Consider the following 57,671-nt stretch of genomic DNA (forward strand, 5'->3'; position numbering starts at 1 on the left):
GATGTCACCCTTGAGCATATCGTTTGCCTGATACTCCTCTGCCTTGTCGTAGTGGCCGGCACGAGAAGCGAACATATCGATCTGACGGTTCACGAGGTCGTCGTCAACCTTGATTGTGTAGTAGTCGAGAGTATCCTTGTCGGTGAGTTCCACCTTGAACTCTGGAGCCACGGCGATATCAAACTTGAACACGTATGGAGCGTCCTTCTCCAGGTCTACAGGCTCCTGACCCTCGTTTGCCATTGGCTCGCCGAGCATCTTGATCTTGTTCTCGTTTACATACTTATAGAGCTCCTCGCCGATGATCTTGTTGATCTCCTCAGCCTTAACGCCCTCGCCGTACTGTCTCTTTATCATGCCCATTGGCACCTGTCCCGGACGGAAACCTGGCAGCTGAGCCTTCTTGCGAAGGTCTTTCAGTGTCTTCTCAACTCTGTCCTGGAAATCTGCAGTCTCCACTGTCAAGGTCAACAGTCCGTTCACCTTATCTGGATTCTCAAAAGAAATCTTCATTTTTCGTTATTCGTATTTTATATGATTATTATTTTTCTCTGTCTCTATCGCTTTATATACCGAAGGTCACCAGCGACCTGCCGCCTGTCAGCAGCCTCTCATTGCCCTCGCCCCATTCGCCTCGTCCCTTCGTCCGGCACCAGTCCCTTATGAAGGTTAGGATGGGTTTCTCGTCCATTCGCCCGGTATCCAGTTCCTTCCCTTTGGGAAGGTTAGGATGGGTCTCTTCCATTCACCCGGCACCAGTTCCTTCCCTTTGGGAAGGTTAGGATGGGTCTCGTCCATTCGCCCGGTATCCAGTTCCTTCCCTTTGGGAAGGTTAGGATGGGTTCCAGGTTAGGATGGGTTTATGGATTCCATATATATAATAATGTATGGCCCACAACCTGTCGATACAAGAGGGGCACGCACACTAATGGCTTGCAAAATTAATTATAAAAGGTGTAAAGACCTAAAGTTTTGGAATTTTTAACAAACACAGGACTTACTCCCTTCTCGCTCTCTTTCTCTCGTCCACCTCCTGGAAGTTCTTCTGACGAAGTTCGAAATCCACACCGAGATATTTCTCCCTAACGATGTCGTTGGCGGCAAGTTCCTCCGGACTGCCCTTGAAGAGGATCCTGCCCTCGAAGAGCAGATAGGCACGGTCGGTGATGGTGAGCGTCTCCTGCACATTGTGGTCGGTGATGAGAATACCGATGTTACGGTATTTCAACTGCCACACCACATGCTGGATGTCTTCCACAGCGATCGGGTCAACGCCGGCAAACGGTTCGTCGAGCATGATGAACTTTGGGTCGATCGCGAGACAGCGGGCTATCTCCGTGCGGCGACGCTCTCCTCCCGAGAGACGGTCGCCGAGGTTCTTGCGCACCTTATGCAGGTCGAACTCGTCTATCAGCGTCTCCAGTTTGGCGAGCTGCTCCTTGCGGGTAAGGTCGGTCATCTCGAGCACCGCCATGATATTGTCTTCCACGCTGAGTTTCCTGAACACGCTCGCCTCCTGGGGCAGATAGCCCACACCGGCACGTGCTCTTTTATACACGGGATAGGTGGTGATGTCCTTGTCGTCGAGATAGATATGACCGGCATTGGGCACAATGAGTCCGGTGGTCATATAGAATGAGGTGGTCTTGCCGGCACCGTTCGGACCGAGCAGTCCCACGATCTCGCCCTGCCTCACGCTTATCGACACGTCGTTGACCACCGTGCGCTTGCCATACTGCTTCACGAGGCCTTCGGTGCGCAGCACCATTCCCCCGCTCTTGTTCTCCTTCTTTATATTCTCGCTGTCGCTCATTATATAGTTTGAATATCGTTATGTCTTTCCGTCAGCAGCGCCCGGACTCGTGTCTTCACTCGCCGTCCGCCACAATACGAACTGCAAATATACCCAATAATTTACAAAGAGAGCCTCTCCCACCCACATTTCCTCTCCATCTTAATTCTTTTTAACCCCTATCAATCATTAGGGCTTAAATGGAATTTGACTTTTAAGGAGTGCTGACTAATCCGTGACTCTCGGATATCGGTTTTGTTACTTTACTCTGCATATCGACATCAGCCCCCATCTAGCCTCCCCCGAAGGACAACCCATCCTGACCTTCCCCAAGGGAAGGAACAAGTTACTCTGCCAATTGTCATCAGCCCCCACCTAACCTCCCCCGAAGGGGAGGGACAGATACCATTGGCTATATTGTTGTTGGCTTGTAGCCGCATGATTGTCAGTGATTTATCAACAACAAGAGCAACCAGCATCAACCTGTCTTTGACAGAACCAGAGTAACCTGCATCAACCAGTCTTTGACAGAACCAGAGTAACCTGCATCTCCCCTTCGGGGGAGAACGAGAGGGGGCTGAAGTGATTGACTGAACTAATTGGCTGAAGAAGTCTTTGACAAAGTAGAGTAACTTATTCCTTCCCTTTGAGAAGGTCAGGATAGGTTTGAGAACGAGAGGGACTGAAGTCAGCAAAGAAAAGGGAGTGCCCAAGCACTCGCAAATCCACAAAAATCCTGATAGAAATCCAAAAAACATTTACCAACTAAAAAAATCAGTGAAAAAGTCAAATCCGTGTTCTCCGTGAAATCCGTGTTTAAATTTTTGTCCACGCCGAAGGCATATGGACACTATATTATCACAAATATAATTTTCCGTGTTGCCGTTGTGTCCCTGGCTTTCGGCAGGGCCACAAATCAAAAAATGAAACACGGATAGCACAGAGGTACACGGATTAGTCTTTTCACGGATTCATTTTTTGATGATATTTCGTTTGTGATGTTTGGATTTTGTTATGGATTTAGCAGGATTTGCAAGTGCTTGGGCACTTCCTTTTTTGGCGGTATCGGTGTTGTTGTTACTCTGCATATCGACATCAGCCCCCACCTAACCTCCCCCGAAGGATAACCCATCCTGACCTTCCCCAAGGGAAGGGACAAGTTACTCTGCCAATTGTCATCAGCCCCCACCTAACCTCCCCCGAAGGGGAGGGACAGATACCATTGGCTATATTGTTGTTGGCTTGTAGCCGCATGATTGTCAGTGATTTATCAACAACAAGAGCAACCAGCATCAACCTGTCTTTGACAGAACCAGAGTAACCTGCATCTCCCCTTCGGGGGAGAACGAGAGGGGGCTGAAGTGATTGACTGAACTAATTGGCTGAAGAAGTCTTTGACAAAGTAGAGTAACTTATTCCTTCCCTTTGAGAAGGTCAGGATAGGTTTGAGAACGAGAGGGACTGAAGTCAGCAAAGAAAAGGGAGTGCCCAAGCACTCGCAAATCCACAAAAATCCTGATAGAAATCCAAAAAACATTTACCAACTAAAAAAATCAGTGAAAAAGTCAAATCCGTGTTCTCCGTGAAATCCGTGTTTAAATTTTTGTCCACGCCGAAGGCATATGGACACTATATTATCACAAATATAATTTTCCGTGTTGCCGTTGTGTCCCTGGCTTTCGGCAGGGCCACAAATCAAAAAATGAAACACGGATAGCACAGAGGTACACGGATTAGTCTTTTCACGGATTCATTTTTTGATGATATTTCGTTTGTGATGTTTGGATTTTGTTATGGATTTAGCAGGATTTGCAAGTGCTTGGGCACTTCCTTTTTTGGCGGTATCGGTGTTGTTGTTACTCTGCATATCGACATCAGCCCCCACCTAACCTCCCCCGAAGGATAACCCATCCTGACCTTCCCCAAGGGAAGGAACAAGTTACTCTGACAATTGTCATCAGCCCCCACCTAACCTCCCCCGAAGGGGAGGGACAGATACCATTGGCTATATTGTTGTTGGCTTGTAGCCGCCTGATTGTCAGTGATTTATCAACAACAAGAGCAACCAGCATCAACCTGTCTTTGACAGAACCAGAGTAACCTGCATCTCCCCTTCGGGGGAGAACGAGAGGGGGCTAAAGTGATTGGCTGAAGAAGTCTTTGACAAAGTAGAGTAACTTATTCCTTCCCTTTGAGAAGGTCAGGATAGGTTTGAGAACGAGAGGGACTGAAGTCAGCAAAGAAAAGGGAGTGCCCAAGCACTCGCAAATCCACAAAAATCCTGATAGAAATCCAAAAAACATTTACCAACTAAAAAAATCAGTGAAAAAGCAAAATCCGTGTTCTCCGTGAAATCCGTGTTTAAATTTTTGTCCATCGCCGAAGGCGTATGGACACTATATTGTCACAGATATAATTTTCCGTGTTGCCGTTGTGTCCCTGGCCTTCGGCAGGGCCACAAATCAAAAAATGAAACACGGATAGCACAGAGGTACACGGATTAGTCTTTTCACGGATTCATTTTTTGATGATATTTCGTTTGTGATGTTTGGATTTTGTTATGGATTTAGCAGGATTTGCAAGTGCTTGGGCACTTCCTTTTTTGGCGGTATCGGTGTTGTTGTTACTCTGCATATCGACATCAGCCCCCATCTAGCCTCCCCCGAAGGACAACCCATCCTGACCTTCCCCAAGGGAAGGAACAAGTTACTCTGCCAATTGTCATCAGCCCCTACCTAACCTCCCCCGAAGGGGAGGGACAGATGGTCTTGGTTCGTCTCAAACAAGTGGACAAGCTGGATTCTGCTTAAGCCCAAACGGAGTTTGCCATATCGGGGACAAATGGGCAACATCCGTGCAGCTACCATGCCCAAGTGGGGCAACGTGCTTGCCCATGTTGGGCAACGTGCTTACCCAAAGTGGGCACGCTGCTTACCCCGGATGGGCAGATTTGCTGTCGGACGTCTGCCCAATAAGCTAACACCAAACGGTCATTCGGCAGTTCAATGTAATATTCTATAACTACTTGCTGCCTTACGCTTTTCCTTTCATCAGCCAACCATCCAGACAATAGCCTGACAATTGCCAGACAGTCAACTACCTGCTTATCAGGATATTACGGCGAAAAACCAGACAATCTGACAGTTTTTGAAAAATTCCTGTTTTTACTGAAAATCAGCGTATATGTGCATCTTTTACTCATATCTGTCACAGCAAATCAATATTATTTCTATCCGCCCATCATTTTTCCTCCAGCTATGTCATCTTTTGGCACCCATAACCTATACCTTTGCCGTCGCGACATCAAACAGCACCACCATGACAATAAAACCCATGTTACGCAAGATACTCACCAAAGTGATAAAACTCTTCTGTCTCTTTATCATGACAGCAATCACAAGCGTATGCTACTTCGAAATCGGACATGACAAAGGATGGCCACGAGCCGACATCATGTACTCCCACTACCACAAGACCGTTGCCGGCATCATAGCCCACATCCCCTCCCCTACCAATACGATAGTCAATGGCTTCGACTACATCAGTGACAAAATGAGACCCATCACGCAGCGACAAGAGTACCGGAAACCAGAAAAAGAGGAGCCGACCAAGATTTTTCAATGGAAAGATGAGGATTATCCGAAACTTTTACTACATTTGCAAATGGAAGGGCAGCAACAGCGTTAGGCACAAAATCCTGAAGCTGGCAGCCCCGGAAATGACGCAAGAAATCTTGTGGACGCGAGCAAGCAAATAAGGGTGTACCAATATAACTTGTGTGCACCGTGACGGTTCTGTAAGTTTAAATCTGGTAAATTTGAACTGAAGTAGAAAAGAACTGGAATTTGTTTGAGCGAGTCTGCACCATGATATGGTGTAGGCTCCTCTTTCATATCCTCTTTTCTACGGGTTTTACCAGAGCCTAACTTACAAGGGAATATCGAGAGAAGGAGTCTACGCCTTTCTTCCCCCCACCTCTATGAACCATTATGAACTTGTACGGGTCAAGGCATCTGATTATCTTTGCATAAGATACATACATATCGTACCTTGTCCCACAACATCGATACGTCAAACAACTTAAAACTTACAGCCTATGAGTAAAGTTTTTCAAGTAAGGCCGAAGCGCATCAAACGTTCCAACGGCACCGTACTAACCCCCGATATGGTAGTGACGGTAACCACTCAGCAGCACACCACCACCCCATTCTACAATGGCGCCAAAGAGCTCCAAGAAGTCTACATGCGCATCTACGCCTTTGACTACAAAAAAGCATGCTGCAACCAGAATGATTTTGAATTTAAGAAGTTGGACTAAATAAGGAATATTATGAACATTAAAGGAAATGAAAAGCAATACTATGATAAAATAGTAGTCCTCTATAATAAATATGGAGAGAACATACCAGATGCAGACTTAATGCATTTGAGTGTCATTGAAAAAGAGTTGGGAATAAGTTTTAAACGTTCTCAAGAAATATTTGAATTGGTGAAGAATCAGGCCAATTCTGACAAAGCAGGAGCATGCATTTCGGCTACAGTTGAAAAAACAGAAGAAAAAGCAAACACCGTAGCTGTTGCTGAAAACAAAGAGAATCTTTCTGAGTCAAGAAACGTAATGGAGGCTTCAGAAATTCACAGTACGTCCATCAAGAATGAATCTAAGATTCAGAAAAAGGAAACAATTGTCACAACCGTAGTTGACAATAAACCAGCTGAAGAAACAACAACCGCAAATGTTGAGACATCGGCAAAGAATTCCGAGCTTCAAATTAAGGAAAAGTCATTGCAGCCAGTGAATGCAAAACAAGGTATGGTAGATGCAGAGAACAAAGACTTGATCCCTGTTGATGACCCTGGTGATATAAACAAATGGAAAGTCATATTTTGGTATACTATAGGTTTCCTTACCATAATTCTTTGGGGAATAGGCTTAATCATCATGATATGGGAAACTATTGCCATAATCAGACATAAGAACAAGCAGTTGAGATATGCAAAATATCTAATCCAGCAAGACAAGACAAATCAACAATTGTGAAAACAATATAATTAGGCATTATGAAATTATCACTTTCGGAAGAAGCTTATTCAAAGGCGTTTTACAAAGCTTATAATAAATACGGGAACGACATCCCCGATGCAGAATGGCAAAGGCTTGGTGAACTGCGTGCGAGATACGGCATAGAAATGAGTCGTGTCAGAAAAATCATCAATGCCGTGCAAGAAGGTACGATTGTGCCTGATATAGAACAGAAAAAAACTACCACAGATAAGTCCAAACCAGCATCAGTGGTTTCCATCTTAACAGACACAGCCAGAGGCATGAAATATCGTGCCAACGGAACCGATTGTTTGCTGCTTGACATTTCTGACACGATAAAAAGTTCTATAAGAAGAAATTTTGACCTAGGGCTAGATGAACAAATCCTATGGGTACGAGATACCTCTTTCTGGGGCAGTAAAAACCAAGGTCTGGTCATAACAGACAAACAAATCGTTTGTATTCCAGATAATGATTCGCCAGATAGCAAATATTATATCGAGTTCAACGACATCAACAAAGTGGAATATCGCGAGATGTCTATCTTTATATGGAATTACGAAAACGAGTATTTCAGACTTCCTGTCGGAGCTTTCTTTAAAGATGCAGAAGAATCACAAAGTTTAATTTGCGATGCGCAACGGTTGGCTTCTGCTCTAACTCAAATGGCGATAGCGGCAGGTCATACTGAAACAAAAACGGTATTTGATTCGCTAAACGACTATATTGAAGAAGGACAGTATGACGAAGCTGAAGAGTTGGCTAAACAAGCAATATCAAATTTCGCTTCAGATGCAGATCAGCAATGTCTGTCTTACACCTATCTTGCACGTATTCTTCACGAAAAAGGAGAAAATGACACAATTAATAAAAGCTCTTATATGCGAGATGCCATTGAAGCATATGACGAAGCTTTAGCCTTGTGTGATGATAAAGATTCTGACAGATTCTCACTCTACAAAGAAAAAGGATTAATAGAACAAGAAATCGATAATACACGTGTCGCATGCAACTGTTTTATTGCAGCAATGGAATCTACCGATTTCGATTTAAAGAAAGAGGCTAAGGAACAGTATGGGCAACTGATGGAAAACTTGATGCAAGACGAAAGGCTTTTCTTGGACATTGATTACAATGAACGAAAGTTTATTTTCACAGTGAACAATGACAAGCATATTTCTGGCTGCCAGGATTCCGCAGACCATGTTAAATGGGTATTTCCTGTGAACAGAATACCAAGCTACATCAACTTTCCTGTAGGGCATCCTCAACCAAACACACTATATATTGGTCATCCCCTAAAGCCGGGTACATACATTCCGTTTGAAAACGCGACAGAGCAATTATTCATGGAGAAGGTCCGTGAGTTGTGTTATCTAGCACAATGTCTTGGCGCAGTGGAGATAAAATTCAAAAGAATTAAAGGAAGGGATATATCGAACACATATGATTCGGCAAAAGACATATCCGTGAACCTTGGCATAAAAAATCTAAATATAGGATTAAGCGGCAATAAAGTTCTGAATAAAGCTGAAACGTCTTCAACTAAAGATGGTGTAGAACTTGTGCAACGCTATTCTCCTATGGAGAAACCATTTTGTCCAAAGAACTTAGTTTGGTTGGACTCAGACCCTACGTGGCAAACTTTGGTAAAGCAACGCTTAACAGGTAATATACTGTCATACATTGAACGAGTATCTTCTACAGAAACTACAAATGTTACAAATAGTGAGTTGTTGTCTTTAAAGGGATCTGTTGAGTTTTTGTTTAAAAAGGCAAGTGGCTCATATGACAAAAAAGAAGATAAGACATTCAGTAAAACAGAAGAGATGGAGTGGGAAATAGATATGCAATTCAAACCTTTGCAGGATTTTGAAGACAATGCACATCCCAACATTTCTTTACAGAATGAATATTTGCCAGAAGAAGAGGAATATATGGAAGAAGTCAGATTCTGTTTAGAAGATGACAATGAAATAAATGAACATTCTCGTAAGTTTCTGGAACGTAAGCGACAAAAAAGCGGATTGTCGGAAGCCCGTGCCGTAGAATTAGAAACGATTGTAAAGGACTCTTTGTCTGCTTCTATGATACAGAATACAGACGATCTTTCTGAAGAACCTTAATTCCGCAACACTATAATTTAACTTTATTTATAAGTTCCTGAGCAACAAAAAGTTGCCCAGGATTTTGCCATGTCAGAATTTTCACTTATCTTAGTGTTGCAAAAAGAAAACAAGCAAAACTCTAATATGACATGGCAAAAATACAAATTAAATCTGAGAAACTCACACCTTTTGGAGGAATTTTTTCAATCATGGAGAAATTTGACTCCATGCTTTCACCCGTTATCGACTCAACACTGGGTCAGAGATGCAGCAGTATCTTCGGATATCAGTTCAGCGAGATAGTCCGTTCGCTGATGAGCGTTTATTTCTGTGGCGGCTCATGCGTGGAAGATGTAACGTCACAACTGATGCGCCATCTCTCGTATCATCCTACCCTTCGTACATGCAGCTCTGATACCATCCTCAGAGCCATCAAGGAACTGACACAGGAAAACATCTCCTATACTTCCGACCAAGGCAAGACCTATGATTTCAATACTGCAGACAAACTCAACACATTGCTTATAAACGCTTTGGTTTCTACAGGCGAGTTGAAGGAAATTGAGGAATACGATGTTGACTTTGACCATCAGTTCCTTGAAACGGAGAAGTATGATGCAAAACCGACCTACAAAAAGTTCCTCGGCTACAGGCCTGGCGTATATGTTATCGGTGACAAGATAGTCTATATCGAGAACAGCGATGGTAACACGAATGTGCGTTTTCATCAGGCAGACACCCATAAGAGATTCTTCGCTCTTCTGGAATCCCAGAACATCCGTGTAAATCGCTTCAGGGCAGACTGCGGTTCCTGCTCGAAGGAAATCGTCAGTGAGATAGAGAAGCATTGCAAACATTTCTACATCCGTGCCAACCGATGCAGTTCGCTCTACAATGACATCTTTGCTCTGAGAGGATGGAAGACGGAGGAGATTAACGGCATCCAGTTCGAACTCAATTCCATTCTCGTTGAGAAATGGGAAGGCAAGTGCTATCGTCTTGTCATCCAGAGACAAAGACGCAACAGTGGCGACCTTGACCTGTGGGAAGGCGAATACACTTACCGTTGTATTCTGACCAACGATTACAAGTCATCGACAAGGGACATTGTTGAATTCTACAATCTGCGTGGCGGCAAGGAACGTATCTTTGACGACATGAACAACGGATTCGGTTGGAGCAGGCTCCCCAAGTCATTCATGGCGGAGAATACTGTCTTTCTTCTGCTTACTGCATTGATACACAATTTCTACAAGACCATCATGAGCAGGCTTGACACCAAGGCTTTTGGGCTCAAGAAAACGAGTCGCATAAAGGCTTTTGTCTTCAGATTCATCTCCGTACCTGCCAAGTGGATCATGACTGCAAGGCAATACGTGCTGAATATCTACACAGAGAACCGAGCTTATGCAAAACCCTTCAAAACAGAATTCGGATAAGAATCCTTTCTTTCCGGTTTGAATCTGCGTATTACCTCAAGTCGCATCGTGGGGTAAGGGGATGGTGGCTACATATTGATGTTGTGCTGTTGCTTTTTACTGAAAGCTGCTACTAACGACTCATAAATCTACCCTTAATCGTGTATTGGATGATAGTTGCGGATTTTAGGAAGAAGAGTTGGCATACAAGAGTGAAGTTGAGCTCTGCATAGAAGATGGTAATGAGATAGATGAACATATGCGCAGATTTTTGGACCGCAAGCGCCAAAGATTAGGATTGACAGAAGCTCGTGCCCAAGAAATTGAATCTATGGTCAAAGCTTCGCAAACTTCTTTTACAAAAGAAGAACAAGAATATATGGAAATCCTGGATGAGGTGATAGAGAACGGTATTATTCCAAATAGCGTACGTCGTTTACTGGATAGAGAAATCAAGTCATTGGGTCTTTCTGAAGAACGAGCAAAAGAGTTAGAAGAAATAAAATGTAAATCGTAATAATTATACTCCAACCTGTTGGCGGAATTAATTTAGTGCATACTTAATTCTGCCAATGGGCTTGTCGTTAATGAAGTTTACGTATTGCAGAATGGTAAGTGCACTAATTTTGCCAATGATTCTGGCAAACAAACCATTCGTTATTTTTGCGTAGTTCCTGATGACCAGGAACTGGTCTGTAAGTTGAGAGAATATTGTCTCAATCCTCTTTCTTGCCTTTGCAAACGGGATGAATGTCGGTTTCCAGTCCTTTTGGTTGAGCCGATACGGACACTCCAGTCTTATGTGTGCGGTTTCGAACAAGTCAAGCTGTACGTCAGCTCCAATATACCCTTTGTCACCATAGATGCTACAGTCGTGATAAGTATGTTTTACATCCTTCATATAATGGAGGTCAGCTACACTTGCCTTTGACAGATCATAGGAATGGATAACTCCACTTAACCCACAGAGAGCGTGTAACTTATAACCAAAATAATACGTATTCTGCGAAGCACAGAAGCCGAAGTCGGGAGCTTGCGAGAAATTTCCGGTACGCCCCATCTTGCAACGTTTTCCTCTTGCAACCCAACAAACCTCTATCGGCTTGGAGTCAACAAAGAACTGTTCCTCTCCGCCATCCATTTCCATGGCAATCCTCTTGCGCAGTTCCTCACACAGGCCTGACGTTTTCTTCCTGCGGTCATTGAACTGTCTCCTTGATATGAGATTGGGAATGCTGTCCTTGTACTCTTGCAATTTATAGTCGAACAACCACTTCTCACTATCAATGCTCTCGGTCTCTGCTGTCAGGGATAGCGCCACCACTTCCAAATCCGAAAACTTGGGAACAGGACCACGGCGTGGAACATTACCAGATTCATTGACGAGATTTTCAGAGAATTGCTTGCATATCTCAAATATTTTGACGAATTTTGTATAAAGGTTGTACATACGATAGTTTGAACTTAATGTTTTGGACACCACTAAGTTACTAAAAATCAGCGATATGTACATTTTTACTCATATTTATCAACTTAAATTAATTCCGCCAACGGGTTTAATGAACAATAAAGCAGATTATACCAACATGACAAAAATAATAAAATTAAGAAGTGAACTTAAAGAAATATATCAGAATTTAGAATTGTGCGAAGATCGTTGGAGTTCTTCTCATGAAGGAGAATCTATATCTACTTATGAAATGCAAGTAGGCAACAAGTTTCCTCAAGAACCAAATTCTGGTATTATCTTTTATGGCAGATCATGTAATGGTTGGGATCGCTCTTGCCCAAATGGGATAGAAGACAATCGTAAAATTTATGACATGTCAATTATGGAAAAGGATTCGAGCAAGAGAGCATTTTTTCAATTATGTAAACTTATATCTAATAATTTTTATGAAGACAATTGGTATGAGTATATAGCATGGAGCAATATAACAAAATTGGTGTTTTGTTCTGGCGGAAATCCGACAGAAGAACTTTGGCAAGAGCAGGTAGACTTTCTTCCTTTAATCCTTAAAAAGGAAATAGAGATTTTGTCTCCCCAAATAGTTATTTTTGTAGTTGGAGACTCTGTAAAGAAGGGATATGAAACTCCAATCTATCAGGCTTTTCCTCAACTTAAAAAGAAAAAATCATATTCTATAAAATGGGGAGAATATAAAAGATACGGTAAAAGTTATCCCCTAACATGTTCTTCTTATGAGTTAGATGAAAAAGTTTTTATTTTCACAGATAGACCAGAACACAAAAAATACATGAAAGAACACATTAATGCGATAATAGATTTGATAGGGAGAGATTCCTGTTGCTTAGATGCTGAAATCAGAGGATAACCACCCAGAGTTTTCTTTATGAAATAAAAACAGGTCACTTATATTTCATCGACCTCACGTCGTATAAGTCAAATAAACCACAGGTGGGTGAACAGGCAAAGAAATATATAGACAGTCAGTCATCGAGCTTCTATAATACATTGCTAAAGAGATGTATGGGGAGAGGGCATAAAAAGACGAAGTATCTTTTCAATCCGCGGATAACCGAGGAATGGAGAGAAGGAGGGACTTTGGTTGTTGGCATCAATCACTGGTGCACACAAGAGATGTGTGAGCATTATGCAGACTGTGTTCTGAACAGCAATAGCAGGAAGACGGCAAAATGGGCATCGACCTGCTTGTGTCGCCAGCCATCTCTTATGCTAAGAAGCTTGTGCCGGAGAAAGCAGGCTTTGTAGAACAGATGCCTGGCAACATAGTTAAACTTCGTCTTGGCGATATCGACAAGCTGCAGAAGGTGTTTGAAAAGGTGGCGCTGAAGGACATCCGCTTTACTCCAGAGAGCATCGAAGCGGACATCGCTCTGCTGTAATACCGTTTTAGTCTATTTTAATTAATCAATTTGTGGCAGATAGCTGATATAGCCTTTATTATATAAAAAAGTCCACGTAACCCATCTTATAATGAAGTAAATTGCCCATATTTGCATATTATAATTAATATTAAAGCAATGACAAAAAAAGGAACGGCTACTGGTTTTTGCAGATTTCAACTGGCTCGAAAAGCCTGAACTGGTAAGAGAATTGTGTTATGAGAAACTGCGCGGTTCTGACAGCTATGCCTTTATCCGAACGCAACAAAGCGAAAAGGGTGGAGAATCACACGACATCCACTTGCCCTGATATCAATTCAGATTTTACTAACAATCAAAATAACGACTAATATGGTGACCGTAAATATGACTGGTGGATGTGCCCTACCTCAACGTTCAAGCCTATGGCATTGAGTCACTTGAAAAGCTGTTCCATTGTAACTTCGCTATGCACCAGGCTATGATGCAGACCATCTGCAACACCATAGGTAGTAACGAAGGTGATAACCAATGAAAACTTAGTTTTGGTGGTGCTTTGGAATAACTCCAATCGTTGTCTTAGTAACTGTTCGTATGCTTCGGTAATACGGAACTCCGATTTGCTAAATTTCATTTCACAAAGATGAATGATGCGGTCAGCACGTTTGATAACCAAATCTATCTGGCCACCCTTTTGTCCTTCGCATGCAGTCTGGTGCCATGATGACACTTCTGTAGCCATTCCAGAAATTCCTAATGCACTTTTAATACAGTCTGTGTGCATAAGACATATTATTTCAAACGTAAGCCCTTGCCATGTTGATACTTGGCGCGACTCAAAGTTATGGCTCCACCAATGTTCATCACCTGAAATATCCTGCATGATGAACTTGTAATAGAAAAGGGTGTAGAAATCAACTAAACGATAGATTGTATCTTTGGTCTTATGTCCAAAATTCTGACTCCGTGAGATGAAATCACAACGTTCAAGATTTGTCAGCATACGGGTAAGAGTTCCTCCTGTCATCCCTGTAGCTTTGGATATCTCATTACGAGACATACCGTCATGATGGGCGGCCAATGTCTTAACAACGCTTATGTACAAATCGGCATTCGAAAACAGAGCATTGTATAATTCGTCAAATTCGTTTCGCATGATGCCGCCTTGGGCAAAAAACAGTCGGTCTACATTCTGCACAAGACTCTCTTTTGCATTGATGAGGCTTAAATAGAATGGAATACCCCCAAATATCATATAGCACTGCAATGTCTGGTATCTGTCCCACTTGCAGTGTTTTCTTTGAAGATACTCTTCTGTCTCATGCAAGGTGAAAGGTCTGACATAAATGCTGCTTGTAATACGTGCATGTAATCCTCCTTGGTTTTCAATCAGATTGTCAACCATCCATGACGTGGCCGAACCGCTGGCAATGAACACAATATCACTGCGACGAGCAGCCCAACCATTCCAGAAATTTTCCAATGCTGCAACAAAGTCTGATTTCTGTGTGTCTATCCAAGGCATTTCGTCTATAAACACCACTTTCTTCCTGCTTGCATCGAGCGAATCAAGATATTCCTCAAGAGCATCAAAGGCATCGAACCAATCGGCAAACTTATCAGGCTTAACACCAGACAACTTCTTCAATGCACGCGCAAAACTTGTAAGCTGTCTTTGGCGTGAAAGATTATGCCCTCCTACAAAAGTAAAGTCATAATGCCCCTGATAATACTGGTCCACAAGAAAAGTCTTGCCAACTCTTCGCCGTCCATATACTATCACAAATTCGGAACGGTCGGATTCCATTGCTCTTTTGAGTTCTTGACACTCTCGCTCTCTACCAACAAGTTTATTCATCATGCTAATATCTTTATAAATTAACAGTCACAAAGATAATGCAAACAGAATGCAGAACAACAAGTTTGCTTGACTGTTATGCTGAGGTGCTGCTTATCTTATGCAAAGATAATTATTTTATTGCAGTAGAAGTAAAAAAACGGCGATTATTTACCCAAATCTAATCCTACAACAACGATTTGGGTAAAAAATCCATGTTTTTTTGCATTCATTCCGCTCTCTTCCAGCCTAAGAGTCCCTTTCCTTCTCCATCAAGTTCAATGCCCAATCCTATGACTTGGCGCTTGTCGGCCTTGAAATGTTCCATATATTGACGGTTGAGGATTTGTTCGGTAGCAGCTTCCTTACCACCGTTATTATGCAATTTCAGTTCAATGACATAGATGTAGCGTGAGGTCTTCACCGTCATGTCGATTCTGCCGGTAGACATCATGTGCTCTACCTCTACGTTCAAGCCGATGGCATTGAGTATGGTGCTGATGATGAGGCGGTAACGTTCCTCCATATCCATAGATGCAAGCTTCTTGTTGCTGTATGGAACGTCGGCGATGAGGGCCTTCAAAGATTTCATGGCTTCGTCTATCTGACCAGTGCCCAATTCTCTGTATAGGCAGGCTTGCAGCGACAGTATTTCGTTTTCTGAGCGCATGGCAAGAGTAGGCAGCACCGTTTCGTATAACGCTTGTTTTACTTCCTCATTAGGGAACCCCAATATATAACCAAACTCGTCACTTTCCTTTATAGTGAGATATCCCGATTGATATAAGAACAATTCGGCACCGCCTCCAGTTACGTCTGACAGTTCCAAGGTGTTGCGCATTACAGAGCATTTCTCATAGTTACCGAGGCGAAGTTCTATGTTGTCAACAAACTTTGGAAGTAGGGATGTTGCTCCAGAAGAAGCCCAGAAGTTAATTATTTCTTTTGATTTCAGCGCATTGACGAGGCTGTATGGATTGTAAACATCCACCATATTGCGACGACTGAAGTGATACCCGTCGTAATATGCTTTCAATCTGTCGTGGGTTTCCTGTACAGACCAACCGTTTGCTTCGCTCATCTTTTTGAGTTCTGGCTTAAAGTTCTCTTCAATCTCCTCCTCGGTAATGCCGCAGATTGCTGCGTATTCTGGCATGAAGCTGATGTTGGTCAGATTGTTGAGGACAGAGAAGAGAGATATCTGTGTGAACTTGGTGATGCCGGTGATGAATACGAATTGTTCGTACTCGTCGTCCGCCTTTAGTATGGCAAAAACTTCACGATATACTCCAGTACATTTTTCATGCTCGGGTGTTCTCCATGAATGTTGCAATGGAGAGTCGTATTCGTCTATGAGGACCGCTACTCTCAGCCCGGTTTGCTTATATGCCGTGGCTATAATGGCGTGGAAACGATCGGCAAGCATGGCAGTAGGATCTGGAGTAATGTTGTATTTCTCCTCATAATCCTTGAAGCGCAGGTTCAGGTAAGAGCGCAGAGTGTCTTCGTTAGCACCTCCACGGCTCATGTCGAGACGTATGACAGGATACTGCTTCCAGTCTTTCTCCAGCTGCATAATCTTAAGTCCTTCAAACAGGTCTTTTCTTCCTTCAAGGTACGACTCCAGCGTATCGACAAGCACGGACTTGCCGAACCGACGAGGGCGGCTCAAGTAATTATACTTTTCTCCCAAGTTTACCATGTTCCATACGATGTCGCTCTTGTCCACGTAGAGGTAGTTTTCCTCCCTGATAACCTTGAACGACTGAATGCCTACCGGCAATCTCCTGAATCTGTTGTCTGTCATATCTACGCCTCCTATTTGCCTTGTTTATGCCTTATTTCTGCGAAGATACATTATTTGTACGAATAATCCTTGTCAACTTACATATTTTTGTTTGAAAATGTTTCTTGCAACCACACCTTCCCATATTTCATCTTCTGCAGATTCTCCAATGCATATAGCGGAACGATGGTTATATGGCGCACGGCATTGTCAGCTTGAGAGTCGGTGTAGCTGAATTCTCCGAAATTCTCGAATGAGCAGCGGATTGCCTCTGTAAGATGTTTCTCTCTCATGAATAGCCATAGACTCTTCATGCCACCCTGCGTGCCAGACTTTATCTCTATCGGGGTGACTTTGAGATTAAAGATATCGAGATAGTCTATTTCAGCAATGCTATTCCCACTTTTCTCCCAATAGAACATCCGTTGTCGCTGCACGCATGGTTTATTTCGCAAGATTTCAAGACCAGCCACCATCTCGACCAAACCACCTTTGTTGACAAGTTCTTGAGGATTGCCAGTCATGATCTGCTCTATAAGATGCTGCGCAAGATTTCCTTCAAGCTGCAAAACCGTAAGAAGGAGTCCCGAATCAAGAAACAGAATCTTCATGTTTTTTTCGTTCGCCTCTGCATCAAGCGGAATACCATTTCCAGAGGTGGCGACGACAGGAGTGGTTAGTCCGGCAAGCGTCAGCAGCCGGACAGCCTCTCTGATTTGTGAACTTCTGTAGTCTGCGGAGATTTGTTTGAATGTAATCTTCTCTCCTGGCTGATGGCAGATGCCACGCATTGTCGTTCTCAGCAAATCGGGAGAGACCCTTTTCTTGTATTTGCTGAAGTCGTCATCGTATGTCAGAATAATATCCTCTTGAACACGGCTGCATTGGTTGAAATCGTGAGTCTTGATCCATGCCAGCACAGCCTCAGGCATTCCGCCAACCAAAAGGTATATACGGAAATATTCTACGAGTTTTTCATGAAAAGCATCATCCAAAGGGTGTCGGCTGTCAGCTTGCCCTTTCATGTCTATCAGTCCATTTTCATCATTCGCTTTCAGAAACTCATCAAACGTCATAGGATACATAAACAAAGTGTGTATGCGTCCCACGCCATAAGTAGGTAGTTCTTGAAGCGTGAACTCCAGAAGGGAACCAGCCGCAATGACATGCAACCCTGGGTAGTCTTCTTTGAAAAAGCGCAATGCCATGATGGCTTCCGGACACTCCTGTATCTCGTCAAGAAACAGAAGAGTTTCGCCCTCTTCTATTGGGACATTGATATATTTTGCTATCTTTTGCGCAATCAAGCGTATGTCTATATCTCCCTGGAAAAATGTCTTGACGGCTTTGTGACGTTCAAAGTTTACCTCAGCGAAATACTTGAATTCTTTTCCAAAATGTCTTACTGCCGACGATTTACCTACTTGTCGGGCACCTCTAAGCAGAAGTGGTTTCCTCATCGGATTATTCTTCCATTCCAACAGTTCTACGTCTATGTTTCTCTGAATATATTCCTGCATAACGAAAAGTACTTGATTATCAAGCACAAAGATAAAGATTTTGCTTTATTCCGACAAATAATCCCTACTGTTTTTGCTCAATTCCGACAAATAATCCATACCTTTCTTGCTCAATTCCGACAAATAATGCATATCGACTCGTTTACTTGTCTATTCGTCTACCGACAACATATCATAAACATTCGAAACATGGGGTAATTATTTTTCCAGCAATGTCACTATTTGGCATAGCGACGCAGTAACTTTGCACCCGTAAAGTACAATAATAATATAACGACTATACGAAAGATGAAGAATAAGGAAGTCGGTTGCAACCATTGAACCATTATGGACTTGTAGAGTTCGCAACTTATCAATACCTTTGTCTTTCGAAAGCCAGAACCGGTCATTAGGACAAGCAGTTATAAACTGCACTGCATCAGAGGGCATAATGACCGTTATTGGGGTAAATGGTCTAAATCCAAACAGATATGGGAAATCAAGAAATCTACAAAGTGATAAAGTCGATTGCCGACGAGCTGTGCAGAGACAACAAGACTTTTCTGAGGGCAGACTTGGCATTTGAGCTGAAGAAGTATGGCGTAAAGAGCGACTCTTCTGAAGTGGAAAGCCTGGTATTTGGAGCCTATAGCTTCTACAAAAATGACAGTAACATCAGCATCGCTTTCGTGACCAACAATTCACGCACTACACTCGTTGCTGACTACAAGTTGAACAATTGTCTTGAACAGGGGCGTATGGACGATGCCCTGGCGATTGCAGAGAACGAACTGCAGGTTACGGCAAACTCTTTTGACACGTTGCAGCACATGGTGTTGCAAAACCTTGAGACTGCCATGGTTCAGGGGGCATCAAAAATGACAGATGTGCTGACCGGCACGAGTGGAGCCAAAGAGGTGAGGAGCAAGGCGTCTGCCATATTCGACAGATACACGAAGCTGGTAGAGGCTTACAGATATGCCGAAGACAACGTGCGCGACAACATCAGCGACTTCACTTCGCTGCGCAGCGACATTGAAGCCACTTACCGTGAATACGCCATGAGACTCATCGACATCTATGGCGACTCTATCAAGATGGTGTCGCCAGAACTGTTCGACTTCAACCGGATTGAATGGCTTGATGTGGACAATATGCTCAAGGAAATCGAGTTGGAATACAACAGGATTCAGGAGAAATGCGGCTTTCTGATTTCCAGGATTTCAGAGAGTTTCCGCACCTCGCTGCAAGAATCCATGAACGCTTACAAATCTACTGCAAACAGCAACAAGACACTGGGACTCGCCATGGCTGGACTTGGAATGCTCAACCACTATATGGTTGCGAGCGAAGAGACCAACCAGCTGCGCGGCGACCTGCAGGTGATGCAGACCAGCGTGAAGCACGACGCCACTCGCATAAAGGCTGACATGTCACGACTGCTCGTGATATACAAGACGCTCAACGATATCGTGATACCGAAGGCGAATGTATATCTGCGCTTTGCATCCAGATTGATGGATTCCGATTTCAAGTCGATGACAGACACACTGTATGGAGACGCCAACGTGAGGCCGCTCGAGGAGGAGCGTCAGGCTTTGCTCAGGCAAATAAAATCCATCGAAGTGGAGATGAACGACCATCTGCAGAACATCGATGTCTATAAATCGATGGTAGCAGAACTCACCACCATGCTGGAATCCAAACGGCCAAGCTATCAGAAAGCCAAAAGCCGCAAACCGTCGAAGCCTTTCTTCCTGGTGAACTGGCTGACATTCGGCAACGCCAACCGCAACTACTACCGCAATTATTCTGAATGGGATGCCGCTTGCGCTCCGCTTATCAGGGAGTATGACAACATGCTGGTGGACCTGAAGCTCGACAAGGAGGAACTCCTGTCGCATCAGGAAGCGGTGGATATGGTGAAGAGCGAGCATTCAAGACTGTCAGGAAGGCTGGATGCCGTGTCGAGAGATATAAGGAGCAGGATTGTCAGCTCCGACAACCTGAAGATCAAGACTCTGAAGTATCTCAGAGATGTGGTGGCTATGCTGAAGCTGGGACGGGAGATTGCCGAGAGCAAACTCGACGACAAACTGCTCCGCACTGTGGAGATTTCTGACTTCAAGGAAACCACCAAGCTGCCGGCTGACATCGAGGAGAACCTGACGGAGTTTACGAATGTATTGGCAGACAATCTGCATGTAGACCGACGCATGACAAACCGTCTGCTTGATGATGTTGCGGAGCTGGCCGGCGAGAACAACAAGAAACTGCAAGGCACCCAACCTCAGCAAAAAGCCAAGACACCGGCATATACCGAAGAGGAGCTGGATATGGTGGAGGCAAAGGCTGAAAAGACGTTGCAGCAAGGCATCGCCCTGTTTGACAGTGTGGCGAGACTCAAGCTCCAGCAGCTGAACGGAAGGATTGCGGCTGCCGCATACGACGAACAGTTGAGAGAATACACGAAGACTTTCAAGGGGTATCTGGACAAGATTGATGACAAGAGCGCTTACCTGCGCAAGATCTTCACGCGTATCAATCTGGCAGACAACGAGGAGGAACGCAGACAGGCTATGGAGATGCTGTCTGACCTCAGCGGATACTCACTGAGCATGGAAGACTTCACTGATTTTATGAACGGAAACAAACAAATCGAATTATAATGGAAAGTTCAAGAAGACAACAAGCCCAGAGTGATCTGGGAATGAATTTCGAGAGAGAAGACCTCAAACGCAATGCGGCTCTTGCCAAGGAGCAAGAGCGAGTGGAAAAAAAGCAGGCAAAACGCGAGCAGATGATGAACCGCTCGTCTTACCGCATGATGGTGAAAACGGCAAAGTATATGGATAAATACTATCTTGATCCACTCATCGGACTGATTCCGGGAGGTGTCGGAGACACGATATCAAGTTTGCTTGCCTTCCCGTTCATATACTATAGCCTCTGTGTAGTGAAGTCCATTCCGCTGACCTTGGCTGTCATATACAACATCCTGATAGATGTCATGCTTGGAGCCATACCGGTTATCGGTAATGTGTTTGATATATTCAAGCGCTCGTATGTAGAGAACCTGAGACTAATCACCGGTTATATAGAGGACGACAAGGAGATCATCAGCAAAGTGCGAAAGAAAGCATTTGCCACGGCAGTGCTTATAGCCATTGTATGTTTGTTGATTTACTTGGTAGTAAGGGCTGCAATATGGGTGGCCAGCCGGCTCTTCTAACCATTCTAAATATCCACAAAACGGGCACAAATCGTGCCCAACCGGGGCAAGCACGTTACCCACTTGGGGCAAGCACCGTGCCCAACATGGGCAAGCACCGTGCCCATTTTTCAATGATTGGCGACCATTTTCCAGTGGTGTGGTTTTATCTTTTATACAAGATAAATTCGGGAACAAAGTTTCTTTTCTTCTCTGCCATGCCACTATTTGGCACAGCTTCGTAGTATCTTTGCAACCGTAAAACAAAAATAATAACATGACGACTATAGGGAAGACAGAGAAATTGAAGTGTATCTGCAATCCATGAACCATTATGGACTTGTAGGGGTCGCAACTTATCAATACCTTTGTCCTGCCAAACCAGAATCGGTCATCAGGAATGCAATATCCACAAGCAGACGGGGCGATTGGGGGCTATAGTCCAAACACGAAAGGAATAGCTTATGTTTAGAGGAATGACAAAATTTGTCTGCGATGACTGCGGACATAAATTCAAGGGAATGGACTGTGAGTATTGCGCCACGGCGTTCACCGCCCCGGTAAAATGCCCAGAATGCGGCAGCTGGCACACCCGACCTTCTTCCGGTTTGTTTTTCAGTTCTAACAAATACATCTATAAGGAGATCTGGAAGACATTGGATGAAAAAATGAACAACACTGAAAAACAATAATATATGAACGACGGATTATTCTTTCGTCCCTTCGTCGGCTCGTCATACGCCGACGGAGGACTCTTCGGCAAGCGCATAATGGTGCTTGGCGAGAGCCACTACTGTGATGAGGGCTGCGCCGACTGCGGTGACTGCCTTCGTCATCGGGAGTGTATGGGGTTCACCAATGGTGTAGTGAAGCAATATCTCGATGACAGAGTGGAGCGGCAGAGATGGATGCAGACGCTGCTGAAGTTCGAGCGCTCGCTCGTGGGCAGGGAGACCGACCAGACATTAAGACAGAGGATATGGCAGTCGGTGGTGTTCTACAACTATCTGCAAGTGGCAATGGGAGGTCCGCGTGAGGCTGGTACTTCTGCGCAATACCGCCAAGCCGGCGAGGCACTGTTCTGCATGATGGAAAAATACCAGCCAGAATATCTCATCGCATGGGGCAACCGCCTGTGGGACAAGCTTCCCGGCGAGCGTTGGACCGACGGCAGGGACATCATCGTGGATGGCTATCGCGTGGCAACAGGGACTTATACCCTGGCAAGCGGCAGACGGGTGAAGGTGATGGCTGTGAACCATCCGTCGGTGGGCTATTCGTGGGACTACTGGCACAGGGTGATAACGGAATTCTTGGGATAAAGGAGACGATATGAACAACAGAGTGAAATTCTATAGCTGGCTGATAACGCAGCTTAGTCGCCGGCCTATGACATTTGCTGAGATTGCCGATGCCTGGATGGATGCTACGGCTAATGTTTACAGGGAGGAGCTGCCGCTGCGCACGTTCCACCGCTACCGCAAGTGTATAGAGTCGCAGCTTGGCATCATGGTGGAATGTGGCGGCAAGGCTGACGGCTATCGCTATTACTTGAAGAAAGACCCCGTGGAGTGTGACGAGATAACGGAGTGGATGCTCAGTGCCTTGCGACTGGCATCGCTGCACGACATGCTGCAATACCACAACAAGGTGATGCTCGAGTCACCACCCCACAACTCCGAATACCTCGAAGACATACTCTCTGCTATAGACAAGCAGTATCTGATAAAATTCCACTACGCCACGCCATTCGGCGTGGAGAAGGACTTTGCCTTGTTGCCTGCTTTCGTGAGGTTATTCAAGCAGCGCTGGTATGTCATTGGAGTGAACGAGAAAGAAGAGGTGCGCTGTCTGCCGTTCGACCGCATAACCTTCATGGAGACAGTATGCAAGAAACATCCTCTGCCGGCAAAGATAAAGCGGCAGCTCAACCCCGAAAACTACTTCGACGGTTGTTTCGGCATCATGCGTATGGAGGAGGAACCGATAGAGAAAGTCCGCATACGTGTATTCTACCCCGAATACAACTATATAGAGGAGGTGCCGCTGCACGACAGTCAGGAGAAGGTCGGCGAGTATGCCGACGGTGCGTATCGTGAATACACGCTCCGTGTGCGCCCCACCCGCGACTTCCTGCAGGAACTGCTGTGGCACGGACGCAACATCATGGTATTGAAGCCGGAAAACCTGCGGCAGAAGATGATTGCAATATTGAAAGACATGACGAAGAGCTACGAAACGGGAGAGTGTCTCAACGGGGAATAAACGCCTAACGCCCTGATGAATGATTTGGGGTAATCCTCATCACCTGTCCCATAGATTATAGTCGATGACACTGTTGTCATCCTGGCGGTTTGCCTTGCAGCCGCTTGGCTGACTTACAGTGTCATTCTCTTTATCGGCATCGTGACTGCGCATGAAGAGCGATACCGAGAGCATGCAGACAAGCGCTGCCACGAGGGCAATGAGGAAGGAGATGATGCGGAGGTCACGTTGGCTCCTCATGAAGCGATTGCGCAAGGCTTCTATACTGTCGGGGCGCTGCGAGGCATCCTTCACTGTGCATATCCGCGACATCCTGCGCAGTTTCTTGCTGTCTGTAGCCACAGCCATATCCTCCATCACCATACCGAGAGAATATATGTCAGCCCCGGGTTCGGCTACGGCACCCTCCAGAAGTTGCTCCGGGGCAAGGTATCTGTAAGTGCCTGCCGGCATCTTCAACACTCCGAAGAGGTCGCTGTCGGAAAGTCCGAAGTCTATTATCTTCACGTTCTTCCCCATGTGTGTCACCATGATGTTCGCCGGTTTTATGTCGCGGTGTACAATCTGCTTGCTGTGCATATAATCCAATGCGTCCATCATCTGCGACACTATTCTGAAGGCAAGTTCTGAGGAGAGTCTCTTTTCATCTATCAGCGTCTGCAGCGTGTCGCCGTCCACCTGTTCCATCACAATGGTATAGCCCATGCCGGCAAAGCGCTCCATGGCAAAGGTGCGGCAGATGTACGGATGTTCGAGTTGCAGACCGATTTCAAACTCTTTCACTATCGCCTGCTGATATATGGGAGTGAGGAGAAAATCCTCTTTCAGACATTTCAGCATGTAGCGTTTGCCATACCTCGTGGCTGCAAACAGGCGTGTAGGTCCGGAATTTGAAACATAACACTCCTTGATGTTGCCAAATCCCTTCTCTTCAGGCATAGGGTCGGCAGCCATCTCCTTGTCTATCGACTCGGTGAAGCCTGATGTGTAGTCGCAGTCCAGAGAACCTGCAGCGTCGGTTATTTGTTTTGAATCGTCTTGCATAATGTAATAATCCCATATCGGCAATCAGCCTGTTTATTTTTTCAGTTTCAATACGGTGAGTCCGCCGTTGCGGCCAGCCACGAAAGGCATGGTATGTTCGCCATTCCTGTCTATATACGGCAGCAGCAACGGCTGTCCCTTGATGAAACATCCCGTGCAGAAGCGGTCGCCACTAAGCAGTTTGCTGTTTGCCGATGCCACCACCTCATATATGCTGTTTCCCATATAACGCAGAGTTATCAGTCGGTTGGGGCTCCACCCTATCATTATCTCCATGCCTACGGTCAGTTCTCCGCTCGTCAGCTGGTCTGCCATGAAGAAAGAGGAGTTGTATTTCGTGCTGCTCTTCAGCCAAAACACGAAAGCCTTGTAGTCGGCATGTCCGGCGTATTGCGCCAACAGGTCGAGAGTGGAAATCCTCGGCTTGTGGTCGTCAGCCACATATCCGTACAGGCGCTTCATGGTGGATGCCGAAATATTCTTTCCAGCCTTCTTTCTAAGATACAGTGAAAACTCTTCAAAGTCGGTCGTCGTACTCAGAGACTTTCCGTATTTCTCCTCAATGAGCAGTTTCAGTTCTTCTATTTCTGGTGTCGTCATAATCAGTCTGTAATGATGTTCTTGAATAATTTCCAACCGTCGCTCGCCTTGTAGATGTTCACCCTTCCCTTGGGCACATGCACACGGCAGGTTCCAAAGATGCCCGTTCCTTCGGCAGCAAAAGTCTTGGCATTGCATACCGGCGGCAGTTGGGCATCCACATATATGTCGGTGAGCGGACAGTCGGAGAAGGCATAGTCGGAAATCATCTCCGTCTTGCTGCCAAGGTGCACCACACGGAGCTGCTTGCAGCCCTGGAAGGTTGCAGTAGGCACCAAGCGCAGACCGCCCGGCATTTTCACCTCCTTCACCTTGCTGTCAATGAAGACGCCGGAACCAAGCGTGGTGATGTTGTCCGGAAACGTGAATGTCTCTATGCTGCACTCCCTGAAGGCGTAGTTGCCGATTGATGTGACAGTAGGCGGCAATGTATAGCTTCCGCTCTTGCCCATCGGGAACCATACGATGCGTGTGGCATCGGCATTGAGCAGCACACCGTCCTTGCCGATATAATGGGTGTTGGCTCCCGACACACTGATGCCCCGCAATGCCGAACAGCCGCTTGACGGCAATACGGATGCTGCCGATGCCGGTATGCTGATGTCTTCGAGAGCTGTGCAACGGGCAAAGGCATCCTTCTCTATAGTTGTAGTGCCAGTAGGCAAGGCTATCTTCACCAGACTTTCACAACCGGCGAACAACCCTTGTCCCACGACATTGTCTGCGGAATACCTCGAACCGTCGTAGGGGTCGCCTCCTGCAACTATCCTGGCGTCCGTCAGGTCTGCATCAGAAAGTCTGCCTGCCGTCGCTGCATCATTAAGTCCACGGCCCATCATCTCTCTCAGGCAACGCAGGTCGTCGCCATTCAAAGATCCCGCTATTGAGAGTCTGGTATAGGTATACAGTCCCTTGCCCAACAACGAGCGCAGCTGTCCCGCCTCGCCGAGCATTACGGCATCACCCGTGGTGAATGTTATCGGTGTTCCTATGGTTTCGCCCATCCGGCTCTTGGCGTATGGCCATATCAGATACGTGGCATTACGATTGAGGTCGGAAATCAAGAGAGTCTGCCGTCCCTTGCCTATCTGACAGTCTGTGAGCTGTACTCTCTGTCTGTCTTCGGCAGCAGAGGAAAGGGCATACAGGCATCCGGTCTCCGTTATTGTCTCTCCGCCATCGTCGGTTATCTCATAACTGACAATCACGCTCATCGGTCCGTGGCTGACGATGCTTGCCTCGCTCACCGATGGCTTCTCGTTGGGCAGAGTGGTGAAGGTCAGCGTGTTTCCCCTTACTGTCGTCCTTCCGTTGTAGCCCTCAAGCATATAATAATAAGTGGTGGCAGGGATGAGTCCTGTGATTCGTGCCGTAGCCGACGGGGTGTTGCCGCCGGCAGCCGGTATCGTCTGACTCATCTCCTCCGTCATGCCGTATCTGAAACACAGCTGCGGCATCTCCGTCTCGCCTTCTACCATGGCAGAACCATTAAGCGTGGCTTCCGTACGTGTAATTTCTGTGGCTGGCAGCGTGGCGATGTGCGGCTCCAGATAGTCGGGTTTGTCGCTGGCACACGAGAAGAGGCAAGCGACAAGCAGCATGCAACAAAGAGCCGACAGCTGCTGACTGGCAATTCGCCACAAGGATATATGACGGGCGTTACGCCATATTATTGGTATGCATTTGTCATTTCTCATTCTTATCCCTCCATAGTTTTATACCCACACCAAGACTTCCCTGCCATTGCTTCCCGGCAATGGTGACGGCAGATGCCGACACGGCGATGCGACCGAACGACAGGAGCGCACCAGCCTCGCCTGCCACTCCCTTATGGGTAAGTCCGTTGTTCTGCATATATCCGCCGCCCTCGCTCTCTGCCAACTGCCATGCCACGGCACTGCGACCATATCCAATGCCCTCGAAGAGAGACAGGTTTCTGGTCAGACAGTGTACTGCTCCGGCGGTCACGGTGTAATGGCTTTTGGCAGTATTGCCGGAATAATATGGTTTCTCTGCTGCTCCGCCTATGCTGCCGTCTTTTGAGCAACTGCCGCGAGTGGTACCTATACTACTGAAATCGGTGCTGGCATGAACAAAGAATCCATGGCGACGCATCATGGCAAAGAAGACCCCATACGACGGTCCGTTGTCGTGGGCACTGACGGTGGCAAGGGCATATAGGGACAAGGGCAATCTGGGTCTGGTCTTGGCCACGGTGACGGTATCTACTACTGTCCTCACCTGCACGATGGTGTCGTGGCGCTCCGTAACGATGGGCTTCGGCAGAGTCAGTTTCATCTCATAGGTCATGCGGCTCTCCAATGCCATCCCCAACTTATAGTCGCGAAGCACGCCCCAATCCGGATGCTTCAGCGTTATCATCTTGGTTCCCTTCGGCAGATAAAGCCATATCTCGCCCACCTCGTCCTTGCGCTTCACTATGCCCAAAGGTGTGGAAAAGGCAAAGTCAGCCGGAGCCTCAACCTTCACCAGGGCACAAGCCTCATCATTGAGGTCGCGCACGCTGTTAACAAAGGCACTCACGTCGTTGGGCAGGATACGGAAACTGCTCACCGAGAATTCTTGTGAGAGCGCACTGCCTGCACTAAGCAGCCATAAGCAGACGGCAAAGAGCAGTCTGCCGGCATTGCCAAAGGATGATGTTCTTTTCATATATTATATATAGTGAACTCGTTATATTATTCTTCTTTATCCCGAATCGGTAAGCAAACCATTTGGGGAGGATATTCATAGTCCTGGATTTCTGCTGACGCATTTGTCACTGCAGATTGAAATCCTGTATGCTTATCACGTCAGCACCATCGGCAACAGTGGATGCCGGCTGCCAGGTGCGGACATGAATCACGGGCATCGACTTGTCTGTGAAGTCCCACAACAGGAACAGATACCCGTCGTCGCTGTAGCGGTCGCTGCTGTAGCGCTGCCGCAGCGTGACGCCATAGATGCCGTCCATCGTGGGATGGCGAAGGATGCGGAAACCGGAGAACTTCACGTCAATCTTACTGTTTGAGGCAAACACCTTGGTGAGGCGTGCCATATATTGCTGCTTGGAGTGGATGGCGTAGCTCACCCGTGGTTCTGCTATACACTTGCCGTCTGTCGTGGCTGTCTTCACCACATTGCCCACGATAATCAGAGCCTTGTCGCTGAACACCTGGCGCAGGAAATCAATGTCTTTTGTAGTGTATGCAGAGCGCAGATGCTCACAGTAGTTGAGTATCGTGTGGCGCCGCTTGGCATCCTGCTCCGTCAACTTGCCCTGCAATATCTTCGATGCCTCCTTGAAGAACGCATGATCTTTCGCTATGGTCTTCAGTGGCACTTGTGATATAGACAGGCTTCTCCGCCCTGCTCCCGACAGCTTTGAAGCACCTCCGCCGGACAAGGATCCGGATGCCTCGCCATACTCCTGTCGGGCAGAAGCCTCGTCGGAGGTGGCAAACCGTGCCGTAGTTCCTGTGGCAACCTGTTCCGGGATACTCGCCTTACCCTCGTCAAAGAAGGTCACGATGCCCTGGCGGTCGATATACCCTTCGCGCCTGGAGCCCTCTTCTCTGAAACGGAGCCTGCCGCCGCGATAGCGGGTATCGATGATGCAGCCACGCAGGGGCACTGCAAACACCACGTTTCCCCTGTCGTCCTCAACGACATATTTCTTTTCCTTTCCGGCAAATGTCTGTTCCACCAATTCCAGTCCCTCGCTCACGCCATACCTCGTCTCGCTCTGTGGCTTGCCTTCATCAGTGAGAGCAGGCAGCCACAACGCCGCGAGCCACAGACAGAGCAAGATGGCAAAGGCGGACAATATGCTGATAGTCTTCTTCATTTACGGTATAAGGTGTTTTATTGCCATTCCTTTATGTCCCCACCTATCTCTATTCTTATATTGTCGGGATTGTTGGGGATAATCAGGTTCACGAGATGCTCCATGCCGGGTTTGAACTGGAACTTGCTTTCATACAGATAACTCATGTTGTGCATGACGACTTCGATGAGCGGCATGCGGTTCTCTATGCGCTGCGGCACGATGATGGCAGAATACAGGTAGTCGCCGTCGTGATGTGCAGTGATAGTCTGCCTTACAGCCTTCGCATTGCGTGTTGCCACCCCTGCCTGAAGGTCTATCGTTGCCTCCGGCACGGTGTTATGCACATATACGGTGGCGTTTACTGGCATCTCGCCCTCAAAGTCCTCACCTTTTATCAGCCTTATCGTGAGTTTGCTCATGATATGTCTGAAGATGAGGTTCACCGGTTCGTCGGATGCCGCCACGCCTTTACATGAGGCATGGAGCAGGTCGCTCGCCTCATAACCACCGGGGGCTGTGGCTGTCTTCTCCGTGGTCTGGTCGAGACTGACGCTGAACGGCTGGTCTTCGATGCTGCTCAGACTGTTGATATATGGATAGTAGGCATACACATTGTATGTGCCATCGTCCCAATACAGTGTTCTGGCTGCCGTCCACCCGTTGCCGCTGAATGTCATTGCCTCGTTGTTCACCACGTTGCCACCCAGCTGCAGTGGCTTGTCTGCCTGTGTCACGAAGATGCCCACCTTGTCGCCTTCCTCAAAATCCGTTGCCGCAGCATCCACCTTCTGGGCAGGATGGCTCATCACCAGCTTCATCTTCATGTTTTCTGTATCTGTCGGCTCATCCGTAGGCAGGATGTCCTGGCTGCACGATGTCATCCCGGCTACGGTCAGCACCAATGCCATATATATAATAGTATGTATCTTCATCTTCTAATCAAAATTGTATCCAATGGTCATTATCTGTGTCTTCTCACCTTCGCCATACGCAGCGGACTGCCCCTGCGTATCACGGGTCTGTGCTGATAGGTGGTGGCAGACCGCTGCGATGCCCTACCCCATGCCGAAACCCTGGCTGGACTTTGCGCCACACCGACGTCACGCTTGTCGTGCTTCACGAAATCTTCAAACGAGAATGTCTCTCCGGCATATCGCTTTATCCTCTTCACGATGCTCTCGCGGCTTATCGTGTTGTAATATGGTATGTCGTTGTTCATACATGAGTTCTGCTCCGAACGGTAGACACCGCGGGAGTGCATGAAACCGCCTTCATACACGTCAACGATATCACTGTAGCGGCTGTCGCTTATGAGATGGCTCCACCCCACTCCATGTATCTTGCCCGACAGCGAGAGGTTGTCATACCATCCATAGCTCTTGGCGGTGTTCAGTTCGTCTACGTGGCCGCAGCAGCTGCATCCGCAAGCGTCGATGAAGGCGTTGTGACAGATGGCTTCCTCACCGAGTTTTCCGAAGCCATGACCGCCTGCCTCATGCTGCACCACGCCACGGGAGTCGAGAGGATAGCCGTAGGTGCTGAGCGGACAGAAGGAGATTGCCGACCCATCTGCCCACATCTGCGTTATGCCGCCATAGTCGGTGGAGTTGGGCACTACGATGATGAGAGTCTGACAGAGGTTGTCTTTCGTAACGGTGGGTGCTCCCAGGGCGTAAGAGAATATCTCGTCGTATTCGGCTTTCAGTCCGGAGCCTCCCGTAAAAGTGGTGCCAAAACGGTTGTAGCGGATGGTATTCACCGAACCGATGCCCGACTCCGTAGACAGCGGCATGGCGGTGTAGACGTTAAAATACTGGCGGTAGGTTTTGTATGGCTCTATACCGAAGAAATATTCCATCTCCTGATTCATCACTTTCAGATATTCGCCAGAGGCAATTTCGTTGGCGTCATAACCGTCGCCAAGCAGTACGATGTTGATGCCACCACGGTTGCCGCGTGTCGCCTTCTGCAGCGTCACCCATTCGTCCTCGCCATACTGGTAGCCATACTGCGAAACGCTGCATTCATGGGTGTAGTCCTTGTCTTTCAACCGGAACACCACCTTTCCGTCGCGCTTGCTGCCGGAGCTTTTCGCCGTTGCCTTGATGGTGATTGTAACATTAGTCTTCTTGTTGCCGCTCATTGGCGACACCTCACACCAGTCTGGCTTGCTTGCCACCTCCCATTCGCCTTCGGCATTGACGGTGATGGTCTGCTTATGCTCCGTACTGAGGGCGCAAGCTACAGAGGGGCTACATGTCAGTTCGTGGTGGGCGGCGATGCGCTTGAAGTCGCACCAGCCCTGAGCCGCCTGATAATGTGCTACGGCGGAAGACGGAACCTCAACGGTGAAATTTTCCTTTGAAACCCCATCAAAAACACCGCTTTCTATACGGGGCGGCATAGTGCCACGGCATTCTATCGAACCGATGCCGAAACAGTTGTTGAATGCTCTCTGGCGTATCGTCTCCATAGACTCAGGAAATATGACACCCTCAAGCATCTTGCAACCTGTGAACGCATCTTCACCGATGCTCTCAATACCATCCGGGAGATTAAGTATGCCTGTGATGCGCCAGTTGTTGGCGAATGCGGAATTGCCAATATGTGTGACTTCTGATGGCAACTTCAGTTCACCGGAGAAATCATTGTTGCAGAAGGCATGGTCAGCGATTGCCTTCAGATTTCTGGGTAGACGCAATTCACCCTTGAAGTGACAGTTGTTAAAAGCTGTGCGGCCTATGTTTGTAGTTCCATCATGCAGGGTTAGCGTACCATTGAAGCCACATTCATTGAAAGCTTCGGCAGGAACTGTTGAAATACCTTGCGGTATCGTCAGTGAACCGGTAAGTCCGTGGCATCCTTGAAAAGCACAGACTCCGAGATGTTTCAGCTTCTCGGGCAGTCGTAGTTCTCCGTAAAGCCCAGAGCATCCTGAGAAACAATAGCCTCTGATCAATTCAAGATTGTTGGGCAATACGAGGTTTCCTGTCAGATTGTAGCAACCTTGGAACACTCCACCATAATAGTCAGTACTCTCATCAGCGGAATCGCTGTTCCAGTTATTGCCGAGTTTCTTTAAGGTAGATGGAAGAGAAAGCGTACCGTTCAGTCCGATGCAGCCATTGAAAGCACCGCGTCTGATTTCCGTCACGCCCTCTGGTATGACAAGTGAACCTGTAAGATATCTGCAATCATAGAAAGCATTGCCACCGATAGCCCTCAAGTGGTCTGGCAAAATAATACGGTTGAGCGATTCGTTTCCGTCTCCTTCTCCCGAATAGAAAGCGCTACCCGGTATCTGGTCGTCATATCCTTCTTCGCCCTCACCTGGTTTGCAAGAAGCCTTGATGCGCACTTCTTTCAGATTCAGGGCTGAGAGTTTCGGCATGTGGTCGCGCATGAAGTAGAAGTCCTCGGAGTTTATCTCGCCGGTAATCTTCAGATTCTTCACTTTTTCATAGTCCTTGCCAATGGCGGCGATGGCGTCTTTCAGTTTGCCGGGAGTGGAATTCACCACGATATATTCCTTTGCCGTGGCGTTGTGGCTTACGAGGTCGCTTTCCCATTCGCTGATGCTCGCCGACACAAGCGTCAGCTTATACTGACCGCTGACTTCCTGCTTGTCCACCTTGATACTGAAGTTCATCATATAGCCCGCCTTGTATTCAAAGGCAGCTGGCTTGGAGAATTTGAATGGCGTTCCGCCGATGGTGATGCTGAAGAGCGTCGTTCCGGCGGATACGGTCTGCGGCACCACGATGGCGCGCCACTCGTTGCCGGTGCGCGACGGTATCGTGGCTGTATTCTCCACATCGCCCGCCACGCTAACAGTGCCCTCTGCAAGGTTGATGCTTGCCTTGCGTGCCACATTTGGCACAAGCACTATCTTCTCCGTGTTTGCCCATTCCTCGGCGGTGAAGCCCGAACCTTGTACCAGTGTGACACGGGCGTTCGACATGCGGTGTGACAATGGCAGGCGTATCACACTGGTGGTAGGAGCCACGTCGGCTACCTTTCCCCAAAGGAAGTCGCTTGCCTCGTAACCGCCCATCTCGCCATCGGCAGAAGGTTTGCTCTGGTCTTTCTGCACTTCAAACTGATAGTCGTCGATGCTCTCGGGTGCGGCAAACGGATAATATCCATATACGTCTATTGGCGTATGCTTGTCTTTCCAATACAGATCGTAGGCACCGGTCCACTTGTTTGCAGACTCATCGAAGGTGTAGCGCACGTTGTCGCCACGGTTGCCGCTCGGTTTCAAGGTGCCGGGCTTGCCGCCCTCGTAGTCCACCACATACACGCCCATCATGTCGCCGTCGCAGAAGCCACTGTCGTTCACTCTCATCACTGAGAGCTGCTCGATGTCTGCCGCCAGTCTGATATTGGCGCCATCGTTCTGCCCACCGTCCTCAAAGAGGCTGTCGCTGCAGCTGCTGAGCGTTGCCGCCACTATGGTGATGATATAGAAGATGATGTTCTTGCTTATCTTTTTCATATTTGTCTTTTTTCTATTCCGGTTCAGCAACTCCTCCATAGTCGATGCCGTCGTCCTGCCATTTCACGATGCTGGCATTTATGCCGCTGTTTGTCTTGCCCAATGTCACTGTCAGCTGGTAGCTGTGTCCCTGCTCAAAGGCTTTTAGCTTCTGGTCCTTCGGCAGGTGGTAATCCGTACCGTCCACCGTCACCGTTATCAAGTAGCCGTCGTCTAGGGTCTGCGGCACTACGAGCGCCTTGTATCCGTCGTTGTCTTTCATCGGTATGACATAGCCCTTGTCGCCGGTGGCTGTCACGATGCCGGAAGCTATATTGGCGGCGGCCTGCGTCTTCACATCGTTTATCCTTACACTGACATTTGCTTTCGCCAACGAGGCTGCGGTAAATCCCTTGCCGGCAGCCAGAGTGATGACGACCTGCGCCATCATGTGCTTGGCTCCGATGTTCACGGCTTCTTCGCTCGGCGCCACATCAAGGGTCTTGCCGATGAGCAGTTCACTTGCCTTGTAGTCTGCCCCTGCACTTTGGTCTGTCTTCACGCTCCACGGCAGAGCCTCAACACTCGCTATCGTGGCGGTGTATGGATAATACATATAGAAGTCGGCATGCGTAATGTCGTCTTTCCAGTATTCCTGCACCGCTGAGGTCCAAGTGCCATGAAAGGTATACATGCTGTTGTCTATATAGTTGCCTTGGGTCTTCAGTCCGACCGCAGAACCGTCGGCATTGCGGTTTACCACAAACACGCCTATCCTGTCGCCCGTCTCGAAGGCATTGTCTAAGGCACGCTTCTCCGGCATGCTGCTGATGCGTATCGGCAACTGCTCCACCGGTTCGGGCGGAGTTGGCGGCGTGACAGGAACGTCGTCGACTCCGTTCTCTGACGAGCAGGCACACAACATCCCGGCACAAGCCGACATGATGATATGTTTCAGTGTAGAAGTATCTATGTAATTCACCATTCTTAGTTCTTTTCTTCTATAAGGGCATCACGCATCAAAACAGAAACGAGCCCTTCTTTTTCTTGCTTTTCGTTTTTTAAAGCGTAAAGGTAAACAATTTTTATGAATATTTCGGTTCTGCTCTCCACTTTTTATAATAATGAACTATTATGGACTTGACTGATATGTCAATATTTACTAATTTTGACGACAGAAAGTGTGAATGTTATAAAGCAAGTATAACAAAATAACTATTGGAATTATGAAAAAACTACCAATCCTATTATTGGCTGCATTACTGACGCTTTGTTCATGTAGCAAGAGTTATCAAGAGTTAGTCAACGAGAAAGTGGAACAATACAAGAAGGAGGGCAAAATCATCCTTAACAAATCCGATGACCCTACCGGCAAAGTACACTATATCGTGTTTGCCGATGCTAAACAACAGACTATCGGCGTGGACACGCTGGGAGAAGAGGCGCTGGTAATAAAGCTCGCTGACGTGAAAGAACAGGACATCGGTCTCTCAGACGCTCAAGGCAGCGACACTTTTTCTATATATAGCACAAAGAGTGAACCGAAAGCGACAAGCATCCACGTCGTAGACAGCACTACTTTCAAGGACATCGGTTACAATAATGAAGAGGAAATGACAGTGGAGTGCTATAAAGACAAATATATCCTGATGACCAGCAATAAGGATGATTATGTCAGAAACAAGATTTTCTTCTTCAAACAGCCTTCCGTGATTTTCAATTCCTTTGACAATAAAATCGAAAAGGCTGATAATGGCGACCTGAACATCACTATAAAGTCTTCTGAGATGTTTGGAATGACAATGCTCGATCAGGAGTATGTACAAGCGATATTCCACGTAACACTAAATAGCGACGGTTTCATAAAGAAGCAAGACGACAATGTGAATTTCGGTGGAATAATGATTCCGACAAGTGCCTACGGCAATAAGGAGCAAATGGAACCATATCTCAACAGGATAGAAAACGACAGGGAGTCAAACTTTGACAGGGCATTGGAAAAAGAAAACGAATTCTTGGAGGAATGGCTTGTCAGCCACCCGGAGTACAGGAATTTGACTTTCTGTGAGCAGATTACAATATGTCACCAGGAGACCGGATTCAATTTCGACATCAACGGCAAAGCATGCAGAGATGCCGGACAATAGTAGATGCCGGGCATACCGAAAGCAAAACGACCGCAAGTATTGGTTGACATTGCCGTTACAAAAGCCCGGCATCGTTCCATTTCGGAATACAGGTATGACTTAATATCTGAGGTTACACGTTTGCAAACAACCAATAGCAACTCAATAATCAACTGCGCCATGCTTCTTTCTCTTGGCTATATCAGTGAGGCTACAACCTATGCAGAATCATGTGGCGGTGATGGCTCGCCTGGCTCTGGTTGGGGACGTGACAAGGATGAAGACGATGATCATTGGTGGCGCAGGTGCATCGCCGTGTCGGCTGCGATGATGCGACCAGCGAAGTATAGGGTGCGACGTGGCAGATGATATAAACAAGTGACTCTTCAGATAAAATGTCATTACAATTTTATCTGAAGAATCACCTGTAAAGAACGACCGAAAATAGCCGAGAACGACCGCAATGACTGCAAGAACGACCGCAAGTATGACCGAAAATAGCCGAAAACGACCGCAATAACGACTTAAAACGACCGAAAATAGCCGAACAGATGTATGCAGTATCTTTGAAAAGGGCGGGTGACTTTGCATAAGTGGTGTGCAGAGCCTCTGATTGAATATCTTTAGCTCTTAAAATAGATGCCATAGCGTCCGTCTTTATAGCTCGTTCCAACTGCTTGTATCCTAACAGCTCTTTCTTTGAATAAATAGAAAAGTCTCTCTTCATTTGTTTTGCAGCGGTTCAAGATGAGTTGATGATTACTCCAACCTGTAAAAAAGAGAACACTTGGAATTTGTGCCAATTCTGTTGGCACAAATTCTTTAGGCATTATTTGTGCCATTTCAAATGGCACAAATCCTGTTGCGGCTGATGGCAATCCCATTTTTGTGAACTGAGCCAATTTTGTGCTTTGCATTAGCTCTTTAAATGATTCTGAACACATTAGAGTTTTCTTTTAAAAATACCATTCTTACCCGTTGGCGGAATTAATTTAAGTTGGTCGATATGAGCAAAAGTTGCCCATATCGCTGATTCTTAGTAAAACGAGAATTTCTGAAAAACTGTCAGATTGTCTGGTTTTTTGTCGTAATATTCTGGCAATCAGACAGTTGACTACCAGGCAATTGTCAGCCTATTGTCTGGATGGTTTGCTGATAAAAAGAGAATTGTCAGATTAAAAGAATTATCAGATGAAAGGAATTCAGACGACAGGAATTGTATGCGTTGGCAAAATCCTGAAAACAGGAATATGGGTGTTACAACATTAGCTTATTGGGAAGACGCCTTACAGCAAATCTGCCCAACAGGGGCAAGCACGTTACCCATGATGGGCAAGCACGTTGCCCCACTTGGGCAAGCACGTTGCCCATTTTAACACAAACTGACATTAGGATTAAGTATGCACTAATCTAATTCCGCCAACGGGCATTCTTATAAAGTTGAACAGGTTGTTTTCCCAAGTCCCATCGTATGAAATCGGTCGCTATAGCGTTGGTTGCCTATCAAATTGGATTTATCAATGTAGTCCATTCGCAGATTGTCGAAACGCTCACGGACTGGCAATCCTTTGCCAAACATTAAGAGTCCAGCCATAGTCAGTCCTTCTTTTCCAGTCCTTCGGTCTCGTGTATAACCTCAAAAGTTCGTTAGAAACTCCTTGTGTTCTGCCGAGTTCCATTGATGCTCTGGATGCAAGTTCTGAAACATCTGGCGGAAGCGTTCCAATGTTGGAATGTCAATGTCGTCCATTGTGTAGTATTCCAGCAACAATCCATCATTGCCAGCTTCATTGGCATCACGGAGCATCATTTTCAGCTCTTGCTCCGTACAAAGATAGCCGCCTTCATGGTTGCGTTTGAAAGTTCCTCTTGACAGATTGTTGTTGATATAGACAGGACGGACTGTATAATCGGCACGAAATTGTGTTGGCAAAAACTCGGCAATTTCATACACGAAAAAATCCTAACTGCCCATATTCAAGCAGTTAGGATTCTGTATGGTGCGCCTGATAGGACTCGAACCTACACGTCGCGAGACACCAGATCCTAAGTCTGGCGCGTCTACCAATTTCGCCACAAGCGCAATTTTGCGGTGCAAAGGTACGGTATTTTTTCCACCTGACAAAATTTATTGCGCTATTTATTTTAGAGTCAAAGACATTACAACGTCTAATACACTAAACAGACATTACACCGTCTGATACACTAACAGAGATACACCGTCTGATGGATAAACTGACATTACATCGTCTGATGGATAAACAGACATTACGGCATCTGATACACTAACGGAGATTATGCCGTTCAGTCATGGCGACTTGCATGGACATCATGCGGATAGGGAGCTGTGAGCTACCCTATCCCGGCATGATGCCGACAAAAAGAAAAAGAAGCGGGACTAATAGTCCCAAAGGAGACCGGAGTTCTCCTTGCTCAATTCGTCACTTCCACCATTGCCGCCCGGTGGAGGGGCGATTGGCGTGTTGGGGTCCACTTTACTTTCTCCACCTGTCTTTGACAATTGCTGCATCACGCCCTCGATATGACATTTCACGAGCGTGGTCTGTGGGGTGATATATGTTTTCTTGTTCATTGTTACATTTATTATTAGTTTCTACAAGCTGTAAGAACTTGACTGCGATAAGTTGTCAGAACTTGCTGCTACAAGTATTCAGAACTTGTTACTTCAAGTTATCCAGAAACTTGTTTGCTACAAGTATTCGGAGCTTGCTTACTTCACTACTTTCTTTCCGTTAACCACATACACGCCGCCGGGCAATGCCTGGAACTGTCGGTATGTCGTTGCCACAACCTGTCCGTTGAGATTATACACCTTACCGTCTGCTGCGGTGACGCTGTCTGCCGGCATGTCACCGTCGATCAAGATACCGTCGATTGCCGAAGTCTCGTCGGTTGTCACATTGCTGCCCATGCCCACGGTGAGCTTCTTTGCCTCAGACACTCCGTTGGTGCCGATATTCTTGAGATAACCACGGAAGCCCTTCAGCGTGCCCGGGTCGCCGACGAAATTCTTGAACGAACCGTCTTTGTTGCTGATGAAGCAGTCGCCCTCCTTCACCGTCAGGTCGTTGCTGTAGCTCGCCATCCATACATATCCGTTACCCTTGCACCATTCTGCCGGCTTAGTGTTCTCTATCGTCACGTAAGGATAGGCTTCCACGTCTGCCGTATTGATAGAGGCGACATTCTTTGTCGGTTTGATGAGGAACGGTTTGCCTGCCACGATATTGTTGTAGGCATGGCGCACGAAAATAGCCTTCGTTCCCTCCACACGGTCGAAATACAGAATCTGCGTTCCGTCGGGAGTATCCCTGTCGTAAGTCTTTCCGAATATGGCATCCACCTGCTGCTTGTTCAGGCTGAACGGCAACACGCATGTTGTCCACACGCCAGCCGTCATTTTGCGGTTCACCTTCGCCCTGGTCAGTTCACCAGCCTTGGTCGGTTCGATGGTGTTTGTCGCATCGTCATTGAATTCATAGTTCTTCACCGTCTGTTCTTTAGCCTCATCAAATGAGAATCCATAGAAACCGAGCTTCGAACCGTAGTTATATATATAATATGTCTTGCCAGCCTTCACATCGAAGGTGTAAGTCACAGCCGCATCCACGAGCACCGACCATCCGTGAGAACCCATCACATTGTCGTCGGCACCATTGTTCGGTGTGGCATAACTGCCCCATGTTACCTTGTTGTCGATATTGCTCTCATAAACGTTGTTCTGGAATCCCGTGGCAGTCATCTCAAATGAAGTCATGCCGCGGAAATGATTCTTAACGTCCTCTACGGTAGGAGAAGGAGATTTATCGCTGCTCTTTCCACTGCCGCCATCAGTTAAAGGACCTTTTGCCAGTCCAGTGATGTTACAAGGATAGTTTGTTATCTTGTATGGATCCTTCAGGTCGCCGGTAGCATTCTTGTCTGCCACGGTGAGTTTGCCTCCTGTAGCACTGATTGTCGCCTCAGATGCCACCACCTTTCCTGCCTCGTCCAACACGAACACACGGCGCTGCGGACGATAGGCGTAGACGCCACCCGACTTGTCGAACACTCCGTTCTGGAACACGCTGACGCTGACCTTACCGTTGGTCTTCGGTTCCACAGTGAGATATGCTCCCGAGCATGGCACATAGAACATCGGATCTACCGTGCCGCCCTTTACCTTCTGCAGTTTTCCATCATACCACTGCGTCTCGCTTGGCAACGGACAGGCACCGTCTTCCTGACGAGCATTCTGACATGTGAGACCGGGGAGATAATAGTCGAAGCCCTTGATAACCCAGGTTGCCTTTGAAGAGTCATCAGCCCATTTGTTTTTATCGCCATAGGTGAGTCCCTCTTTCGACACGGGAGCCGTGTCGCGGTCGGTGAAGCTCCATCCGCCGAGAGTCACGGCGAGGGTCTTGTTCTGATTGAATAATGGTGTCATCGGACTGTATGTCACTCCCGATTTAGGAGCCTTCACGCGATATTTCGCGGGGTCGTCAACAGAAACGAGGAGATATGCGAACACATCCTCAAAGCCATCTCCGCTCACTTTCAGCTGTATCTTCACCTTGTCGCCGGCGCTCACGCCTTCGATCTTGCCCGTTGTGGCATCCACCTTACAAACGTCGGGTGCAAAGGATGTCCACTCCATGGTGTATTTGCTCTTGTCGATTGCCGTACCCTGTGCATCAGTAACGCTTACGGCTGGAGCATCCACCTCTTCGCCAACATAGATTGTCTTGTCGGCAGAAGGATTGAGAGTGACCACCGGAACGGCATAAGTATCTTTCACGTCAACAGTGAATGTCACATTATCCGGAGCGTCATACTCATCAGCATAGTTGAACTCATCGTCTTTGCCTTGATTTATGACTTTAGGAGTGGCGCTGACCGTTATAGTGTATGTACCTACTGTGCTGAAGGTGCATGCCATCGTGTTATTCGAGTTTGTCAGCTTTAACGAAGGAGAGCAAGAGTATTTCACATCAAAATATCCGCTCACGTCCTCTCCTCCATAATTGAGAGGCACCTCGATGGTCTTCTTCGTACCCGTTTTCACCTTGATGGTAGCGCCTTTGTATGCAGGCATGAACACGGGCTTCATCTTGCCCTTCCTCACGGTGAACGTGAAGTTCTCTGTTGCTTTGGTATATTGTCCGGCAAGCGCTGCCGACGGTGTAGCCGTAACGGTGACGTTGGTGACGCCTTCAGTATAATTGGACTTGCTTCCTGCCGCCGTGAACACTCCGTCTTTGATGGTCACGTTATTGTTGTCGGTAGAGAAAGACAGGGTATAATCTGAGCCGAGAGTAAGACGTTTGCCGCCAATGCCATACACTCTCACTTCCGGTTGCAGAGTCTCTTCGTCGGTGACATTCATCTCCACGTCTTCCACTGCGATAACCAGAGGAGAGGTGGTCTGAGTAGTGGTCTTGCGGGTGATGGTGATGGAAGAGAGAGGATTGGATTGGGCGCTCCAAAATACAAATATTTCGTTTTTCCCTTTCAGCACAGAATTTGCATCCAAAGTATAAGAGCCATTTGATGTTGACACGCTGTTAGAAGAGGATGCCTCAGCCGACAGTTTGAACACTTTGCTATTGTCTTTTATATTTATCACATCACCAGCATCCAAAGGCTTGCCAAGATTTATACGAATATAGTTTTTACTTATATCACTAACAGTAATAGAAGCATTAGAGAAAGGTGTCCAATCTTTACTACGATTATTCACCAAAGTAACGGTTCCTCCTGTTATCGCAGCATGGTCGCTTGTGAGTTGTTCTAAAGTTGGTTTATTATCAGTTTTTTGTGCTACCGTCAATGAAGCAGGACTACTGTTTATCTCCATCGAAAACAATGTCGTCTCCACGGTCTCACCACCTCCAGTATTTTCCTTTATAAAATTAGCCGTCACGTTGGCGTCGGCATTGAGGGAACTGATGGTATATACATTGCCGTTGGCTGCACCACCGTTTGCTGTCCAACTGTCAAACACATATCCAGTGTTTGCATTGGCTGTGAATACAAGTTTTGTGCCCTCCTCCACCTGTGTTCCGCTGGTCACAACATTGTCATTACCGTCCTTGATTTCCACCTTTCCGTTTACTGCCGTAGCATTGACGGTGAATTTCTGCTTGTCGGCAGAAGAGTTGGAATTAACCTTGATATTCGTCGTACTCGTCTGTATGCTTGTGCTGCCCACAGTAGCCACGCAGTAATAGTTGCCTGTGGTCTGAGGAGTAAACTGAGCCTTCGTAGCTCCCTCAACGGCAACCTTTGTCGTAGCGTCATACCACTGGTATGTCGCATTGGCTGCACCCGTGCCACACACCTCCACTTTGGGAGCCGTAGCGTCCGACTGCGTCAAATCGTAAGAAGGCTGCAGGTCATAAGAGAAGAGAATCTGAGCACTACCGTCCTGATTCTGATAAGCGCGCTCATATTCCGTTGCCGCCATGATGAAACCGCCAAGCACCTTGCCCTCGGTGAGTTCCTCTATTTTTTTCACCATCGGCACGTCATAGCCCAGCAGATAATATTCATTGGAACCGTCGCGGTATTTCTTGCCACCTTTAGCATAATCAGTACCCGTTCCACCGCCAAGACCGGCAGACCGGCAGCTGCCCCATATCTCCAGACTTCCGTCTTTCAGATATGTGTAGTTGTTCACCAGACATTCGAAAGCCTTCTTGGCGTTCTCCTTGTATTTGGCGTCAATCAGTCCGAGACGCGCCGCCTTGAACAAAGCCGCAGAGAAGATTGCCGTGGCAGAAGTCTCGATATAGTTGGTAGCGCTCGATGGTTTGCCAGACCAGTTGCTATCGTAGCTTGACGCAGTGAAAGAATTGTCCTTGTCGAGCAGCTGATACCATCCGCCATTGCTTGCCTGACGCGCCACGATGCCAGCGGCGAGGTCTTGCAGATGGTTTCTCAGAGTGGTGTAGTTGGCGTCAGAAGTCCTTCCTGCCTTACCCATCGCTTCGAGGGCATCCACGAGGGCGAAGATATACCATGCGTTGGCGCGTCCCCAATAGGCTGCCGAATGAAAGGTGTATGGCTTCGTCGTGCCGTTCAGTCCTGCCCATGTGTCGGCATGCGACTTAGACGTTCCCGTTCCTGCATTCGCCTCAAAGGCGTGATACATCAGCTTGTCTGTAGAATTCCAGCACATGTTCCACACGATATTGAGCTGTTTGACCACCATATTCCAGTCATCATTGGCGCTGCCGAACACGTTTGAGCCGTTGCCATTGAAATTCACTATCTGTGCGAGCAGTGCCGAACCCATATATGCACCATCGAGCCACATCTGGTTGTTGTAGGCTTCCTTGTGGAACCATCCTCCAACTACTGCATCGCCAGCGAGAGTGCCAGACTTGATGCTATAGCTATTGTTGTGGGCTATAAGACCAGCCGTTGCCCTGCCGATAGCCGTTTGGGCATTTTCCTTATCTGTTGCCGATGCATTCTTGTAGTTATAGATTCCGATGTAGAGCTTCACGGCGTTGAGGTCGTCGAGGCTGCCGCCACCGTTTGGCACGCTATCATAATAAGCATCGCCATACTCCTTTACGCTTGCGAACCAAGGCTTCGACCAATCAAAATTCTGATAATAGTCGGCTGCCTCTATCATCGACTTTGCAACGAGACCCGGGACATAGTCAAGTTTCTTCTTCGTGTCATTACGCTTAATCTCCACACTGGTTCCGTCGGCTTTATACTTCGCCAGACCGAAAGCTGTGGTATTGGCATAAAAATCATGCGCCCTGGAGTTTATCGCCCACTGCGAATACCTCACCCCCGGATTGAACTTCACGCCGTCGCCATCGCTTGCTGCCTTTGCCACCACTGTGGCGAAAAGCATAGCGAAGAGAGGGACGATACGCAGAATCCATCCAGACAGGGCATGTCCTTTCTGCGACACGGATATGCCGCAGCCAAAAGATTGCTCTTCTTTCTTCATAAACAGATAACTGAATTTTGTTTGTAAATTAATTTTTTATATACTTCTTAGTAGTCTGAACGAGGGTCTTCTCTTTCCTCATCAGTAAAATATCGAAATTGTCTTCGTACCAAATTGTGCTGGCAAAGGTAAAGAAAAAAAATGACTAATCGAATAGTGTGATGTTAAAAAACGATGAATATATATGAAAAATGGATTAACGTTAAGGGATTCCAAACCTGACCATTTGCCACAGTCAGGCTTTCAGTTTCAGTAATACAAATAAAAAAAAGGGTAAGCTATTCCGCCACCACACGTATCGTCATCGTGGTGGGATCGAAGCGGATGCCGCGCTTGTCGATAAACCGCGACAGGGTGCCGTCGGCGGCGAGGGCGGCGGTAGGTCCGGTGATGAGCCGCTCGTGAGTCATCACCCACAGGTCGTCGGCAATCTGCAGGGCCAGTTCGAGGTCGTGTGTGGAGAGGAGTATCGTCTTGCCGTTGTCATGACACAGCGAACGGAGCATCTGCAGTGTCTCCACCTTGCTGCCATAGTCGAGAAAAGCCGTAGGCTCGTCGAGAAACACCACGCTGGTCTGCTGCGCCAGAGCCTTCGCCGTCATCATCTTCTGTCGCTCACCGTCGCTCAGTGTGCCAGCCATGCGTCCGGCAAGATGCTCTATGCCCACCATACGCAGGCTCTCGCCCACTATGCGCCTGTCGCCGTCGCTAAGGCGTCCGAAGAATCCCGTGTACGGGCTGCGCCCCATGGCAGCCATCTGAAACACGGTGAGGTTCTGCACCTGCGGCCGCTCCGTGAGCACCACTCCGATGAGCCTCGCCAGTTCCTGACGGGTGAACGAGTCAATCTCTCTCTCGCCGAGCATTATCTCTCCGCCGAGCTTAGGCTGGAAGGCGGAGATAGTGCGCAGCAGGGTGGACTTTCCCACTCCGTTGTCGCCAATAAGACAAGTGAGGCGACCGGGATGCAGGGCAGCTTCAATACCCTGCATCACCACTCGCCTGTTTGTCGTCTTGCCATATCCGATCGTGAGATCGGAAAGTCGCAATATGTCTTTCATTTCAATTCCTTTTCAGAATCAGTTGTTTCTGCAAGCAGTGCCTGCCCATTACTTCACGTCGCCCACCTTGATGAGATATTCGGCAATCTGAACAGCGTTCAGTGCGGCACCCTTGCGAATCTGGTCGCCGGTGAGCCACAGCGTGTTGCCGTTGTCGTCGGCAAGATCCTTGCGCACACGGCCCACATACACATCGTCGTGGCCGGCACTCTCCAGAGGCATCGGATATACATAGTTCTGAGGGTCGTCTTCGAGGGTTACTCCCGGCGCTGCCTTCAGTGCCTGGCGGATTTCCTCCACGGTGAGCGGACGCTCGGTCTCGAACCACACGCTCTCTGAATGTGAGCGCAATGACGACACGCGCACACAGGTGGCACTCGTGCGTACATCGGAGTGCATTATCTTGCGTGTCTCGTTATACATTTTCATCTCCTCCTTGGTATAGTCGTTAGGAGTCATCTTGTCTATCTGCGGAATCACGTTATAGGCAAGCTGATGAGGGAATTTCTCCACGTGTGTGGTGCTGCCCGTCTCCAGGATGTCCCTGTATTGCTGCTCCAGCTCCGCCATGGCAGCCGCTCCTGCTCCCGAAGCACTCTGGTATGAGGCGATGTGTATCTTTCTGATGTGACTCAGCTTGTCGATGGGGTTCAGCACCACCACCATCATTATCGTGGTGCAGTTGGGGTTGGCGATAATGCCGCGCGGACGCTTCAGGGCATCCTCGGCATTCACTTCAGGCACTACCAGAGGCACGTCGTCGCACATGCGGAAGGCACTGGAATTGTCGATCATCACGCAACCGTATTTCGTTATGGTGCCGGCAAACTCTTCTGATGTGCTGCCGCCGGCCGAGGTGAAGGCGATGTCGATATCCTTGAAGTCATCGTTGTGCTGAAGAAGCTTCACCTCATATTCCTTGCCCTTGAAGGTGTATTTTCTGCCTGCCGAACGCTCAGAACCGAACAACACGAGGTCGTCCATAGGGAAATCTCTCTCAGCAAGGATACGCAGGAACTCCTGCCCCACGGCACCGCTTGCGCCTACTATTGCTACTTTCATATCTACTTTTTAATTTGATTTGTGTTTAATAATCGCACGTTTATCTTAATTATTATTGCAAAATTACAACTTTCGATGTACATCTCGCCAATTCTAACATTTTTTTTGCACCTTTGCATTAAATTTAGTGCATTATGATACCGGATACTTTCAATTACCTGCCTATTACAGACCCGACAATGATTTTCTTCGTCGTGCTCTTCATAATCCTCGCGGCACCTATCGTGATGGGGAAACTGCGCATTCCACACATCGTGGGAATGGTGCTCGCAGGTGTGGTAGTGGGCAAATACGGTCTGAACATTCTGGAGCGCGACAGCAGCTTCGAACTGTTCGGGAAGGTGGGACTTTACTATATCATGTTTCTCGCCGGACTGGAGATGGACATCGAGGGACTGAAGAGCAACGGCAAGAAGGTGGCGCTGTTCGGACTGCTCACCTTCCTGCTGCCTTTCGCACTGACCTACTGGGCGAGCAGCTCGCTGCTCAACTATAACCCCACGGCAACGCTGCTCATCAGCAGCATCATGGCATCAAACACGCTCATCGCCTACCCTATCGTATGCAAATACGGACTGCAACGTCATGTCAGCGTGACACTGTGTGTGGGGGCTTCGATGATAGCCCTGACGCTGGCGCTGGTGGTGCTGGCAGCCATAGTGGGTTCGTTCGGCAGCGGCGCCGGAGTGGGATTCTGGTGCCTGTTCCTGCTGAAGATATTCCTGTTTGTGGCAGGCGGACTAATGCTGCTGCCGAGGATGGCACGATGGTTTCTGAGGCGGTATTCGGATGCCGTGGCGCAGTATATTTTCGTGATGGCGCTGATGTTCCTCAGTGCGGCGGTATCGGGGTTCATCGGACTGGAAGGGGTGTTCGGAGCGTTCTTCGCCGGACTGATTCTGAACCGCTACATACCCCACGTGTCGCCGCTGATGAACAGACTGGAGTTCACGGGCAATGCGCTCTTCATACCATATTTCCTCATCGGAGTGGGAATGCTGATAAACGTGAGGGTGCTGTTCACTGGATGGCACACTGTTTTCGTGATATTCTGCATCATATTCTTCGGCACGCTGGGCAAAGGACTGGCGGCATACGTCATGAAGGGCGTGTTCAGGATGCCATGGTCTAACGGCAACATGATGTTCGGACTCACATCGTCGCATGCCGCCGGATCTATCGCCATCGTGATGGTGGGAATGAAACTGCAGACCACACCGGGCGAATATCTCGTTGACTCCGACATGCTCAACGCCGTGGTGATAATGATTCTCTTCACGTGTGTCTTCGGATCGATGATGACCGACAACGCCTCGCAGAAGATAACGCTGACCGAGGGACTGGCGTCTGAAAGCGAAGGGAAGAACGACGACGAGAAGATTCTCGTGCCGCTGAGATCGGGCGGACAGATAGAGACGCTGATGAGCATGGCGCTCATGATGCACAACAACAAGCTGAACCGCGGACTGATAGGTCTCAACGTGGTGTATGACGACGAGAACAGCCAGAAATTCCAGGCGCTCGGAAAGCGCACACTGGAGGAAGCGGCGAAGATGGCAAGTGCCGTAGACGTGAGGATGCTCACGCAGAGCCGGCTCGCAACAAACATCACAAACGGCATCATACACGCCTTCAAGGAGTATGACGCATCGGAAATAATAATGGGACTGCACGAGAAGAAGACCGACGGCGACAAGTTCTGGGGGATATTCACACCAGACCTCGTGAACCAGCTGAACAGGCAGATTATACTATGCCGGTGCAACAGGCCGCTGAACACGCTGAGGAGAATTCTTGTGGCGGTGCCGTCGAGAGTGGAGTTCGAACAGGGTTTCTACCGCTGGATAGAGAGGCTGGCGAGACTGGCTGAAAACCTGAGCTGCCGGATAATATTCCACGGAAGGATAGAATCGACATCGCTCATCAATGAATATATACGCAACCAGCACCCGGGAGTGAGGGCAGAATATGTATTGATGGAACACTGGAAGGAATTCACACAGCTGGCGCAGCAGATGAGCAGCGACCACATGCTCGTGGTGATTTCGGCAAGACAGGGCACGGTGTCATACAAACCGGTGTTCGAACGGCTGCCGCTGGAGCTATACCGACACTACCACGAGCATAACCTGATGGTGGTGTTCCCCGACCAGAACGGACAGTCGCCAGAGGACATGACATTCACGGCACCACAGCATCACTCCGTTGACAGCGCTTACTCTTCGATAGTAAACTGGGTGATGAATAAGATAGACAAAGGACGCTCCGACGCATCATGACAAGCCACGGGAGGAAACGGAAGACAACAATAAACCGACAATTATAACAGACAATGATCGACATAAAGAATATCACAAAGAGCTTCGGTTCACTGCAGGTGCTCAAGGGCATCGACCTGCATATAGACAAAGGAGAGGTGGTGAGCATCGTGGGACCGAGCGGTGCGGGAAAGTCCACACTGCTCCAGATAATCGGTACGCTCGACTCGCCTGACAGCGGGGAGATAATGATTGACGGAGTGGACGTGAGAAGACTGAACCAGAAGAAGCTCTCCGACTTCCGCAACAGAAACATCGGCTTCGTGTTCCAGTTTCATCAGCTGCTGCCAGAATTCACGGCGCTTGAGAATATCATGATTCCTGCCTTCATAGCGGGAATGTCGAAAAGCGAGGCTAAGAAACGTGGCATGGAACTGCTGGACTTCATGGGACTCGCCGACCGCGCCAAGCATAAGCCCAACGAACTGTCAGGCGGAGAGAAGCAGCGTGTGGCAGTGGCAAGGGCTCTGGTGAACAACCCGGCTGTGGTGCTCGCCGATGAACCGTCGGGAAGCCTCGACTCCAAGAACAAGGCGGAGCTGCATCAGCTCTTCTTCGACCTGCGCGACAAGACGGGACAGACTTTCATCATCGTGACCCACGACGAACAGCTGGCAAGCATCACCGACCGCACGATAAAGATGAGGGACGGTATGCTGGAGAAGGAAACGGAACCGAAGGCATCACAGGATGCTGAAACTGACGCAGAAACGGAAATGCCGGCATCACAGAATTCAGGAACAGAAGTGAGAACGGATGCGGAAACGGGAAGCGAGTCAGGAAAGTAAACGAAAAAGAAGAAAAAGCGACAAACTATGAAAGGAATAAAATTAGGCGAAATGAACACCATGAAGGTGGTGAAGGAAGTGGACTTCGGCATGTATCTCGACGGTGGCGACGAGGGTGAAATCCTGTTGCCAACACGCTACGTGCCGGAGGGCTGCAAACCGGGCGACACTCTCGACGTGTTCGTATATCTCGACCAGGACGAGCGTCCCGTAGCCACCACGCTGACACCGAAGGCGATGGTGGGCGAGTTTGCTTACCTCGAAGTGGCTTGGACAAACCAGTTCGGAGCATTTCTCGACTGGGGACTGATGAAGGACCTCTTCTGCCCCTTCCGCGAACAGAAGATGAAGATGGTGAGGGGCAACTCGTATATCGTACACATACACCTCGACAAGGAGAGCTACCGCATCATGGCTTCGGCAAAGGTGGAGCGCTATCTCAGCGAGGAGACTCCCGACTACAGACACGGAAAGGAGGTGGACCTGCTGGTATGGCAGAAGACGGATCTGGGATTCAAGGTGATTATAGACAACAAATACGGCGGACTGGTATACAAGGACCAGATATTCAAATATATCCACACCGGCGACCGCATGAAGGGATATATCGGCACCGTGCGTCCTGACGGCAAGATCGACGTTACGCTGCAGCCAACGGGAAAGAAGCTGTCGAGAGAATTTTCCGACGCCCTGCTCGACTACCTCAAGGAGAACAACGGCTACTGCAACCTTGGCGACAAGAGCAACGCAGAAGATATCTACGACCGCTTCCAGGTGAGCAAGAAGACTTTCAAGAAGGCTATAGGCGACTTGTATAAGCGCCATATCATAACGCTGGAAGAGGGCGGCATGGGTATCGTATTGGTGGAGAAATAGAGGGATAACCGACTGGAACGACACTACGATAAGGATTACCGCAAAATTCCCCCACAGCGTGGGGAACAACACCCCCTAATGTGGGGTTTCATTCCCCACGCTGTGGGGGAAAATCCGGACATATATTTCTGTCGGCGTAATTGTATGGATAATGGATTTAAAACGAAACGGCCATCAGGACATTCAATGTAGTATTTTTATCCCTAATGAACTAAAAAGCCTGGGATATCGCAAGCGGTGCGATTCCCAGGCTTCATTATTAATAGTCTTAAAGAAAAGTATGTACGGAGTTGATTAGAACTCTGCCGTCTTAGGTGTCCTTGGGAAAGGAATCACGTCGCGGATGTTCTGCATACCTGTGACGAAGAGGATGAGACGCTCGAAACCGAGTCCGAAACCACCGTGAGGACATGTTCCGTACTTACGTGTGTCGAGATACCACCACATATCCTTCATCGGGATATGACGCTCATTGATTTCTGCCGTCAGCTTCTCAAGGCTCTCCTCACGTACGGAACCGCCGATAATCTCGCCGATATGCGGGAAGAGAACGTCGGTGCCCTGAACGGTCTGGCCGCTCTTGCCGCCGAATCCAGACTCCTCATCGTCTATCTTCATATAGAATGCCTTGATAGCCTTAGGATAGTTTGTCATGATGACAGGCTTCTTGAAGTATTCCTCCACGAGGTAGCGCTCATGCTCAGAAGCGAGGTCGTCGCCCCACTCGCATGGGAACTCGAACTTTCTGCCCTTGGCGATGGCGTCCTGCAGAATCTTGATACCCTCGGTGTATGGCAGACGTACGAAGTCTGACTCGAGAACGCCCTTCAGACGCTCGATGAGTCCCTTGTCTATCATCTTGTTGAGGAACTCCAGGTCGTCCTGACAATGCTCGAGAGCCCAGCGGATACAATATTTGATGAAGTCTTCCTCAAGGTCCATCAGGTCGGCGAGGTCGATGAATGCCACCTCCGGCTCCACCATCCAGAACTCTGCAAGGTGGCGTGGAGTGTTGGAATTCTCTGCACGGAAGGTAGGTCCGAAGGTATAGATAGCGCCGAGAGCCGTTGCTCCAAGCTCACCCTCGAGCTGTCCGCTCACCGTAAGCGATGTCTGCTTTCCGAAGAAGTCGTCATCATACTTTATCTTGCCGTCCTCGTCCTTCTTCAGGTCGTAGAGGTTCTTTGTGGTAACCTGGAACATCTGTCCGGCTCCCTCGCAGTCGCTCGCCGTGATGATAGGAGAATGGAAATAGAAGAATCCATGCTCATGGAAATATGTGTGTATAGCCATCGCCATGTTATGACGGATGCGCATCACGGCACCGAAAGTGTTGGTACGCAGACGCATGTGGGCATACTGACGCATATACTCGAAGCTCTGTCCCTTCTTCTGCATCGGATAGTCGCTGCCGCAAAGACCATACACCTCGAGGCTCTCACACTGGATCTCTACCGTCTGACCGGCACCCTGGCTCTCAACGAGAACACCGGTGGCGCTGATGCACGAACCTGTGGTGATCTGCTTGAGCATCTCGGCATCAAACTTTGATGGGTCTACTACAACCTGTATATTCTTTATCGTAGAACCGTCGTTAAGGGCGATGAAGTCTACAGCCTTGCTGCTGCGGTGTGTCCTAACCCAGCCTTTCACGTTGACCGTTGAACCGAAATCGGTGAGCTTCAACGCGTCAACAACTTTTGTTCTTTTCATATTGAGTTGATTTCTTGTTGTTTTGCTATTCTTTGTCACAGCTGCCGGATGTGACAATCCGCCGCTGTGAAGAAAAACTCAGAAAGCCCAGAGTCCTTCTCTGAGCCTTCCTTATAGTTGTATTCGATTATTCGAACGCTCCCATGCGCAGCATGTCAACCTCCTTCTCGGTGAGGAAGCGCCAGTCGCCACGACGCAGGTTCTTCTTTGTGAGTCCAGCAAACTGCACGCGGTCGAGCTTAACCACTCTATAGCCGAGGCTTTCGAAGATACGGCGCACGATACGGTTGCGGCCGCTGTGGATCTCGATGCCCACCTGGCTCTTGTCTGTAGGATGAGCATACTCGATGGCGTCTGCATGCACCTCACCGTCGTCGAGAGTGATGCCCTCGGCAATCTGCTGCATGTCGTGAGCAGTGACGTTCTTGTCGAGGTATACGTGGTAGACCTTCTTCTTCAAGAACTTAGGATGTGTGAGCTTGCTGGCGAGGTCACCGTCGTTGGTGAGCAGAAGCACACCGGTGGTGTTTCTGTCGAGGCGTCCTACAGGATAGATACGCTCAGGACAAACGTTCTTCACGAGGTCCATCACAGTCTTGCGCTGCTGTGGGTCGTCGCTTGTTGTAACATAGTCCTTTGGCTTGTTGAGGAGCACGTAGACCTTCTTCTCGAGAGACACGTTCTGGTCGTGGAACTTGATCTCGTCGCTGCGCTTCACCTTTGTACCGAGCTCTGTGACTACCTGTCCGTTGACGGTAACCACACCTGCCTGGATGAATGCGTCGGCCTCACGACGGCTGCAAACGCCGGCGTTGGCGAGGAACTTGTTCAGACGTACCGGTGCATCCGGGTCTACGTTGACTTCCTTATATTCTATTCTCTTCTTGAGACTGTACTTTGCATTTGGATCGTAGTCGGCTGTGCGAGGACGATAGCCACCCTGACGGTTGCCATAACCGCCCTGACCGCCACGCTGCTGATAGCCACCCTGACGGTTGCCATAACCGCCCTGGCCGCCGCGCTGCTGATAACCGCCCTGACGGTTGCCATAACCGCCCTGACCGCCGCGCTGCTGATAACCGCCCTGACGGTTGCCATAACCGCCCTGACCGCCGCGCTGCTGATAACCGCCACGCTGCTGGTAGCCGCCGTTGTCGCCGTCCTGGTTGTAGCGAGGACGATAGCCGCCCTGACCGCCACGCTGCTGATAGCCGCCGTTGTCACCGTCCTGATTGTAGCGAGGACGATAGCCGCCCTGACCGCCACGCTGCTGATAGCCGCCGTTGTCGCCGTCCAGGTTGTAGCGAGGACGATAGCCGCCCTGACCGCCACGCTGCTGGTAGCCGCCGTTGTCGCCGCCCTGGTTGTAGCGAGGACGATAGCCGCCCTGACCGCCACGCTGCTGGTAGCCGCCGCCGTTGTTGTCGTGCTGCAAACCTGCACCGAAACCTTCCGGACGGAAGCCGCCGTCATTGTTGTTGTCATAGCTACGATTTGTGCTGTAGGCGCGCTGGGCTCCGCCGATACGAGGACGCATGGTACGTCCGCCGTTGCTGCGATAGCCTCCACCTTGATAATCATTCGAGCGATAGCCCTCGCGGCCACCCCCGTTACTCTGTGCGGATATGTTCTCCGTCTTGTTGTCGAATTCTTCTGCCATAATAATTAATAGTTGTTTGTTGAAATAGCCTCACGGCTGTAAATAAAAAGATATTGTTTATAATCAGATGCCAGTGTATGAGTGTGGCGTGATAGCCATCAGCTCAGCCTTCACGGCATCACTGACATTAAGAGTCTTGATGAACTCATGGATTGTCTCCTCCGTCATTGTCTCATTGGTACGGGTGAGGGCCTTGAGTGCCTCATAAGGATGTGGGTAAGCCTCGCGACGCAATACTGTCTGTATCGCCTCAGCCACCACCGCCCATGTGTTGTCGAGGTCTTCGCTTATCTTATGTTCGTTGAGGATGAGCTTGCGGAGTCCCTTGAGGGTGCTCTGCATTGCAATCATGCCGTGGCCCATCGGTACGCCTACGTTGCGGAGCACCGTAGAGTCGGTGAGGTCGCGCTGCAGACGGCTTACAGGGAGCTTCTGAGCCAGGAACTGGAGTATTGCGTTTGCCATTCCCATGTTGCCCTCGCTGTTCTCGAAGTCGATAGGATTCACCTTGTGTGGCATAGCGCTTGAGCCTACTTCGCCTGCCTTTATCTTCTGCTTGAAGTATTCCATTGAGATATACATCCAGAAGTCGCGGTCGAGGTCGATGATTATAGTGTTGATACGGCGCAAAGCGTCGAACACGGCACCGAGGCAATCGTAGTTGCTGATCTGTGTGGTGTACTGCTCACGCTCCAGACCGAGCTTTTCGCTTACGAACTTGTTGCCGAACTCGCGCCAGTCGTATTCCGGATAAGCCACGTGGTGGGCGTTGAAGTTTCCGGTAGCACCTCCGAACTTGGCTGTCATAGGACAAGCCTTGAGCATCTCCACCTGTTTGTCGAGACGATATGCGAAGACCATGATTTCCTTGCCCAGACGGGTTGGAGAAGCCGGCTGACCGTGGGTCTTGGCGAGCATAGGCACGTCTTTCCACTCCTCAGCATAGGTCTTCAGCTGTTCTGTCAGTTCCTCAATCTGCGGGATGTAGACCTCGTTGAGGGCATCCTTGATGGAGAGAGGCACGGATGTGTTGTTAATATCCTGCGATGTGAGTCCGAAGTGAATGAACTCCTTGTATTTCTCGAAATCTCCGAGTTTGTCGAGCTGTTCCTTGATATAATATTCCACGGCCTTCACGTCGTGGTTGGTTATCTTCTCGATATCCTTGACGCGCGATGCGCCCTCCTCGTCAAACTTGCGGTAGATGTCGCGGAGGCTGTCGAAATGTTTGTGATCGAAGTCTGCCAGCTGTGGCAAAGGCAATTCGCAAAGCGTTATGAAATATTCGATTTCCACACGGATGCGGTATTTTATCAAAGCATACTCTGAGAAATAATCTGCCAATTTCTCTGTTTTTCCTCTATAGCGGCCGTCGATTGGTGATACGGCTGTCAATGCGTCAAGTGTCATAATTTAAAAAAGTAATACGTATTTGGCTGCAAATTTACTAATTAATATTTTTATTTCCTATCTATATGAGATAAATGTATCATAAAAATTGTTGCTTTCTTGGGTTTATTTGAAAAAAATGGCATTAGAACAAGAATAATGTTATGGTTTTCAATTCAATATTCAACATTCATTATTGACCGCAAATAAAGCTGAATGCCCCCAATGGCAGCAGTTCTTGGACGGGAAAGTAACCGGCTTCAGCCCCCACCTGTCCTCCCCCGTTGGGGAGGGAATGGTTTGCTTGCAGCTGCCCCCTAAGAATCACCATGACACGAAGAGTAGTCTTTGAACCCAAATCGCTTTCTATGTTAATATCCAAATGTTTTGACCATTATTTTCAATTTATGCTGAGATTTTATATTCAGGGGTGAATGTTTGGCGATTTCTGACCATGGCTGTGACCAAATGTACAAGTTTGTTCTTGACATTGTTCAGTGCAACCTGCTTCTTCTTTCCTCGTTCTACGAGGCGCATGTAGTACCTCGCCATAATGGGATTGAAGTTGACGGCAGCTAGTGCCGCTTGCGTCAGCATGGCCTTTATCTGGCGGTTAGCCATATAATGTACATGCGGATCGGAATGCACACTGGTTCCCGAATCTTTGCCAAATGGAGCTAGGCCGTAATAGCAGGCAATCTTGCGTGAGTCGTAGTTGAAACGCCGGAAGTTGTCGGTGTACACCATCAGGCACACAGCGTTCTGCGTTCCTATGCCAGGCACCGAGGTCACGATGGTGAACACCTCGGTGAGTTCCTCGTCCGACTTGATGAGATCGGCAATGCGCTTATCTATCTTCTCTATCTCCTTATTGAGTTCAGAGACGATGTGCCGTCCGCTCTGCGAAATCATTGTCTTGACTGGCGACTTCTCCATAGTGAGTCGCTTTTCGCCTCTACGCACCTGGAAACTGCATCTGTGTCTTACGATCATCTGACGGTATAGGAACAGCTCACGCAGTTGTGTAAGCGACTCGCTAAGAGGCTCGTACATAACGGCTTTATCGTAATTCCTCATGGCGTATTCTGCAATCATCGAGGCGTCAGCACGGTCAGACTTCAATCGTCTAAGACCAGATGCGTCTTTGATGCTCTTTGCGTTCTCAAGCCACATGTCGTAGCCTTTACCGTAGAGGAAGTTGCACAGTCCCTTGCTGTAGTCGCCCGTGTTCTCGCCACAGAAGAGCCACAAGGACGAGTCGATACCGCAGGAATTCTGCTCAACCCACTTGACCAACTGCCTATAGCCAGACACGGTTGTCTTGAACTCGTTGAACACTCTAGCAGCGGTTTCTGCCAGTCCGTCTGCAAAAAGGATAGCCACATCAACTTTTTCTTTCGAAAAATCAACTCCGATAAATAAATTCTTCATAACTTTGTACGAGTTATATTGTGTAGAATTGGTCAATAGTTGTATGGACTAACACTCTAACAAGGCTCAGAGCCGATAACTTTCTATCTGGTCTTTGCAACTATGTCGATGAGGACCTAAACGATTTATAGCTTTACGGCTGGGTCATTAGCTGGTTTACCTCTTCGACAGACCGATTCTACCTTTTTACAACAAAGGTACGAAACTGTCTTTAGCAATCATAGTTTTACCTTGATTATTTTGGAGTTTATGCGACTTCGTCGCAATCTTCTGCAAACTTAGAGGTCATTAGGCCGTTTATTGTATTTTTTAATTACTGCTTGCAGTCTTTTGTTTTTTATAAGGCGTCTTTTGTCTGTTTTTAATTCGCAATAGCTCGCTATTACTCATTAAAAGCCAAACAAAATCCACTCTTCTAAAAGAACAAAATCCAAGCAAGCCCTAACGACCGATTCGGGTTGAACTGAAAAAGTGTATCAAGAAACGGGACGGTCCCGAACTTGATACACTTTAAAGTATTGCGAGAAGTTTCCTAACTGATAGAGAAAACTATCAGGTTATGAAACGATGCGCTTTTTATCTGATTAGTAAGCGACGCACTGATATCTGATTAGTAAGCGATACGCTTTACGAACTGCTGGGCGCCCTCACCCTTCACTACGTAGATGCCGTGAGAGAGAGATGTTGGAGCAACCTGTGTTCCGTCGAGGGTATAAACCTTAACGTTTCCGTTGTAACCGTCAACAACGAGGTTGCCGTTCTGGATGCGTACCACTGGTGAAGCGGCATTCTCTGTTGTCTCGATGCAGTCTGCAGAGTTAGCGCCGACGTGTGCCTCAGCAGCGTTGTCTACATAACCTGTGAGAGAGTCGATGAGGATAGCGATAGCGTTGAGGTTCTTCTTGTTCTGAACTGTTGAAGGAATAGGAATCTGAACGTTGTAGTTGATTACCTCGTTGAGGTTGAACTCTGTGGGAATGCTTCCCTCGATACCCTCATAACCGAAGGTAGCACGGGCAACATGCTGCAATGGGTCGCTTACATAGCTGCCCTTGTTCTCCCAGCCCCCCATCTCGCCGTATGAGCCACCTGAGAAGTTGTTTGCCTGGCTATAACCTGTCACATTGTCCTCAGTGAGGATAAAACCAAGCTTGTAGCGTGCACCTGCCTTCTTGATGAGAGGAGTTACCATTGCTGTAACGTCAACAGATTTCTCGTCTGCAGAGAGCTTAGACTCTACATCGATGTGCATCTCTGGAGTAATCTTGCTGAGGTTCTTCAGGATTACCTCCAGGTTGTCGCCTGATGGAGTTGTCGAGTTCTGGCGCATTACTGTAGAGCCAGGGAAACCGCCGTTGATCAAGCCTTTTACAAATTCCGCATAGTCTGTCGGTGCGAGAGGACCTCTATTGTCAATATAGCAGTGTACTGCAACGCCAACGAACTGTGAAGGATATTTCTCGCTCATATACTGAAATCCTACGATACCACGTGGACAGAAGCCACAACCGATAC

The 57,671-nt window shown here is 48.1% G+C and carries 42 protein-coding genes and 1 tRNA gene (2 of these 43 cut by a window edge); 17 read left to right on the forward strand and 26 right to left on the reverse strand.

The window, feature by feature from the left end:
* Both tig and lptB read right to left on the reverse strand, forming a co-directional pair.
* A protein-coding gene (gene tig, locus ACDC99_RS08405) for a trigger factor (RefSeq protein ID WP_278840588.1) crosses the window boundary here: on the reverse strand, nucleotides 1–513 show its 5' portion. Its footprint begins 846 nt before the window's first position; only the first 513 of its 1,359 coding nucleotides appear in the window; its start codon is at nucleotides 511–513; its stop codon lies off the left edge, out of view.
* Nucleotides 514–997: 484 nt separating this feature from the next.
* The gene (lptB, locus tag ACDC99_RS08410) at nucleotides 998–1,813 is read right to left on the reverse strand and encodes an LPS export ABC transporter ATP-binding protein (RefSeq protein ID WP_370756558.1); all 816 of its coding nucleotides are present in this window, start codon (nucleotides 1,811–1,813) and stop codon (nucleotides 998–1,000) included.
* Between the two features lie 3,312 nt (nucleotides 1,814–5,125).
* Here lptB and ACDC99_RS08415 point away from each other — a divergent pair.
* The 6 genes from ACDC99_RS08415 to ACDC99_RS08440 all read left to right on the forward strand — a co-directional run bounded on the left by ACDC99_RS08415 (nucleotide 5,126) and on the right by ACDC99_RS08440 (nucleotide 10,879).
* Nucleotides 5,126–5,479, forward strand: coding sequence for a hypothetical protein (locus ACDC99_RS08415; RefSeq protein WP_370756559.1), 354 nt, complete (start codon nucleotides 5,126–5,128; stop codon nucleotides 5,477–5,479).
* A 409-nt stretch (nucleotides 5,480–5,888) separates the two neighbouring features.
* A complete protein-coding gene (locus tag ACDC99_RS08420) occupies nucleotides 5,889–6,110 on the forward strand; it encodes a DUF6140 family protein (protein ID WP_044071781.1) in 222 nt (73 codons plus the stop codon).
* A gap of 12 nt (nucleotides 6,111–6,122) precedes the next feature.
* Nucleotides 6,123–6,833 (forward strand): hypothetical protein, encoded by a 711-nt coding sequence (locus ACDC99_RS08425; protein WP_370756560.1) that lies wholly within the window; start codon nucleotides 6,123–6,125, stop codon nucleotides 6,831–6,833.
* Nucleotides 6,834–6,853: 20 nt separating this feature from the next.
* Nucleotides 6,854–8,962: a tetratricopeptide repeat protein gene (locus ACDC99_RS08430; protein WP_370756561.1), complete on the forward strand. Its 2,109-nt coding sequence runs from the start codon at nucleotides 6,854–6,856 to the stop codon at nucleotides 8,960–8,962.
* Between the two features lie 131 nt (nucleotides 8,963–9,093).
* Complete coding sequence (locus ACDC99_RS08435; protein WP_005814044.1) at nucleotides 9,094–10,383, forward strand: IS1380-like element IS612 family transposase; 1,290 nt, start codon at nucleotides 9,094–9,096, stop codon at nucleotides 10,381–10,383.
* 178 nt (nucleotides 10,384–10,561) lie between these two features.
* Complete coding sequence (locus ACDC99_RS08440) at nucleotides 10,562–10,879, forward strand: hypothetical protein (protein WP_370756562.1); 318 nt, start codon at nucleotides 10,562–10,564, stop codon at nucleotides 10,877–10,879.
* Nucleotides 10,880–10,906: 27 nt separating this feature from the next.
* Here ACDC99_RS08440 and ACDC99_RS08445 read toward each other — a convergent pair whose 3' ends face one another.
* Nucleotides 10,907–11,875: an IS982 family transposase gene (locus tag ACDC99_RS08445; protein ID WP_370756563.1), complete on the reverse strand. Its 969-nt coding sequence runs from the start codon at nucleotides 11,873–11,875 to the stop codon at nucleotides 10,907–10,909.
* On the opposite strand from ACDC99_RS08445, the gene ACDC99_RS08450 reads away from it, so the two are divergent.
* Complete coding sequence (locus ACDC99_RS08450) at nucleotides 11,868–12,698, forward strand: hypothetical protein (protein WP_370756564.1); 831 nt, start codon at nucleotides 11,868–11,870, stop codon at nucleotides 12,696–12,698. The genes ACDC99_RS08445 and ACDC99_RS08450 overlap by 8 nt on opposite strands.
* 322 nt (nucleotides 12,699–13,020) lie before the next feature.
* Nucleotides 13,021–13,230 (forward strand): hypothetical protein, encoded by a 210-nt coding sequence (locus tag ACDC99_RS08455; protein WP_370756565.1) that lies wholly within the window; start codon nucleotides 13,021–13,023, stop codon nucleotides 13,228–13,230.
* A gap of 415 nt (nucleotides 13,231–13,645) precedes the next feature.
* Here ACDC99_RS08455 and ACDC99_RS08460 read toward each other — a convergent pair whose 3' ends face one another.
* The 3 genes from ACDC99_RS08460 to ACDC99_RS08470 form a co-directional block, all read right to left on the reverse strand.
* The gene (locus ACDC99_RS08460; RefSeq protein ID WP_308007213.1) at nucleotides 13,646–15,070 is read right to left on the reverse strand and encodes an AAA family ATPase; all 1,425 of its coding nucleotides are present in this window, start codon (nucleotides 15,068–15,070) and stop codon (nucleotides 13,646–13,648) included.
* 205 nt (nucleotides 15,071–15,275) lie between these two features.
* On the reverse strand, nucleotides 15,276–16,853 hold the full coding sequence (locus tag ACDC99_RS08465) for an ATP-binding protein (RefSeq protein ID WP_370756566.1): 1,578 nt from the start codon (nucleotides 16,851–16,853) through the stop codon (nucleotides 15,276–15,278).
* 77 nt (nucleotides 16,854–16,930) lie between these two features.
* Nucleotides 16,931–18,352 carry an ATP-binding protein gene (locus tag ACDC99_RS08470; protein WP_278840476.1) on the reverse strand — a complete coding sequence of 474 codons (1,422 nt, stop codon included), beginning with the start codon at nucleotides 18,350–18,352 and terminating at the stop codon, nucleotides 16,931–16,933.
* A gap of 470 nt (nucleotides 18,353–18,822) precedes the next feature.
* On the opposite strand from ACDC99_RS08470, the gene ACDC99_RS08475 reads away from it, so the two are divergent.
* From ACDC99_RS08475 to ACDC99_RS08490, 4 genes are all read left to right on the forward strand, one after another.
* The gene (locus ACDC99_RS08475; RefSeq protein WP_288745135.1) at nucleotides 18,823–21,000 is read left to right on the forward strand and encodes a hypothetical protein; all 2,178 of its coding nucleotides are present in this window, start codon (nucleotides 18,823–18,825) and stop codon (nucleotides 20,998–21,000) included.
* Nucleotides 21,000–21,563, forward strand: a complete 564-nt coding sequence (locus ACDC99_RS08480) for a DUF4112 domain-containing protein (protein ID WP_278840473.1) — start codon at nucleotides 21,000–21,002, stop codon at nucleotides 21,561–21,563. The genes ACDC99_RS08475 and ACDC99_RS08480 overlap by 1 nt, the downstream gene beginning before the upstream one ends.
* 674 nt (nucleotides 21,564–22,237) lie before the next feature.
* Nucleotides 22,238–22,864: a hypothetical protein gene (locus tag ACDC99_RS08485; protein WP_278840471.1), complete on the forward strand. Its 627-nt coding sequence runs from the start codon at nucleotides 22,238–22,240 to the stop codon at nucleotides 22,862–22,864.
* Nucleotides 22,865–22,874: 10 nt separating this feature from the next.
* Nucleotides 22,875–23,807 carry a helix-turn-helix transcriptional regulator gene (locus ACDC99_RS08490; RefSeq protein WP_302750057.1) on the forward strand — a complete coding sequence of 311 codons (933 nt, stop codon included), beginning with the start codon at nucleotides 22,875–22,877 and terminating at the stop codon, nucleotides 23,805–23,807.
* Between the two features lie 39 nt (nucleotides 23,808–23,846).
* Here ACDC99_RS08490 and ACDC99_RS08495 read toward each other — a convergent pair whose 3' ends face one another.
* The 8 genes from ACDC99_RS08495 to ACDC99_RS08530 all read right to left on the reverse strand — a co-directional run bounded on the left by ACDC99_RS08495 (nucleotide 23,847) and on the right by ACDC99_RS08530 (nucleotide 34,742).
* Nucleotides 23,847–24,851 carry a serine/threonine protein kinase gene (locus tag ACDC99_RS08495; RefSeq protein ID WP_370756567.1) on the reverse strand — a complete coding sequence of 335 codons (1,005 nt, stop codon included), beginning with the start codon at nucleotides 24,849–24,851 and terminating at the stop codon, nucleotides 23,847–23,849.
* A 33-nt stretch (nucleotides 24,852–24,884) separates the two neighbouring features.
* On the reverse strand, nucleotides 24,885–25,451 hold the full coding sequence (locus ACDC99_RS08500; RefSeq protein ID WP_044065803.1) for a hypothetical protein: 567 nt from the start codon (nucleotides 25,449–25,451) through the stop codon (nucleotides 24,885–24,887).
* A 2-nt stretch (nucleotides 25,452–25,453) separates the two neighbouring features.
* Complete coding sequence (locus tag ACDC99_RS08505) at nucleotides 25,454–27,148, reverse strand: leucine-rich repeat domain-containing protein (RefSeq protein ID WP_370756568.1); 1,695 nt, start codon at nucleotides 27,146–27,148, stop codon at nucleotides 25,454–25,456.
* Nucleotides 27,138–28,124: a hypothetical protein gene (locus ACDC99_RS08510; protein ID WP_370756569.1), complete on the reverse strand. Its 987-nt coding sequence runs from the start codon at nucleotides 28,122–28,124 to the stop codon at nucleotides 27,138–27,140. Before ACDC99_RS08510 ends, ACDC99_RS08505 begins: the two co-directional genes overlap by 11 nt.
* A 106-nt stretch (nucleotides 28,125–28,230) precedes the next feature.
* Nucleotides 28,231–29,298: a L,D-transpeptidase Cds6 family protein gene (locus tag ACDC99_RS08515; RefSeq protein ID WP_370756570.1), complete on the reverse strand. Its 1,068-nt coding sequence runs from the start codon at nucleotides 29,296–29,298 to the stop codon at nucleotides 28,231–28,233.
* 17 nt (nucleotides 29,299–29,315) lie between these two features.
* Complete coding sequence (locus ACDC99_RS08520) at nucleotides 29,316–30,212, reverse strand: fimbrillin family protein (protein ID WP_288768206.1); 897 nt, start codon at nucleotides 30,210–30,212, stop codon at nucleotides 29,316–29,318.
* A 29-nt stretch (nucleotides 30,213–30,241) separates the two neighbouring features.
* The gene (locus tag ACDC99_RS08525) at nucleotides 30,242–33,778 is read right to left on the reverse strand and encodes a leucine-rich repeat protein (RefSeq protein ID WP_370756571.1); all 3,537 of its coding nucleotides are present in this window, start codon (nucleotides 33,776–33,778) and stop codon (nucleotides 30,242–30,244) included.
* Nucleotides 33,779–33,791: 13 nt separating this feature from the next.
* On the reverse strand, nucleotides 33,792–34,742 hold the full coding sequence (locus ACDC99_RS08530; RefSeq protein WP_370756572.1) for a fimbrillin family protein: 951 nt from the start codon (nucleotides 34,740–34,742) through the stop codon (nucleotides 33,792–33,794).
* Nucleotides 34,743–34,983: 241 nt separating this feature from the next.
* Between ACDC99_RS08530 and ACDC99_RS08535 the strand changes: the two genes are divergently transcribed.
* Together ACDC99_RS08535 and ACDC99_RS08540 are read left to right on the forward strand one after the other, a co-directional pair.
* Complete coding sequence (locus ACDC99_RS08535) at nucleotides 34,984–35,904, forward strand: hypothetical protein (protein ID WP_370756573.1); 921 nt, start codon at nucleotides 34,984–34,986, stop codon at nucleotides 35,902–35,904.
* Nucleotides 35,905–36,024: 120 nt separating this feature from the next.
* Nucleotides 36,025–36,252, forward strand: a complete 228-nt coding sequence (locus tag ACDC99_RS08540) for a hypothetical protein (RefSeq protein WP_370756574.1) — start codon at nucleotides 36,025–36,027, stop codon at nucleotides 36,250–36,252.
* A gap of 254 nt (nucleotides 36,253–36,506) precedes the next feature.
* Here the strand turns inward: ACDC99_RS08540 and ACDC99_RS08545 are convergent, their stop codons facing one another.
* The 7 genes from ACDC99_RS08545 to ACDC99_RS08575 form a co-directional block, all read right to left on the reverse strand.
* Nucleotides 36,507–36,827, reverse strand: coding sequence for a hypothetical protein (locus ACDC99_RS08545; protein ID WP_370756575.1), 321 nt, complete (start codon nucleotides 36,825–36,827; stop codon nucleotides 36,507–36,509).
* Between the two features lie 692 nt (nucleotides 36,828–37,519).
* Complete coding sequence (locus tag ACDC99_RS08550) at nucleotides 37,520–37,816, reverse strand: hypothetical protein (protein ID WP_370756576.1); 297 nt, start codon at nucleotides 37,814–37,816, stop codon at nucleotides 37,520–37,522.
* Between the two features lie 65 nt (nucleotides 37,817–37,881).
* Nucleotides 37,882–37,966: transfer RNA gene (locus ACDC99_RS08555), tRNA-Leu, on the reverse strand.
* A 315-nt stretch (nucleotides 37,967–38,281) separates the two neighbouring features.
* On the reverse strand, nucleotides 38,282–38,476 hold the full coding sequence (locus ACDC99_RS08560; RefSeq protein ID WP_042517369.1) for a hypothetical protein: 195 nt from the start codon (nucleotides 38,474–38,476) through the stop codon (nucleotides 38,282–38,284).
* 138 nt (nucleotides 38,477–38,614) lie between these two features.
* Nucleotides 38,615–43,858 (reverse strand): glycoside hydrolase family 88 protein, encoded by a 5,244-nt coding sequence (locus ACDC99_RS08565; RefSeq protein ID WP_370756577.1) that lies wholly within the window; start codon nucleotides 43,856–43,858, stop codon nucleotides 38,615–38,617.
* A gap of 278 nt (nucleotides 43,859–44,136) precedes the next feature.
* Nucleotides 44,137–44,919 (reverse strand): ABC transporter ATP-binding protein, encoded by a 783-nt coding sequence (locus ACDC99_RS08570; protein ID WP_044074726.1) that lies wholly within the window; start codon nucleotides 44,917–44,919, stop codon nucleotides 44,137–44,139.
* A gap of 48 nt (nucleotides 44,920–44,967) precedes the next feature.
* A complete protein-coding gene (locus tag ACDC99_RS08575; RefSeq protein WP_044073589.1) occupies nucleotides 44,968–45,981 on the reverse strand; it encodes an aspartate-semialdehyde dehydrogenase in 1,014 nt (337 codons plus the stop codon).
* A gap of 134 nt (nucleotides 45,982–46,115) precedes the next feature.
* Here ACDC99_RS08575 and ACDC99_RS08580 point away from each other — a divergent pair, with 134 nt between their 5' ends.
* Genes ACDC99_RS08580 through ACDC99_RS08590 form a run of 3 tightly spaced genes read left to right on the forward strand, consistent with a single transcriptional unit; the run spans nucleotide 46,116 to nucleotide 49,963 of the window.
* Nucleotides 46,116–48,260 carry a cation:proton antiporter gene (locus ACDC99_RS08580; protein WP_278841616.1) on the forward strand — a complete coding sequence of 715 codons (2,145 nt, stop codon included), beginning with the start codon at nucleotides 46,116–46,118 and terminating at the stop codon, nucleotides 48,258–48,260.
* A 53-nt stretch (nucleotides 48,261–48,313) separates the two neighbouring features.
* Nucleotides 48,314–49,087 carry an ABC transporter ATP-binding protein gene (locus ACDC99_RS08585; RefSeq protein WP_042517380.1) on the forward strand — a complete coding sequence of 258 codons (774 nt, stop codon included), beginning with the start codon at nucleotides 48,314–48,316 and terminating at the stop codon, nucleotides 49,085–49,087.
* A gap of 27 nt (nucleotides 49,088–49,114) precedes the next feature.
* The gene (locus ACDC99_RS08590) at nucleotides 49,115–49,963 is read left to right on the forward strand and encodes a CvfB family protein (RefSeq protein ID WP_370756578.1); all 849 of its coding nucleotides are present in this window, start codon (nucleotides 49,115–49,117) and stop codon (nucleotides 49,961–49,963) included.
* A 294-nt stretch (nucleotides 49,964–50,257) separates the two neighbouring features.
* On the opposite strand, the gene asnS is transcribed toward ACDC99_RS08590, so the two are convergent.
* The 5 genes from asnS to ACDC99_RS08615 form a co-directional block, all read right to left on the reverse strand.
* Nucleotides 50,258–51,676 carry an asparagine--tRNA ligase gene (gene asnS, locus ACDC99_RS08595; protein ID WP_370756579.1) on the reverse strand — a complete coding sequence of 473 codons (1,419 nt, stop codon included), beginning with the start codon at nucleotides 51,674–51,676 and terminating at the stop codon, nucleotides 50,258–50,260.
* A 127-nt stretch (nucleotides 51,677–51,803) separates the two neighbouring features.
* Nucleotides 51,804–53,336, reverse strand: a complete 1,533-nt coding sequence (locus ACDC99_RS08600; RefSeq protein ID WP_370756580.1) for a pseudouridine synthase — start codon at nucleotides 53,334–53,336, stop codon at nucleotides 51,804–51,806.
* A gap of 63 nt (nucleotides 53,337–53,399) precedes the next feature.
* On the reverse strand, nucleotides 53,400–54,746 hold the full coding sequence (purB, locus tag ACDC99_RS08605) for an adenylosuccinate lyase (RefSeq protein ID WP_370756581.1): 1,347 nt from the start codon (nucleotides 54,744–54,746) through the stop codon (nucleotides 53,400–53,402).
* Nucleotides 54,747–55,130: 384 nt separating this feature from the next.
* The gene (locus ACDC99_RS08610) at nucleotides 55,131–56,156 is read right to left on the reverse strand and encodes an IS110 family RNA-guided transposase (RefSeq protein WP_042517114.1); all 1,026 of its coding nucleotides are present in this window, start codon (nucleotides 56,154–56,156) and stop codon (nucleotides 55,131–55,133) included.
* Nucleotides 56,157–56,766: 610 nt separating this feature from the next.
* Nucleotides 56,767–57,671, reverse strand: the 3' portion of a protein-coding gene (locus tag ACDC99_RS08615; RefSeq protein ID WP_370756582.1) for a hypothetical protein. Its footprint extends 892 nt past the window's final position; 905 of the gene's 1,797 nt are visible here — the last part of the coding sequence; its start codon lies off the right edge, out of view; its stop codon occupies nucleotides 56,767–56,769.

This window comes from Prevotella pectinovora, from assembly GCF_041323955.1.
In the GTDB taxonomy this organism is placed as follows: domain Bacteria; phylum Bacteroidota; class Bacteroidia; order Bacteroidales; family Bacteroidaceae; genus Prevotella; species Prevotella pectinovora.

Coding starts and splice junctions, on each gene's coding strand:
- lptB (WP_370756558.1), bottom strand. CDS start 1,813: ATGAGCGACAGCGAGAATATAAAGAAGGAGAACAAGAGCGGGGGAATG.
- ACDC99_RS08415 (WP_370756559.1), top strand. CDS start 5,126: ATGTTACGCAAGATACTCACCAAAGTGATAAAACTCTTCTGTCTCTTT.
- ACDC99_RS08420 (WP_044071781.1), top strand. CDS start 5,889: ATGAGTAAAGTTTTTCAAGTAAGGCCGAAGCGCATCAAACGTTCCAAC.
- ACDC99_RS08425 (WP_370756560.1), top strand. CDS start 6,123: ATGAACATTAAAGGAAATGAAAAGCAATACTATGATAAAATAGTAGTC.
- ACDC99_RS08430 (WP_370756561.1), top strand. CDS start 6,854: ATGAAATTATCACTTTCGGAAGAAGCTTATTCAAAGGCGTTTTACAAA.
- ACDC99_RS08435 (WP_005814044.1), top strand. CDS start 9,094: ATGGCAAAAATACAAATTAAATCTGAGAAACTCACACCTTTTGGAGGA.
- ACDC99_RS08450 (WP_370756564.1), top strand. CDS start 11,868: ATGTACATTTTTACTCATATTTATCAACTTAAATTAATTCCGCCAACG.
- ACDC99_RS08445 (WP_370756563.1), bottom strand. CDS start 11,875: ATGTACATATCGCTGATTTTTAGTAACTTAGTGGTGTCCAAAACATTA.
- ACDC99_RS08455 (WP_370756565.1), top strand. CDS start 13,021: ATGGGCATCGACCTGCTTGTGTCGCCAGCCATCTCTTATGCTAAGAAG.
- ACDC99_RS08460 (WP_308007213.1), bottom strand. CDS start 15,070: ATGATGAATAAACTTGTTGGTAGAGAGCGAGAGTGTCAAGAACTCAAA.
- ACDC99_RS08465 (WP_370756566.1), bottom strand. CDS start 16,853: ATGACAGACAACAGATTCAGGAGATTGCCGGTAGGCATTCAGTCGTTC.
- ACDC99_RS08470 (WP_278840476.1), bottom strand. CDS start 18,352: ATGCAGGAATATATTCAGAGAAACATAGACGTAGAACTGTTGGAATGG.
- ACDC99_RS08475 (WP_288745135.1), top strand. CDS start 18,823: ATGGGAAATCAAGAAATCTACAAAGTGATAAAGTCGATTGCCGACGAG.
- ACDC99_RS08480 (WP_278840473.1), top strand. CDS start 21,000: ATGGAAAGTTCAAGAAGACAACAAGCCCAGAGTGATCTGGGAATGAAT.
- ACDC99_RS08485 (WP_278840471.1), top strand. CDS start 22,238: ATGAACGACGGATTATTCTTTCGTCCCTTCGTCGGCTCGTCATACGCC.
- ACDC99_RS08490 (WP_302750057.1), top strand. CDS start 22,875: ATGAACAACAGAGTGAAATTCTATAGCTGGCTGATAACGCAGCTTAGT.
- ACDC99_RS08495 (WP_370756567.1), bottom strand. CDS start 24,851: ATGCAAGACGATTCAAAACAAATAACCGACGCTGCAGGTTCTCTGGAC.
- ACDC99_RS08500 (WP_044065803.1), bottom strand. CDS start 25,451: ATGACGACACCAGAAATAGAAGAACTGAAACTGCTCATTGAGGAGAAA.
- ACDC99_RS08505 (WP_370756568.1), bottom strand. CDS start 27,148: ATGAGAAATGACAAATGCATACCAATAATATGGCGTAACGCCCGTCAT.
- ACDC99_RS08510 (WP_370756569.1), bottom strand. CDS start 28,124: ATGAAAAGAACATCATCCTTTGGCAATGCCGGCAGACTGCTCTTTGCC.
- ACDC99_RS08515 (WP_370756570.1), bottom strand. CDS start 29,298: ATGAAGAAGACTATCAGCATATTGTCCGCCTTTGCCATCTTGCTCTGT.
- ACDC99_RS08520 (WP_288768206.1), bottom strand. CDS start 30,212: ATGAAGATACATACTATTATATATATGGCATTGGTGCTGACCGTAGCC.
- ACDC99_RS08525 (WP_370756571.1), bottom strand. CDS start 33,778: ATGAAAAAGATAAGCAAGAACATCATCTTCTATATCATCACCATAGTG.
- ACDC99_RS08530 (WP_370756572.1), bottom strand. CDS start 34,742: ATGGTGAATTACATAGATACTTCTACACTGAAACATATCATCATGTCG.
- ACDC99_RS08535 (WP_370756573.1), top strand. CDS start 34,984: ATGAAAAAACTACCAATCCTATTATTGGCTGCATTACTGACGCTTTGT.
- ACDC99_RS08545 (WP_370756575.1), bottom strand. CDS start 36,827: ATGTGTTCAGAATCATTTAAAGAGCTAATGCAAAGCACAAAATTGGCT.
- ACDC99_RS08560 (WP_042517369.1), bottom strand. CDS start 38,476: ATGAACAAGAAAACATATATCACCCCACAGACCACGCTCGTGAAATGT.
- ACDC99_RS08565 (WP_370756577.1), bottom strand. CDS start 43,858: ATGAAGAAAGAAGAGCAATCTTTTGGCTGCGGCATATCCGTGTCGCAG.
- ACDC99_RS08570 (WP_044074726.1), bottom strand. CDS start 44,919: ATGAAAGACATATTGCGACTTTCCGATCTCACGATCGGATATGGCAAG.
- ACDC99_RS08575 (WP_044073589.1), bottom strand. CDS start 45,981: ATGAAAGTAGCAATAGTAGGCGCAAGCGGTGCCGTGGGGCAGGAGTTC.
- ACDC99_RS08580 (WP_278841616.1), top strand. CDS start 46,116: ATGATACCGGATACTTTCAATTACCTGCCTATTACAGACCCGACAATG.
- ACDC99_RS08585 (WP_042517380.1), top strand. CDS start 48,314: ATGATCGACATAAAGAATATCACAAAGAGCTTCGGTTCACTGCAGGTG.
- ACDC99_RS08590 (WP_370756578.1), top strand. CDS start 49,115: ATGAAAGGAATAAAATTAGGCGAAATGAACACCATGAAGGTGGTGAAG.
- asnS (WP_370756579.1), bottom strand. CDS start 51,676: ATGAAAAGAACAAAAGTTGTTGACGCGTTGAAGCTCACCGATTTCGGT.
- ACDC99_RS08600 (WP_370756580.1), bottom strand. CDS start 53,336: ATGGCAGAAGAATTCGACAACAAGACGGAGAACATATCCGCACAGAGT.
- purB (WP_370756581.1), bottom strand. CDS start 54,746: ATGACACTTGACGCATTGACAGCCGTATCACCAATCGACGGCCGCTAT.
- ACDC99_RS08610 (WP_042517114.1), bottom strand. CDS start 56,156: ATGAAGAATTTATTTATCGGAGTTGATTTTTCGAAAGAAAAAGTTGAT.